Annotated in this window: 67 protein-coding genes (1 of these 67 cut by a window edge); 48 read left to right on the forward strand and 19 right to left on the reverse strand. The window is 63.5% G+C overall.

Translation table 11 applies throughout. The features are described 5' to 3' along the window. Window positions 1-181 precede the first annotated feature (181 nt). The 5 genes from rpsJ to XM53_RS15590 all read left to right on the forward strand — a co-directional run bounded on the left by rpsJ (window position 182) and on the right by XM53_RS15590 (window position 2777). Complete coding sequence (rpsJ, locus tag XM53_RS15570; RefSeq protein WP_057795293.1) at window positions 182-490, forward strand: 30S ribosomal protein S10; 309 nt, start codon at window positions 182-184, stop codon at window positions 488-490. Window positions 491-502: 12 nt separating this feature from the next. Further along, entirely contained in the window at window positions 503-1369 is an 867-nt protein-coding gene (gene rplC / locus XM53_RS15575; protein WP_057794960.1) for a 50S ribosomal protein L3, read from the forward strand. Next, on the forward strand, window positions 1366-1983 hold the full coding sequence (gene rplD, locus XM53_RS15580) for a 50S ribosomal protein L4 (protein ID WP_057794962.1): 618 nt from the start codon (window positions 1366-1368) through the stop codon (window positions 1981-1983). The genes rplC and rplD overlap by 4 nt, the downstream gene beginning before the upstream one ends. Then, window positions 1980-2276 carry a 50S ribosomal protein L23 gene (locus tag XM53_RS15585; protein WP_057794965.1) on the forward strand — a complete coding sequence of 99 codons (297 nt, stop codon included), beginning with the start codon at window positions 1980-1982 and terminating at the stop codon, window positions 2274-2276. The genes rplD and XM53_RS15585 overlap by 4 nt, the downstream gene beginning before the upstream one ends. A gap of 294 nt (window positions 2277-2570) precedes the next feature. Beyond that, a complete protein-coding gene (locus XM53_RS15590; RefSeq protein ID WP_057794967.1) occupies window positions 2571-2777 on the forward strand; it encodes a cold-shock protein in 207 nt (68 codons plus the stop codon). A 390-nt stretch (window positions 2778-3167) separates the two neighbouring features. Here XM53_RS15590 and XM53_RS15595 read toward each other — a convergent pair whose 3' ends face one another. Next, window positions 3168-3521, reverse strand: coding sequence for a phasin family protein (locus XM53_RS15595; protein ID WP_057794969.1), 354 nt, complete (start codon window positions 3519-3521; stop codon window positions 3168-3170). 349 nt (window positions 3522-3870) lie between these two features. On the opposite strand from XM53_RS15595, the gene rplB reads away from it, so the two are divergent. From rplB to rplP, 5 genes are read left to right on the forward strand one after another with little or no spacing between them, the layout of a single operon-like run. Continuing rightward, window positions 3871-4713 (forward strand): 50S ribosomal protein L2, encoded by an 843-nt coding sequence (gene rplB / locus XM53_RS15600; protein ID WP_057794971.1) that lies wholly within the window; start codon window positions 3871-3873, stop codon window positions 4711-4713. Between the two features lie 3 nt (window positions 4714-4716). Next, window positions 4717-4995, forward strand: coding sequence for a 30S ribosomal protein S19 (gene rpsS / locus XM53_RS15605; protein WP_057794973.1), 279 nt, complete (start codon window positions 4717-4719; stop codon window positions 4993-4995). Between the two features lie 3 nt (window positions 4996-4998). Further along, window positions 4999-5379, forward strand: a complete 381-nt coding sequence (rplV, locus tag XM53_RS15610) for a 50S ribosomal protein L22 (RefSeq protein ID WP_057794975.1) — start codon at window positions 4999-5001, stop codon at window positions 5377-5379. Then, a complete protein-coding gene (rpsC, locus tag XM53_RS15615) occupies window positions 5379-6089 on the forward strand; it encodes a 30S ribosomal protein S3 (RefSeq protein WP_057794976.1) in 711 nt (236 codons plus the stop codon). The genes rplV and rpsC overlap by 1 nt, the downstream gene beginning before the upstream one ends. A 13-nt stretch (window positions 6090-6102) precedes the next feature. Beyond that, entirely contained in the window at window positions 6103-6516 is a 414-nt protein-coding gene (gene rplP, locus XM53_RS15620) for a 50S ribosomal protein L16 (RefSeq protein ID WP_057794978.1), read from the forward strand. A gap of 182 nt (window positions 6517-6698) precedes the next feature. Here the strand turns inward: rplP and XM53_RS15625 are convergent, their stop codons facing one another. Then, window positions 6699-7400, reverse strand: a complete 702-nt coding sequence (locus XM53_RS15625; RefSeq protein WP_082631052.1) for a lysozyme family protein — start codon at window positions 7398-7400, stop codon at window positions 6699-6701. 278 nt (window positions 7401-7678) lie between these two features. Between XM53_RS15625 and XM53_RS15630 the strand changes: the two genes are divergently transcribed. Beyond that, window positions 7679-8299: a 2OG-Fe(II) oxygenase family protein gene (locus XM53_RS15630; RefSeq protein WP_057794979.1), complete on the forward strand. Its 621-nt coding sequence runs from the start codon at window positions 7679-7681 to the stop codon at window positions 8297-8299. Between the two features lie 4 nt (window positions 8300-8303). Here XM53_RS15630 and XM53_RS15635 read toward each other — a convergent pair whose 3' ends face one another. After that, window positions 8304-9284, reverse strand: coding sequence for a calcium-binding protein (locus XM53_RS15635; RefSeq protein WP_057794980.1), 981 nt, complete (start codon window positions 9282-9284; stop codon window positions 8304-8306). Window positions 9285-9417: 133 nt separating this feature from the next. After that, a complete protein-coding gene (locus XM53_RS15640) occupies window positions 9418-9858 on the reverse strand; it encodes a GFA family protein (RefSeq protein WP_057794982.1) in 441 nt (146 codons plus the stop codon). 306 nt (window positions 9859-10164) lie between these two features. Between XM53_RS15640 and rpmC the strand changes: the two genes are divergently transcribed. The 12 genes from rpmC (at window position 10165) to XM53_RS23085 (ending at window position 15513) form a co-directional block, all read left to right on the forward strand. Beyond that, window positions 10165-10365, forward strand: a complete 201-nt coding sequence (rpmC, locus tag XM53_RS15645) for a 50S ribosomal protein L29 (RefSeq protein WP_057794983.1) — start codon at window positions 10165-10167, stop codon at window positions 10363-10365. A gap of 11 nt (window positions 10366-10376) precedes the next feature. Continuing rightward, window positions 10377-10607 (forward strand): 30S ribosomal protein S17, encoded by a 231-nt coding sequence (gene rpsQ, locus XM53_RS15650; RefSeq protein ID WP_057794988.1) that lies wholly within the window; start codon window positions 10377-10379, stop codon window positions 10605-10607. 65 nt (window positions 10608-10672) lie between these two features. Further along, window positions 10673-11041, forward strand: coding sequence for a 50S ribosomal protein L14 (gene rplN, locus XM53_RS15655; protein WP_057794990.1), 369 nt, complete (start codon window positions 10673-10675; stop codon window positions 11039-11041). Between the two features lies 1 nt (window position 11042). Next, complete coding sequence (gene rplX / locus XM53_RS15660; RefSeq protein ID WP_057794992.1) at window positions 11043-11354, forward strand: 50S ribosomal protein L24; 312 nt, start codon at window positions 11043-11045, stop codon at window positions 11352-11354. Beyond that, entirely contained in the window at window positions 11347-11910 is a 564-nt protein-coding gene (gene rplE, locus XM53_RS15665; protein WP_057794994.1) for a 50S ribosomal protein L5, read from the forward strand. The genes rplX and rplE overlap by 8 nt, the downstream gene beginning before the upstream one ends. A gap of 18 nt (window positions 11911-11928) precedes the next feature. Further along, a complete protein-coding gene (rpsN, locus tag XM53_RS15670) occupies window positions 11929-12234 on the forward strand; it encodes a 30S ribosomal protein S14 (protein WP_057794996.1) in 306 nt (101 codons plus the stop codon). Window positions 12235-12247: 13 nt separating this feature from the next. Next, window positions 12248-12640 (forward strand): 30S ribosomal protein S8, encoded by a 393-nt coding sequence (rpsH, locus tag XM53_RS15675; protein ID WP_057794998.1) that lies wholly within the window; start codon window positions 12248-12250, stop codon window positions 12638-12640. Window positions 12641-12653: 13 nt separating this feature from the next. Next, window positions 12654-13187 (forward strand): 50S ribosomal protein L6, encoded by a 534-nt coding sequence (gene rplF / locus XM53_RS15680; protein ID WP_057795001.1) that lies wholly within the window; start codon window positions 12654-12656, stop codon window positions 13185-13187. Between the two features lie 12 nt (window positions 13188-13199). Further along, complete coding sequence (gene rplR, locus XM53_RS15685) at window positions 13200-13559, forward strand: 50S ribosomal protein L18 (protein ID WP_057795005.1); 360 nt, start codon at window positions 13200-13202, stop codon at window positions 13557-13559. Window positions 13560-13717: 158 nt separating this feature from the next. Beyond that, a complete protein-coding gene (gene rpsE, locus XM53_RS15690; RefSeq protein ID WP_057795007.1) occupies window positions 13718-14293 on the forward strand; it encodes a 30S ribosomal protein S5 in 576 nt (191 codons plus the stop codon). A 3-nt stretch (window positions 14294-14296) separates the two neighbouring features. Further along, window positions 14297-14485: a 50S ribosomal protein L30 gene (rpmD, locus tag XM53_RS15695; protein ID WP_057795009.1), complete on the forward strand. Its 189-nt coding sequence runs from the start codon at window positions 14297-14299 to the stop codon at window positions 14483-14485. Between the two features lie 197 nt (window positions 14486-14682). Further along, complete coding sequence (locus XM53_RS23085; protein WP_144435564.1) at window positions 14683-15513, forward strand: hypothetical protein; 831 nt, start codon at window positions 14683-14685, stop codon at window positions 15511-15513. Window positions 15514-15527: 14 nt separating this feature from the next. On the opposite strand, the gene XM53_RS15700 is transcribed toward XM53_RS23085, so the two are convergent. Continuing rightward, window positions 15528-16226: a vWA domain-containing protein gene (locus XM53_RS15700; RefSeq protein ID WP_236544528.1), complete on the reverse strand. Its 699-nt coding sequence runs from the start codon at window positions 16224-16226 to the stop codon at window positions 15528-15530. A gap of 61 nt (window positions 16227-16287) precedes the next feature. Here XM53_RS15700 and XM53_RS15705 point away from each other — a divergent pair, with 61 nt between their 5' ends. After that, entirely contained in the window at window positions 16288-16671 is a 384-nt protein-coding gene (locus XM53_RS15705) for an ectoine synthase (protein ID WP_057795011.1), read from the forward strand. Window positions 16672-16680: 9 nt separating this feature from the next. Here the strand turns inward: XM53_RS15705 and XM53_RS23755 are convergent, their stop codons facing one another. Further along, window positions 16681-17286: a hypothetical protein gene (locus XM53_RS23755; protein ID WP_057795012.1), complete on the reverse strand. Its 606-nt coding sequence runs from the start codon at window positions 17284-17286 to the stop codon at window positions 16681-16683. Window positions 17287-17655: 369 nt separating this feature from the next. On the opposite strand from XM53_RS23755, the gene XM53_RS15715 reads away from it, so the two are divergent. After that, on the forward strand, window positions 17656-18699 hold the full coding sequence (locus XM53_RS15715; RefSeq protein WP_057795015.1) for a Hint domain-containing protein: 1044 nt from the start codon (window positions 17656-17658) through the stop codon (window positions 18697-18699). 52 nt (window positions 18700-18751) lie between these two features. Here XM53_RS15715 and XM53_RS15720 read toward each other — a convergent pair whose 3' ends face one another. After that, window positions 18752-18994: a hypothetical protein gene (locus XM53_RS15720; RefSeq protein ID WP_057795016.1), complete on the reverse strand. Its 243-nt coding sequence runs from the start codon at window positions 18992-18994 to the stop codon at window positions 18752-18754. 258 nt (window positions 18995-19252) lie between these two features. Here XM53_RS15720 and XM53_RS15725 point away from each other — a divergent pair, with 258 nt between their 5' ends. The 8 genes from XM53_RS15725 (at window position 19253) to rplQ (ending at window position 25214) form a co-directional block, all read left to right on the forward strand. After that, a complete protein-coding gene (locus XM53_RS15725) occupies window positions 19253-19699 on the forward strand; it encodes a response regulator (RefSeq protein ID WP_057795018.1) in 447 nt (148 codons plus the stop codon). 159 nt (window positions 19700-19858) lie between these two features. Beyond that, complete coding sequence (rplO, locus tag XM53_RS15730; RefSeq protein ID WP_057795019.1) at window positions 19859-20332, forward strand: 50S ribosomal protein L15; 474 nt, start codon at window positions 19859-19861, stop codon at window positions 20330-20332. A 109-nt stretch (window positions 20333-20441) separates the two neighbouring features. Next, window positions 20442-21806, forward strand: coding sequence for a preprotein translocase subunit SecY (gene secY, locus XM53_RS15735; protein ID WP_057795020.1), 1365 nt, complete (start codon window positions 20442-20444; stop codon window positions 21804-21806). Then, window positions 21803-22447: an adenylate kinase gene (locus XM53_RS15740; RefSeq protein ID WP_057795021.1), complete on the forward strand. Its 645-nt coding sequence runs from the start codon at window positions 21803-21805 to the stop codon at window positions 22445-22447. Before secY ends, XM53_RS15740 begins: the two co-directional genes overlap by 4 nt. Before the next feature lie 261 nt (window positions 22448-22708). Then, entirely contained in the window at window positions 22709-23077 is a 369-nt protein-coding gene (rpsM, locus tag XM53_RS15745; protein WP_057795022.1) for a 30S ribosomal protein S13, read from the forward strand. A 15-nt stretch (window positions 23078-23092) separates the two neighbouring features. Continuing rightward, window positions 23093-23482, forward strand: coding sequence for a 30S ribosomal protein S11 (rpsK, locus tag XM53_RS15750; RefSeq protein WP_007817184.1), 390 nt, complete (start codon window positions 23093-23095; stop codon window positions 23480-23482). Window positions 23483-23599: 117 nt separating this feature from the next. Next, entirely contained in the window at window positions 23600-24616 is a 1017-nt protein-coding gene (locus tag XM53_RS15755; RefSeq protein ID WP_057795023.1) for a DNA-directed RNA polymerase subunit alpha, read from the forward strand. 169 nt (window positions 24617-24785) lie between these two features. Beyond that, the gene (gene rplQ / locus XM53_RS15760; protein WP_057795024.1) at window positions 24786-25214 is read left to right on the forward strand and encodes a 50S ribosomal protein L17; all 429 of its coding nucleotides are present in this window, start codon (window positions 24786-24788) and stop codon (window positions 25212-25214) included. A 79-nt stretch (window positions 25215-25293) separates the two neighbouring features. Here rplQ and XM53_RS15765 read toward each other — a convergent pair whose 3' ends face one another. After that, window positions 25294-25749, reverse strand: coding sequence for a host attachment family protein (locus tag XM53_RS15765; RefSeq protein WP_057795025.1), 456 nt, complete (start codon window positions 25747-25749; stop codon window positions 25294-25296). Next, a complete protein-coding gene (locus XM53_RS15770) occupies window positions 25742-25987 on the reverse strand; it encodes a hypothetical protein (protein WP_057795026.1) in 246 nt (81 codons plus the stop codon). The genes XM53_RS15765 and XM53_RS15770 overlap by 8 nt, the downstream gene beginning before the upstream one ends. Before the next feature lie 188 nt (window positions 25988-26175). On the opposite strand from XM53_RS15770, the gene XM53_RS15775 reads away from it, so the two are divergent. From XM53_RS15775 to XM53_RS15800, 6 genes are all read left to right on the forward strand, one after another. After that, window positions 26176-27561: a trypsin-like peptidase domain-containing protein gene (locus XM53_RS15775; RefSeq protein WP_057795028.1), complete on the forward strand. Its 1386-nt coding sequence runs from the start codon at window positions 26176-26178 to the stop codon at window positions 27559-27561. Between the two features lie 2 nt (window positions 27562-27563). Beyond that, window positions 27564-28895, forward strand: a complete 1332-nt coding sequence (locus tag XM53_RS15780) for a replication-associated recombination protein A (protein ID WP_057795030.1) — start codon at window positions 27564-27566, stop codon at window positions 28893-28895. Window positions 28896-29196: 301 nt separating this feature from the next. Beyond that, window positions 29197-30810, forward strand: coding sequence for an ABC transporter substrate-binding protein (locus XM53_RS15785; protein ID WP_057795032.1), 1614 nt, complete (start codon window positions 29197-29199; stop codon window positions 30808-30810). 191 nt (window positions 30811-31001) lie between these two features. After that, a complete protein-coding gene (locus tag XM53_RS15790) occupies window positions 31002-31958 on the forward strand; it encodes an ABC transporter permease (RefSeq protein WP_057795034.1) in 957 nt (318 codons plus the stop codon). Window positions 31959-31967: 9 nt separating this feature from the next. Next, entirely contained in the window at window positions 31968-33203 is a 1236-nt protein-coding gene (locus XM53_RS15795; protein ID WP_144435565.1) for an ABC transporter permease, read from the forward strand. A gap of 5 nt (window positions 33204-33208) precedes the next feature. Then, window positions 33209-34909 carry an ABC transporter ATP-binding protein gene (locus XM53_RS15800; RefSeq protein ID WP_057795038.1) on the forward strand — a complete coding sequence of 567 codons (1701 nt, stop codon included), beginning with the start codon at window positions 33209-33211 and terminating at the stop codon, window positions 34907-34909. A 75-nt stretch (window positions 34910-34984) separates the two neighbouring features. Here the strand turns inward: XM53_RS15800 and XM53_RS23950 are convergent, their stop codons facing one another. From XM53_RS23950 to carB, 3 genes are all read right to left on the reverse strand, one after another. After that, a complete protein-coding gene (locus XM53_RS23950) occupies window positions 34985-35107 on the reverse strand; it encodes a hypothetical protein (RefSeq protein WP_268873930.1) in 123 nt (40 codons plus the stop codon). A 109-nt stretch (window positions 35108-35216) separates the two neighbouring features. Beyond that, window positions 35217-35339 (reverse strand): hypothetical protein, encoded by a 123-nt coding sequence (locus tag XM53_RS23955; protein WP_261391617.1) that lies wholly within the window; start codon window positions 35337-35339, stop codon window positions 35217-35219. A gap of 220 nt (window positions 35340-35559) precedes the next feature. Beyond that, window positions 35560-38961 (reverse strand): carbamoyl-phosphate synthase large subunit, encoded by a 3402-nt coding sequence (carB, locus tag XM53_RS15805; protein WP_057795051.1) that lies wholly within the window; start codon window positions 38959-38961, stop codon window positions 35560-35562. A gap of 152 nt (window positions 38962-39113) precedes the next feature. Between carB and XM53_RS15810 the strand changes: the two genes are divergently transcribed. Together XM53_RS15810 and XM53_RS15815 are read left to right on the forward strand one after the other, a co-directional pair. Then, window positions 39114-40238, forward strand: a complete 1125-nt coding sequence (locus tag XM53_RS15810) for an aminodeoxychorismate synthase component I (protein WP_057795054.1) — start codon at window positions 39114-39116, stop codon at window positions 40236-40238. Beyond that, entirely contained in the window at window positions 40193-40831 is a 639-nt protein-coding gene (locus tag XM53_RS15815; protein ID WP_057795056.1) for an aminotransferase class IV family protein, read from the forward strand. Before XM53_RS15810 ends, XM53_RS15815 begins: the two co-directional genes overlap by 46 nt. Window positions 40832-40834: 3 nt before the next feature. On the opposite strand, the gene XM53_RS15820 is transcribed toward XM53_RS15815, so the two are convergent. Then, window positions 40835-42067: an SAM-dependent methyltransferase gene (locus tag XM53_RS15820; protein ID WP_057795058.1), complete on the reverse strand. Its 1233-nt coding sequence runs from the start codon at window positions 42065-42067 to the stop codon at window positions 40835-40837. A gap of 266 nt (window positions 42068-42333) precedes the next feature. Between XM53_RS15820 and aspS the strand changes: the two genes are divergently transcribed. Then, window positions 42334-44112, forward strand: a complete 1779-nt coding sequence (aspS, locus tag XM53_RS15825; RefSeq protein ID WP_057795060.1) for an aspartate--tRNA ligase — start codon at window positions 42334-42336, stop codon at window positions 44110-44112. Between the two features lie 108 nt (window positions 44113-44220). Here aspS and XM53_RS15830 read toward each other — a convergent pair whose 3' ends face one another. Then, on the reverse strand, window positions 44221-44658 hold the full coding sequence (locus XM53_RS15830; RefSeq protein WP_057795062.1) for a VOC family protein: 438 nt from the start codon (window positions 44656-44658) through the stop codon (window positions 44221-44223). Between the two features lie 11 nt (window positions 44659-44669). Then, window positions 44670-45146 carry a hemerythrin domain-containing protein gene (locus XM53_RS15835; RefSeq protein WP_057795064.1) on the reverse strand — a complete coding sequence of 159 codons (477 nt, stop codon included), beginning with the start codon at window positions 45144-45146 and terminating at the stop codon, window positions 44670-44672. 169 nt (window positions 45147-45315) lie between these two features. On the opposite strand from XM53_RS15835, the gene XM53_RS15840 reads away from it, so the two are divergent. From XM53_RS15840 to XM53_RS15850, 3 genes are all read left to right on the forward strand, one after another. Further along, window positions 45316-46698, forward strand: a complete 1383-nt coding sequence (locus XM53_RS15840) for a DUF1800 domain-containing protein (protein WP_057795296.1) — start codon at window positions 45316-45318, stop codon at window positions 46696-46698. A gap of 16 nt (window positions 46699-46714) precedes the next feature. Next, window positions 46715-47941, forward strand: a complete 1227-nt coding sequence (locus XM53_RS15845) for a DUF1501 domain-containing protein (protein ID WP_057795066.1) — start codon at window positions 46715-46717, stop codon at window positions 47939-47941. Between the two features lie 61 nt (window positions 47942-48002). Then, the gene (locus XM53_RS15850) at window positions 48003-48722 is read left to right on the forward strand and encodes a GNAT family N-acetyltransferase (RefSeq protein WP_057795068.1); all 720 of its coding nucleotides are present in this window, start codon (window positions 48003-48005) and stop codon (window positions 48720-48722) included. Between the two features lie 21 nt (window positions 48723-48743). On the opposite strand, the gene XM53_RS15855 is transcribed toward XM53_RS15850, so the two are convergent. Further along, window positions 48744-49460: a response regulator gene (locus tag XM53_RS15855; RefSeq protein ID WP_057795070.1), complete on the reverse strand. Its 717-nt coding sequence runs from the start codon at window positions 49458-49460 to the stop codon at window positions 48744-48746. A gap of 182 nt (window positions 49461-49642) precedes the next feature. Here XM53_RS15855 and mce point away from each other — a divergent pair, with 182 nt between their 5' ends. Together mce and XM53_RS15865 are read left to right on the forward strand one after the other, a co-directional pair. Next, complete coding sequence (gene mce / locus XM53_RS15860; RefSeq protein WP_057795072.1) at window positions 49643-50047, forward strand: methylmalonyl-CoA epimerase; 405 nt, start codon at window positions 49643-49645, stop codon at window positions 50045-50047. Further along, on the forward strand, window positions 50047-50325 hold the full coding sequence (locus XM53_RS15865; RefSeq protein ID WP_057795075.1) for a DUF1467 family protein: 279 nt from the start codon (window positions 50047-50049) through the stop codon (window positions 50323-50325). The genes mce and XM53_RS15865 overlap by 1 nt, the downstream gene beginning before the upstream one ends. A gap of 60 nt (window positions 50326-50385) precedes the next feature. Here XM53_RS15865 and XM53_RS15870 read toward each other — a convergent pair whose 3' ends face one another. Further along, entirely contained in the window at window positions 50386-50844 is a 459-nt protein-coding gene (locus XM53_RS15870; RefSeq protein ID WP_082631064.1) for an Lrp/AsnC family transcriptional regulator, read from the reverse strand. Window positions 50845-50958: 114 nt separating this feature from the next. On the opposite strand from XM53_RS15870, the gene XM53_RS15875 reads away from it, so the two are divergent. Further along, the gene (locus tag XM53_RS15875) at window positions 50959-51165 is read left to right on the forward strand and encodes a DUF6356 family protein (RefSeq protein WP_057795077.1); all 207 of its coding nucleotides are present in this window, start codon (window positions 50959-50961) and stop codon (window positions 51163-51165) included. A 115-nt stretch (window positions 51166-51280) separates the two neighbouring features. On the opposite strand, the gene XM53_RS15880 is transcribed toward XM53_RS15875, so the two are convergent. Both XM53_RS15880 and XM53_RS15885 read right to left on the reverse strand, forming a co-directional pair. After that, window positions 51281-51895: a YitT family protein gene (locus XM53_RS15880; RefSeq protein WP_057795299.1), complete on the reverse strand. Its 615-nt coding sequence runs from the start codon at window positions 51893-51895 to the stop codon at window positions 51281-51283. Window positions 51896-52067: 172 nt separating this feature from the next. Continuing rightward, a protein-coding gene (locus XM53_RS15885; protein WP_057795080.1) for an NADP-dependent isocitrate dehydrogenase crosses the window boundary here: on the reverse strand, window positions 52068-52696 show its end. Its footprint extends 1579 nt past the window's final position; only the last 629 of its 2208 coding nucleotides appear in the window; the start codon falls outside the window, past its right edge; the stop codon is at window positions 52068-52070.

Below are 52696 nucleotides of genomic sequence, written 5' to 3' on the forward strand. Positions count from 1 at the left end.
GGTGTCGAAGATCCTCGAGTGATCTGAGGCGACGCGTCATCCCGGACTTGAACCGGGATGATCCAGACTTTCCGGGTGCTGACTGCGGTCGGCACCCGCCCCACTTTGGGCGCGACGAAGGGCGGCAATTCCGCCTCTCTTCCTCTCCGCTGGAACCCTGTTAGGGATAAGACAAATGGCCATTCAAAGCCAAAACATCCGTATCCGCCTGAAGGCGTTCGACTACCGCGTGCTGGACGCCAGCACGCAGGAGATCGTGAACACCGCCAAGCGGACCGGCGCAGACGTGCGCGGGCCCATCCCGCTGCCGAACAAGATCGAAAAGTTCACCGTTCTGCGTGGCCCCCACGTGAACAAGAAATCGCGCGATCAGTTCGAGATCCGGACGCACAAGCGTCTCTTGGACATCGTTGATCCCACGCCCCAGACCGTCGACGCGCTGATGAAGCTCGACCTGGCTGCCGGCGTGGACGTGCAGATCTCGGTTTAAGGAGGGCAGGACATGTTGCGCTCTGGTGTAATCGCAAAGAAAGTCGGCATGACCCGGCTTTTCATGGAAGACGGCAAGCAGATCCCTGTGACCGTTCTTCAACTGGACAAACTGCAGGTCGTCGCCCAACGCACGCCCGAAGAGCACGGCTATGCCGCTGTTCAGCTGGGCGCAGGGACCGCCAAGGCGAAACGCACGTCGAAAGCCATGCGTGGCCATTTCGCCGTCGCCAAGGTGGAACCCAAGCGCAAGGTCGCGGAATTCCGCGTGGCGCCCGAGAACATGATCGACGTGGGCGAGGAAATCACCGCGAACCACTATTTCGAAGGTCAGTTCGTGGACGTTTCCGGCACCTCGATCGGTAAGGGGTTTGCCGGTGCGATGAAGCGGCACAACTTCGGCGGTCTGCGGGCCAGCCACGGTGTGTCGATCAGCCACCGCTCGCACGGCTCCACCGGCCAGTGTCAGGACCCCGGCAAGGTGTTCAAGGGCAAGAAGATGGCCGGTCACATGGGTGCTGCCCGCGTGACGACGCAGAACCTGCAAGTGGTGAAAACCGACGCCGACCGTGGCCTGATCATGGTCAAGGGCGCGGTTCCCGGCTCCAAGGGCGGCTGGGTGACGATCAAGGACGCGGTGAAGAAACCGTTCCCTGAAAGCGCCATTCTGCCCGCCGCTCTGAAATCGGCCGCGGCCGAAGCAGAGAAAGCCGCGGAAGAAGCCGCAGCCGCCGCAGCCGCCGAGGCCGAGGCCGAAGCACAGCGTCTGGCCGAAGAGCAGGCAGCCCAGGAAGCGGCCGCCCTGCAGGAAGCCGAAGCCGAGATCGAGGCTGAAAAGTCCGATGATGCCGGCGAAGAGAAGAAGGACGGTGAGGAATGAAACTCGACGTGATCAAACTCGACGGCGGCAAGGCCGGTTCGGTCGAGCTCTCGGGCGAGATCTTCGATCTCGATCCGCGTGCCGACATCCTGCACCGCGTCGTCCGCTGGCAGCGTAACAAGGCGCAGCAGGGCACCCACAAGGTGAAAACCCGGTCCGAGGTCAGCTATTCGACCAAGAAGATCTATCGCCAGAAGGGCACCGGCGGCGCACGCCACGGCGACCGCGGCGCGCCGATCTTCCGCAAGGGCGGCATCTACAAGGGCCCGGTCCCGCGCAGCCACGCGCATGACCTGCCCAAGAAGGTGCGTCAGCTGGGCCTGAAGCACGCGCTGTCGGCCAAGGCCAAGGCGGGTGAGCTGGTGATCATCGAGGCCGCGGAAGGCGCCGCCAAGACCAAGGACCTGGCCAAGCAGGTCAAGGACCTGGGCTGGAAGCGCGCGCTGATCATCGACGGCGCCGAGGTGAACGAGGGCTTTGCCCGCGCCGCGGCCAACATCGACGGTCTGGACGTGCTGCCCAGCATGGGCGCGAACGTATACGACATCCTCAAGCGCGATACGCTCGTGCTGACCAAGGCGGGTGTCGAAGCACTGGAGGCTCGGTTGAAATGAGCGCGAAAGCAGAACATTACGATGTGATCCGCAAGCCGGTGATCACCGAGAAGGCCACGATGGCGTCGGAATCGAACGCCGTTGTCTTCGAGGTGGCCATGGACGCCGCGAAACCCCAGATCAAGGAGGCCGTCGAGGCGCTCTTCGGTGTGAAGGTGAAGGCGGTCAACACGTCCATCACCAAGGGCAAGCAGAAGCGGTTCCGTGGCATCATGGGCCGCCGCAAGGACGTCAAGAAAGCCTACGTGACGCTCGAAGAGGGCAACACGATCGACGTGACGACCGGGCTTTGAGGCGTGGTGGGGTGAAACCCCACCCTACGAATTGGACCCCCGTCGAGAGATCGTCGGGGGTTTTCTTTGCGACGCGGCAGTCATCCGCCCCGGCATTTTATCGCCAGAAATCAACGGCCGGGCAGGCGTGCCCCGTGATTTTCATTGACGTGAATCACCTGAGCGCCCATATGGGCGGGGCTACGTTACTACCTATCGACCCTTTCTCCTTTACGGCGACTGGCTTTCGATCTTGTCATGACGCCGCCAAGCTGCCGCATACTGCGGGCAGCAACATCTAAAGGAGACACGGAAATGGCCAACGGCACCGTGAAATGGTTCAACACCACCAAAGGCTACGGCTTTATCGCACCGGAATCGGGCGGCAAGGACGTCTTCGTTCACATCTCGGCCGTCGAGCGTTCGGGCCTGACGGGCCTCGCCGACGATCAGAAGGTCACCTATGACCTGGAATCCGGCCGTGACGGACGTGAAAGCGCCGTCAACATCGCGCTGGCATAAGGCCTCGGGCGGCACAGCCGCCGACCTTTGAGAGAGTTCGACCCCGGGCGCAGGCGTGGCCGGGGTTTTTCTTTGGCGATGTTTTTAGATCGATTGTAGGTACTCAGTTTTGTGCATGTACCAACGCGCGGAATCAAGGCGCGCAGCGCCGCCGCGCGATCGCCAGACCGCCCGGACGGGCTGGCGATTTGGTAAGGTGAGCGCTTAGGTCTTAGGGATTTCGGATTTGGCGGGGATAAAAAGCGCTGAACAGCTGTTGATCGCCATCCCGCGGTCTGGCGAGCGCGCCGCTTGGGTTAAGCGTGGCGTCATCCCGGACTTCATACGTGATCCCTTTGTCGTAGAGGTCCTCGGGTCTAGCCCGAGGATGACGGGGGAACCGACGGTCTTTTACACCGGCACGTCGTTGTAGCTGCGCTTGTGGCCGGACTTGGCGTCCTTGACGACCTCTTCGGTGGCGCCAGTCGTGATCTCAAACATCTTCATGGCCTCGGCCGTGTATTGCTCGAACGCGGTCAGGAAGAATTTCGATTGGACCTGCGCCAGTTCAGCCGGGCTTTTGCAATTGAGCATGGCCTTTTGCGTCTCCAGATCTTCTTGAAGCCGAGCCGAGACGAAGCGGGCGCCTTCGGACATCATGTCGCCCCACGCCTTGACGGCTGCGGGGCTGGTCGCCAACAGGCCAGCGGTCAGGGCCGACAGGTCCGAACCGGTGTCTTTCGGGGTCTTGGTCGAGTTCGTCATCGCGTGCCTCCCGTTTGATTATGTTTCAATCGCGACCCAGACTATTTGGTGCGATAGGGTATTGTAACGGTCCTGTAACGGCCGCACTTTGATCTGGATCGAATGGCGTGCGGCTGTTTGCAGTGCGCGCCTTTATTTTCTTGGCCTAGGCCCTTGACCGGGGCCCTCGTCTTTCGTAAATGATCCCATCCGCAAGGCCCCGGATTCGTCCGGGGCTTTGCCTTTGTTCGATAGAACATCTTAACCGGGCACCCAAGGGGGCCTATAACCATGGTGGGTTTTCACCCACCCTACATAGGTGGAGCTGGTCATTCCGGTTTCGCCGTTTGCTAAACGGAAGACAGAAAGCATGGCACTCAAGTCGTACAAGCCGACGACGCCGGGCCAGCGCGGGCTGGTGCTGATCGACCGTTCGGAGCTGTATAAAGGACGCCCCGTCAAAGCCCTCACCGAGGGTCTGACGAAATCGGGCGGCCGGAACAACACCGGGCGGATTACCTCGCGTCGTCGCGGGGGTGGCGCCAAACGCCTTTACCGGATCGTTGATTTCAAACGCAACAAGATCGACGTGGCCGCAACCGTCGAGCGGATCGAATACGACCCGAACCGGACGGCCTTTATCGCGCTGATCAAATACGAAGATGGCGAGCAAGCCTACATCCTGGCGCCGCAGCGCCTGGCCGTAGGGGACAGCGTCATCGCCTCGCCGAAGGCCGACATCAAGCCCGGCAACGCGATGCCGTTCCAAGGTATGCCGATCGGCACGATCGTCCACAACATCGAGCTGAAGCCCGGTAAGGGCGGCCAGATCGCACGTGCCGCCGGCACCTATGCCCAGTTCGTGGGCCGCGATGGTGGCTATGCCCAGATCCGCCTGAGCTCGGGCGAGCTGCGCATGGTGCGTCAGGAGTGCATGGCGACCGTGGGTGCCGTGTCGAACCCCGACAACAGCAACCAGAACTACGGCAAGGCCGGCCGGATGCGCCACAAGGGCATTCGCCCGTCTGTGCGCGGCGTGGTCATGAACCCGATCGACCACCCCCATGGTGGTGGCGAGGGCCGGACCTCGGGTGGTCGCCACCCGGTGACGCCTTGGGGCAAGCCGACGAAGGGTGCGCGCACCCGTAACAAGAACAAGGCGTCGCAGAAGCTGATCATCCGCTCGCGTCACGCCAGGAAGAAGGGCCGTTAACACATGAGCCGCTCTGTATGGAAAGGCCCCTTCGTCGATGCCTACGTGCTGAAAAAGGCCGAAGCATCGCGCGAGTCGGGGCGCAACGAAGTCATCAAGATCTGGTCGCGCCGTTCGACGATCCTGCCCCAGTTCGTGGGCCTGACGTTTGGCGTGTACAATGGTCACAAGCATATCCCCGTCAACGTTTCGGAAGATATGATCGGTCAGAAATTCGGTGAATACGCGCCGACCCGTACCTATTACGGGCACGCCGCCGATAAAAAAGCGAAGCGGAAGTAAGTCATGGGCAAGGAAAAGAACCCCCGCCGCGTGGCTGACAACGAAGCAATGGCAAAACTGCGTATGCTTCGCACCAGCCCGCAGAAACTGAACCTGGTGGCCGCGATGATCCGTGGCAAGAAGGTGGACAAGGCGCTGAACGATCTGACCTTCTCGAAGAAGCGGATCGCGCAGGACGTGAAGAAATGCCTTCAGTCCGCCGTGGCCAACGCCGAGAACAACCACAACCTCGATGTCGACGACCTGATCGTGGCAGAGGCCTATGTGGGCAAGAACCTCGTGATGAAACGCGGCCGTCCGCGCGCCCGTGGCCGGTTCGGCCGGATCATGAAGCCGTTCTCAGAAATCACCATCAAGGTGCGTGAAGTCGAGGAGCAAGCCTAATGGGTAACAAAGTCAATCCGATCGGGATGCGCCTGCAGGTGAACCGCACCTGGGACAGCCGCTGGTACGCCGACACCAAGGATTACGGTGATCTTCTGCTGGAAGACATCGCGATCCGTGATTTCATCAAGAAAGAGTGCAAGCAGGCCGGCGTCAGCCGTGTGATCATCGAACGCCCGCACAAGAAGTGCCGCGTCACGGTGCACACCGCGCGCCCCGGCGTGATCATCGGCAAGAAAGGCGCCGATATCGAGACTCTGCGCAAGAAGCTGGCGGCGATGACCGACAGCGAACTGCACCTCAACATCGTCGAGGTCCGCAAGCCGGAACTGGACGCGGCGCTGGTGGGTGAAAGCATCGCCCAGCAGCTGGAGCGTCGTGTGTCGTTCCGCCGCGCGATGAAACGTGCCGTGCAGAACGCCATGCGCATGGGGGCCCTGGGCATCCGGGTCAACGTCGCGGGCCGCCTGGGCGGTGCCGAGATCGCACGGACCGAATGGTACCGCGAGGGCCGGGTTCCGCTGCACACGCTGCGTGCCGACATCGATTACGCCAATATCGAGGCCAGCACACCTTACGGGATCATCGGCATCAAGGTCTGGATCTTCAAGGGCGAGATCATGGAACATGATCCGGCAGCCCGGGATCGCAAGGCGCAGGAACTTCAGGACGGCCCGGCACCTCGTGGTGCTGGTGGCGGCCGCCGCTGAGGAGGGATGAGAAATGCTTCAACCAAAGCGCACTAAATTCCGCAAGATGTTCAAGGGCCGGATCAAGGGCGAGGCCAAGGGCGGCTCTGATCTGAACTTTGGCACTTACGGCCTGAAAGCGACCACGCCCGAGCGCGTGACCGCCCGTCAGATCGAAGCGGCACGCCGTGCCATGACGCGTCACATGAAGCGTCAGGGCCGCGTCTGGATCCGGATCTTCCCGGACACGCCCGTGACCTCGAAACCCGTCGAAGTTCGGATGGGTAAAGGTAAGGGTTCGGTCGATTTCTGGGCCTGCAAGGTCAAGCCCGGCCGCGTGATGTTCGAGATCGACGGCGTTAGCGAAGCGGTGGCCCAAGAGGCGCTGCGTCTGGCGGCGATGAAACTGCCGGTCAAGACCCGCGTCGTGGTTCGCGAGGATTGGTAATCCAATCCTCACGAGTGCGGGAAAGCGATTGACGCAGTCAATTGCGGCCGCACCCCGGTGAAGAAAAAAGAGCCCCCGTCGAGAGATCGGCGGGGGTTTTTCTTTGCGCGGATGCGCGTGGGTTTTCACCCACCCTACGGGAGGTTGCGGGTCAGGCCCGGGACGGGTGGCGCGGTGTGATGTCAGCTGCCCAGTATGCCGCGCACCTGGCTTGCATAGGCCTCATACGTCATCGTCGCCTTGTTGCCGGCGACCCCGTCGTAATAGCTGCGGCCCGAGGGGATGGGCAGGCCGGCCCAGATCTTGGCGAGGTTCAGCATGAAGGTGTCGGTGCTCATCTCGCCCGCCTTGACCTTCATCAGGCCTGCGTCCCCCAGCAGAAGGTCGGCAAGCCGGTCCTGCACCGCGGGGCTGAACCGGGTGCTGGCGGGCAGGTCGAGACGGGCGGCGGAGTGGCGCAGAGTGGGCGGTATGAACTGGTAACGGCCGATGGCGTGGGGCTGGCCGGGGGTGGCCTCGATCCAGTCATAGATGTCCTGCAGGGTCATGTCGGTGGGGCGGCGGGGCGGTTTTACCCGTGCGCCATGCTGGACCGCGTCATAGCCCGCACGCCCGGCCTCGGCACGGGCGATGAGGTCGCGCAGGCGCGCGGCCTTGGTGCCGCCGTGGCGCAGTGGGGCATCCAGGCGGCCGGGCAGGGCGGCGAAAAGACCGCCTTCAGACCGATCGACGAAGAGGCTGGCCGAGGACAGCGCCTCGGAACTTTCGGATTGCATCGAGAACAGCGGCTGACGCGCGCTGAACAGGCTGCCGATGGCAGGATCGGCTTGTCCCGGGCAGGCGAGGCCCGCCCAGAGCAGGAATGCCAGGACGCGTCGGATCATGGTGCCCCCTATCGGTGCTGGGGGCGTTATGCGGCAAGGATCTGAAGATTTCCTTGCCGCAAGAGCGTGAGATCCGGATCAATTGTGATCGGGGTGATGCTCGCGGCAGTAGTGGATGCCGATGCAGGAGGTGTTATCCTTTATGCACTTGTTGCTGCACCCCTGTTGCGAGCAGACGCGTCCGCATTTCATGGCGTTTCTACGGAAATAGCTGGTTTAGAATGGCGCGATCCTAGCATAACGTCGGCGACGGACCAACTTGCCAGTGGACGGACGCCATGCCCCAGATATCCTCGCTTTTCGTGACGCGCCTTTACCGTGCTGCCCTGTCAGAGCACGGCCCCGCCATCGACCCGGCGGAAATGGAGGCGTCGTGCTATGCGATTGCCGAGGATGACGAGGCCGGACAGGAGTGGTGCGAGGAGAACGGGTATCCGGGCTATACCTCCTATGCTTCTCTGACCGATCTGCCGTGGCGGTTTCCGATCTTTGCGGACCTGGTTAAGGCGCTCGATGCGCATGTGGCGGCCTTTGCCGAGGATCTGGAATTCGATCTGGACGGTCGCGAGCTGAAGCTGGAGGATATCTGGATCAACATCCTGCCGGAGGGCGGGACGCATTCATCGCATCTGCATCCGCATTCGGTGATTTCCGGCACGACCTATGTGGCGATGCCGGATGGCGCCAGCGCGCTGAAGCTGGAGGACCCGCGCTCGGCCCGGATGATGGCCGCGCCGGGGCGGAAGAAGGACGCGCGGGAAGAATTGCGGACCTTCATCTATGCCAAGCCCGCGGTGGGCGATGTGCTGCTGTGGGAAAGCTGGCTGCGGCACGAGGTGCCGATGAACCTGTCCGAGGACGAACGGATCAGCGTCAGCTTCAACTACGCCTGGGGGTGAGCGGTCAGACCACCGGTTCGGGAGGCATCAGCACCGTTACGTATGACAGAATGTCGGTGCCAACGGCAGCGGGTCCGAGGGCGATGCTGCGCTCGAAATCCTCTCCGTCCTTGTTTAGCAGGATCTTGAGTTGCGTTTCGCTGCTGTCGGGGGCGTCTTCGGTCTCGACGCCGCGGATGACCGTGCCGGGGTCGATATCCGTCAGGTCCAGGACCAGTTCGTCCTCGGCGGGATCGAAGTCGTCCATGCGGACAACTTCGTCCTTATCCTCGAAGGGAGCGCCGCCAAAGCCCGGGGACTCGCCGGTCGGCCCGTTGAAGTCCAACGTGAAGGAGTCCGCGCCGTCGCCGCCTCTCAGGAACGCGCCGCCGCCTTCGCTGTAATATTCGATGTCGCTGATATGGGTTATCGTATCGTCGCCATCGCCGCCCTCAACGATACTGGTATTGTCCACCGGGCTGCGCTGCACCGTGATGTCGTCATCGCCAGCGCCACCGATGAGGTTATAGCTGTTCACGCCGCTCAACACGTCGTCACCGGCGCCGCCCAGAATGTAGCCGTATTCGCCTTCTTGGTTGATGGTGTCGTTACCGTCCTCGCCCTGGATCAGCAGGCCATCCTGATCCAGCTGGGCAAGGTCGTCGCCGTCACCGGCCAGAACCTGCAGCACGCCCGTGCCGGTTTCCGCCGCCGCATCGACATGCACATCCTCGATCGTGTCGTCGCCTTCGGTGCCGATCAGGTTTATGAAGGGCCGCAGGTCACCGCGCGGTTCCTCCTCGACGGTGAAGCCGGCCTCGGTCAGAATATCGTCGGGCTGGTCGCCTGTATCCGGCGTGTCCGGATCTTCGTCGTCCGGGTCGGCGACATCAGGCATGTCCTCGTCGGGCGCTGTGCCGGAATCACTGTCGTCGTCGGTGAATTCATCAATCAAGAACGCCGTGGCGCCGATGCCAATGAGTGAAAGAAGCGCTATGGCGAACATCTGAATACCCCCGAAACCAGAACTTTAACGCATTGAATATGCAGCGGAGACAAGGCTAACGCACGAAAATAAGGAAACAAAGTGTTTTGGCAGGAATGGGGCGCCCCGCCACCGATGTGACGGGGCGTAGGCTTCAGGCGGCAGGCTGCGGCCAGGTGAACTCGGGGCGCAGGCCTTCATACACCGGGCGGCCGTCATCGGGCTTGGCGTAGCCTTTGCTTTCGTCCCAGAACGCGTGGTACGTCGCGTCCGGGAAGGCGGCGTCGTCGTAGCCCATGACGTTGGGCACGGCCACGCGGATGCGTTTTTGTTTGTCATCCAGCATCAGCGCGGCGCCGCAATCGGCACAGGTGCACAGCTCCAGCGGGCCGTCGGGGTTGTCGGCGTTGAAGGGCTGGCGCTTCATCTCGCCGCCTTCGGCCTTGAGGTCGTCATGGTTGAAGAAAGCCACGTGCGTCGTGTGCTGTCCGGTGACGGATTTGCAGACGTTGCAATGGCACTCGTGATTGTCGATGGGTTCGGCGCTGGCGGTCACCTTGACGTGATCGCAGCCTCCGGAATACGGGCTGGACATGGGGTTCTCCTCCTCTTTTGTCGGGTGCTGATTGGGCGCACCCGGTGCCTATCTCACGCGGGCGGGGCGGGGTCTGGCAAGATAGACCTTGGTGTTGCGACAGGTGTCGGGGGCTGTCGTTGCGGAAGTGAGCTGATTTCCCCAAACTTTCCCTTGCCCTGAACCCGCACCTCCCTTATACGGCCCCAATCCACGGGTCCCCGCGTTTCGCGGGGATTCGTTTTTGACATTCATCCACCGGGCAAGCCGTGTGACCCTGAGCCATCGAGCAGGGGCCGGCCGGTGTTTTGAGAAGGGACGATGGCCATGAACGCCACCGAATTGCGTGACAAGACGCCCGACCAGCTTCGCGAGGAGCTGTCCAACCTGAAGAAAGAGCAGTTCAACCTGCGCTTTCAGGCAGCGACCGGGTCGCTGGAAAACCCTGCGCGGATCAGAACGGTCCGCCGCGATGTGGCACGTGTGAAAACCGTGCTGAACGAAAAAGCCGCCTCGGCTGCTGAATAAGGAGAGCCACCATGCCCAAGCGCATCCTGCAAGGCGTCGTGACCTCCGACGCAAACGCCCAGACCGTCACCGTTTCGGTCGAGCGTCGTTTCAAGCACCCGGTGCTGCAAAAGACCATTCGTAAGTCCAAGAAATACCGGGCTCACGATGAAAAGAACGCTTTCAAAATCGGCGACTCCGTTCGCATCATCGAATGTGCGCCGAAATCGAAAACGAAACGCTGGGAGGTTCTTGAGGCCTAGGCCAAAGAACCTTTCGGTTTGATCGAAACCATGGGGTCGTTACCCCTTAGGTCGGGAGAAACCTAATGATCCAGATGCAGACCAATCTGGATGTTGCTGACAACTCCGGCGCACGCCGGGTGCAGTGCATCAAGGTCCTGGGTGGTTCCAAGCGCAAATATGCGTCCGTTGGCGACATCATCGTCGTCTCGGTGAAGGAAGCCATCCCGCGCGGCCGCGTGAAGAAAGGTGACGTCCGCAAGGCCGTCGTCGTGCGCACCGCTAAAGAGATCCGTCGCGACGACGGTACCGCCATCCGCTTTGACCGCAACGCCGCCGTGATCCTGAACAACGCAGGTGAGCCGGTCGGCACGCGTATCTTCGGACCGGTGGTTCGTGAACTTCGCGCGAAGAACTTCATGAAGATCATCTCGCTCGCCCCGGAGGTGCTGTGACATGGCCGCAAAACTGAAAAAAGGCGACAAGGTCGTTGTCCTGTCCGGCAAGGACAAGGGCAAGGAAGGCACGATCACGTCCGTTGATCCCAAGGCCGGCAAGGCCGTGGTCGACGGTGTGAACATGGCCATCCGCCACACCCGCCAGAGCCAGCAGAGCCAGGGCGGACGCCTGCCCAAGGCGCTGCCGATCGACATCAGCAACCTGGCCTTTGTCGACGCCAACGGCAAACCCACCCGCGTCGGCTTCAAGATGGAAGGCGACAAAAAGGTGCGTTACGCCAAGACCACGGGGGACGTGATCGATGCTTGATACAGAAAACTACACCCCGCGTCTTCGCGCCGCTTTCCGCGACACCATTCGCCCGGCGCTGAAAGAAGAGTTCGGCTATACCAACGACATGCAGATCCCGCGCCTGGACAAGATCGTCCTGAACATCGGCTGCGGCGCCGAGGCGGTGAAGGATTCCAAGAAGGCCAAGTCGGCCCAGGAAGACCTCAGCACCATCGCCGGCCAGCATGCCGTGATCACGTCGGCCAAGAACTCGATCGCTGGTTTCCGTGTTCGTGAAGGCATGCCGCTGGGCGCCAAGGTGACCCTGCGCGGCAACCGCATGTACGAATTCCTCGACCGTCTGATCACCGTGGCCATGCCGCGGATCCGCGACTTCCGCGGTGTGTCGGGCAAGTCGTTCGATGGCCGCGGCAACTATGCCATGGGCATCAAGGAGCACATCGTTTTCCCCGAAATCAACTTCGACAAGGTCGACGAAGTCTGGGGGATCGACGTCATCATCGCAACCACGGCGAAGACCGACGCTGAAGCCAAGGCGCTGTTGAAGCATTTCAACATGCCTTTCACCAGCTAATCGCGAGGAATTTGAAACATGGCTAAGAAAGCAATGATCGAACGCGAGAAGAAGCGTCAGCGCCTGGTGAAGCAATATGCCGCCAAGCGGGCCGCTTTGAAAGCGATCATCAACGACCAGGAAAAGCCGATGGAAGACCGCTTCCGGGCCTCCCTGAAACTGGCGCAACTGCCGCGCAACAGCTCGGCCACCCGCCTTCATAACCGCTGCCAGCTGACCGGCCGGCCGCACGCCTATTACCGCAAGCTGAAGATCAGCCGGATCGCCCTGCGCGACCTGGGCTCGTCGGGTCAGCTGCCCGGTATGGTCAAGTCGAGCTGGTAAGGAGGGATATGAGATGAACGATCCTATCGGCGATATGCTCACCCGCCTGCGCAACGCAGGTATGCGTGGCAAATCCACCGTCATGGTCCCCGCCTCCAAGATGCGCGTGCGCGTTCTGGAAGTGCTGGCCGACGAAGGCTACATCCGCGGGTTCGAGGACACCAAGGACGAGCGTGGCCACCCGGCCATCGAAGTGAGCCTGAAGTATTTCGAAGGCGCCCCCGTGATCCGCGAGATGAAGCGGGTCTCCAAGCCCGGCCGCCGGGTTTACATGGGCGTCAATGACATTCCGTCGGTCCGTCAGGGCCTGGGCGTGTCGATTGTCTCCACCTCCAAGGGTGTGATGTCGGATGCGAACGCGCGCAGCCAGAACGTTGGCGGCGAAGTGCTTTGCACGGTATTCTAAGGAGGCCTGTGTAATGTCTCGTATCGGTAAACAACCCGTGGCCCTGCCCGATGGCGTCACAGCCAGCGTGTCGGGCCAGACCATCGAGGTCAAAGGCCCGAAGGCGACCAAGAGCTTCACCGCGACCGACGACGTGTCGATCGAGGTGAACGACGGTACCATCACGGTGACGCCGCGCGGCAAGTCCAAGCGCGCCCGTCAGCAGTGGGGCATGACCCGTACCATCGTCGCCAACCTGGTGCACGGCTCGCGCGAGCCGTTCAAGCAGGAGCTGGAGATCCGCGGCGTGGGCTACCGGGCTCAGATGCAGGGCAACATCCTGAAGCTGAACCTGGGCCTGAGCCACGATGTGGATTTCGAAGTTCCGGAAGGTGTGACCGTCACGGCCCCCAAGCCCACCGAGCTGGTGATCGAGGGCCATGACAAGCAACTCGTCGGTCAGGTCGCGGCCAATATCCGCGACTGGCGGCGCCCTGAGCCCTACAAGGGCAAGGGCATCCGCTACAAGGGTGAGTACATCTTCCAGAAGGAAGGCAAGAAGAAGTAAGGACGCGAGAAAATGGCAAACAGCAAGAGACAACTGTTCCAGAAACGCCGTATGCGCGTCCGGAGCAAACTTCGCAAGGTCAATGCCGGCCGCCCCCGTCTTTCGGTGCATCGTTCGTCCAAGAACATGAGCGTGCAGCTGATCGACGACGTGAACGGCACGACCCTGGCCTCGGCCTCGACCCTGGAAAAGGACCTGGGCTTTGTCGGCAAGAACACGTTGGAAGCGGCGGCCAAGATCGGCGCGACCATCGCGGAACGCGCCAAGAAGGCAGGCGTGACCGAAGCGCAGTTCGACCGCGGTGGGTTCCTCTACCACGGCCGGATCAAGGCGCTGGCCGATGCCGCCCGTGAGGGTGGCCTGAAGATCTAGGTGGGATGAAGTCCCACCCTACGCGGCCTGCGTAGGGTGGGGCTTCGACCCACCCTGACGTTGCAGGCGGGTGACCCGCCTCGATGATCCGGACGCCGGTTGGCGGACTTGGATTGGGACAATCTAAAGGGCAGATGCCCGCAGAAAGGACGCCGCGTATGGCAAGAGATGACAATCGCCGTGGGGGTCGCGACCGCGACGAAACCCCGGAATTCGCCGATCGCCTGGTTGCGATCAACCGTGTTTCGAAAACCGTCAAGGGTGGTAAGCGCTTCGGCTTTGCCGCGCTCGTCGTAGTTGGCGACCAGAAGGGCCGCGTCGGGTTCGGCAAGGGCAAGGCCAAGGAGGTCCCCGAGGCCATCCGCAAGGCCACCGAGCAAGCCAAGCGCCAGATGATCCGTGTGCCGCTGCGCGAGGGCCGCACGCTGCACCACGACATGGAAGGCCGATGGGGCGCCGGCAAGGTCGTCATGCGCACCGCGCCGACCGGTACCGGCATCATCGCCGGTGGTCCGATGCGGGCCGTGTTCGAGATGCTGGGCGTGCAGGACGTGGTTGCGAAGTCCACGGGCTCGCAGAACCCTTACAACATGATCCGCGCCACCCTGAACGGTCTGCAAAAGGAAAGCAGCCCGCGCATGGTCGCGCAGCGTCGCGGCAAGAAGGTCGCCGACATCCTGCCCAAGCGTGACGAGGCCCCGGCCGAGTCGTCCCACGTCGCAGAGGAGGCGTAAACCATGGCAAAGACCATCGTCGTCAAGCAGGTGGGAAGCCCCATCCGCCGCCCCGAGATCCAGCGCAAGACGCTGATCGGGCTGGGCCTGAACAAGATGCACCGGACCCGTGAGTTGGAAGACACGCCGTCGGTCCGTGGCATGATCAACAAAATCCCGCATCTTGTGGAGATCGTTGAAGAGAAGGGGTGAGGCCCCGGTTTGGTTCACGGGGTGGGGTGAAACCCCACCCTACGAGATTGACGCCCCGGTCAGAGATGGCCGGGGTGTTTTCGTTTCGGATTATTGGACCTTTTTCCGGCGGTGCGCAAAGTTCAAATTCTTTACAGAATGTAACTGAAAGCTGCTACTTAGACCCCCATGGGTAGATTGGTTTTGTAAGCAAAGACATGAATTCTGGAAGTAAATTAAAGTCCGCGTTCAATTCAGTCTGGAGTTTTTTTTCCGGAGTTTGGGGCGCGGCGAAAACAATCATCTTTGTCTTGTTGATCATGTTTTTGATTGCGAGCCACGTTTTCACTGGATTGGCCGTAATAACGGCTGGTTTTCTGCAGACGGTATTTGGAACAACAACCGCATTGGCTAATGCTCGTTCTATGCAACAAGAGACCGCTCAAAAACTCAATGCCCGGGAAAACGAGCTTGAAAAGATGAATGCTGAGTCAGCCGCTGATCAAAATAAAATAAGAGACCTTGAAGCGAGATCAGCGTCCCAAACCAAAGAGTTGAAGAACCTTAGAGCTCAGAATAATGAGTTGAAAAGAGGAAGGTTTGTAGACTTCAAAGGAAAACGGGTGCGTTTAGACGACGCAATTAAGACAGCTTCTACGGGCATTCAATCTCGCACAAAACGCGTTGCAGCTGCAAACGTGGCGAGTGCAGCTGGAGAAAGTATTCCTTTTTGGGGCATTGCGATAATCGTGGGCGCGACCACTTATGAATTGACAAGCGCCTGCGATACCATGACCGACTTGTACGACTTGCAGGTTGCGATTGATCCATCACAGGCCTCTGAGGAAGATAGGAAATACGTCTGTGGTTTGAGGGTTCCGACAAGAGAAGAATTGTGGGACGACGTTAAGTCATCACCTGGCATCGCGTGGACATCAGCGGTAAACGCTTATGAAGATGGAGCAGAATGGGTTGGCAACCTAGAGCCACCGGACTTTTCAGGAACTTGGAATACAGCCATGTCGTGGCTCGGAAGCTGGTTCGAGTGACTCTTTTCAGTACATCACCCTAGCAACGCACACCCCAACGTCTGGCGCAGCGCCTTGGTCAGCTCGTCCACGGTGTCGGTCGCCACGTACATGCCGCCGGTCTGGTCCGAGATGCAGCGGGCGATCGACGATCCGTCGGCGTAGATCCCGGCCTCGGGGCTGTCCCAGGCGAAGGGGTCTGCCACGACGCGGAAGCCGATGACATGCACGGTGAGGTTGGCGGAGGTGGCAGCGAGCTCGGCCCCGAGCGCGCAGGGTCGGCCGCCGCAGGTTTCATTGCCGTCGGTCACCAGCACGATGATGCCCGGCGTGGTGGTGTGGTTCAGCACGCGGGCGGCCTCGGCCACGGCTTCGGTCAGGGGGGTGAGGCCGATCGGGTCCATCAGGTCGATGGCGTCGATGATGGGCTGGGCCGCGTCCGCGACGGGCGGGAATTTGAGGTTGATGCCGTCGCAGGAACCTTCGGGGCCGGGACCATAGGTCAGGAGACCGACGCGGCGCACGGGCGCGATATCGGGCAGGGCGCGGCGCAGGGCGGTGCGGGCGTCCTCGATCCGGGTGGGGGCGGTCTGGTCGAAGCCGACCTCGGCCATGGAGGCCGAGCCGTCGAAGACCAGCATGGCGTCGCGGCTGCAGTCCTGCGCCACGGCGCGCGGCACCACCGGCAGCGCAGAGGCCAGTACGGTTAGCGTTGTCAGCAGGGTGCGTTTCATATTCAGATGAGACATCGCGGCGGGTTTGAAATCAAGGCTAGCCCTTTTCAGGAGAGACAAGATGTTCGTTAAGACGTTGGATGACGTGATCGGCACGGAGGATCACGCCAAGGGCGAGGCCTTTGAAAGCAGGCGGCTTTTGCTGGCCCGGGACGATCTGGGCTATTCCTTTCACGACACGATCGTGAAGGCCGGAACGGTTCAGTTGCTGGAATACAAGGAGCATGTCGAGACGAGCTATTGCATCGAGGGCAAGGGCGAGGTGGAGAACGAGACCACCGGCGAGGTCTGGCCGCTGGAACCGGGCGTGATGTACGTGCTGGACCAGAACGACCCGCATATCGTGCGGGCGGAAACCAACCTGCGGTTCATCTGCATTTTCACGCCTGCCTTGACGGGACGCGAGGATCAGAACAAGGCCGAGACGGCGCCCGATCCGGAGTGACCGATGCCGTCAGTCGCACAGGCGCGTATAGCTTTCGCGGCTGAAATCATAGCGTGAATTGATGCCGTAGGGCGACGTGTAACCGTCTGTATTTCCACGTGGTTCGCAGGTGTCGTCGCCCAGGGGGCAATTCGGTGTGATCTGGGTGCGGGAGACCTGGCAGAAGACCTGTTCGCGGGTACGCGGCGTGGCGGCGGTGTCCTGGTCAAGGTCTATTTCGGTGAGATCGATTAGGTGGCCGGCCTTGCGTCCGAAGCCGCGCGTCTCGAAGGTGAGAGGGGCGTCGAGGGTGAGCGTTTTCTGGTCGGCGAACCGTTGGTCCGCACTGTGCCAGACGTTGCCGTAATCGAAGCGCAGGCGGTAGGTGCCGGGCGGGACGAGCACGCGAAAGAACACGCCGCCGGTGATGTAGGCGGCGAGGGCGGGGTCGTCGGTTTCCGCGTTGTTCAGGGTGACGATGTAGTCCGCGCCGGGGGCGGTCTTGACTTGCAGGGGGAAGACGAGGGGTAGCCCCGTGCGGTTCCACATCAGGCCGGGGTCGGGCCGGTTCTCGGCGGCGCGGGTGACGCCGGAGAGCAGGCACAGAAGGACGGCGAGGGTGATGAGAGCGCGCATGGGCTGTATCTAGGGCCTTGGACCGGGAAGGGCAAAGGCATGTGATGCGACTCGAAGGTTAATTGGCGTGAGTCCTCGAAAACCGCGTCGGTAAAGCGTCGGTATTCGAGCTGTATCACGTCGGTGTCATTGTCCGGCACCCCAGATTGACGCACCGTGCGCTGCGGGGGCACAGATCAGAGCCGCCGGCCCGGGGACAGATGGCGTTCGGCGGCACGGATTGGCCGGATTTTTCCACGGACCTGCCTCATCCACTCCGCGTTAAGCCGTCATTAAGCCCGAAAGCATAGCATCGCGAAAAAGCGGCATGGCCGGATCTTTTGGCGCATCGGCGCGGTGGCGGTCCGGTGTTCGCAGAGGCACCAGGCAATGGCGACGATTTATGACCTGATCGAGGTCACGAGCATCAGCGCGAACACGACCTATTCGGAGGCGAATGGGAACCTGCTGGGCGTGGTCGACGGCGCCAACGGGCCGGAGTTGGACGACGGGGAGTTCGACGAGGGCGACCTGATCTCGATAGGCGGGACGACCTATACGATCGACCTGATCCAGGAGCCGTCATCGTCGGGCAGTTTCCTCTTGGGCGACGGCAGCACGCGCAGCTTCAGCCCGCAAAACGAAGACAATCTGGATGTGATGTTCCTGACCGTGTCGAATGGCGGCACGACGCGGTATTTCATCCTGCCGAACGACAGTTACGGCGACCTGAATTTCCAGTCGGTGACCACGGGTGGGATCACCGATGTGGGCGGCAGCGACGCGGCGGTCATCGGGACGACGGATGACGAGGTGAACGTGGTCTGTTTCGGCGCGGGCACGATGATCGCGGTGGCCGAGGACGCCGCGAGGCCGGTCGAGACGCTAAGCGCGGGCGACCTGGTGAGAACCGCCGATCACGGGGCGCGCCCGGTACGCTGGATCGAGCATCACGCGATCAGTGCCGCGTCGCTGGCGCGTAACCCGCATGTGCGCCCGATCCGTATCTCGGCCGGGGCGCTGGGGCCGGGCCTGCCCGACGCGCCTTTGGTGGTGTCGCCGCAACACCGCATCTTGGTCAGGTCGAAAATCGCCGAGCGGATGTTCGGCCAGGCGGAAGTCCTGTTGCCGGCGAAGTTCCTGCTGGGCGTGACCGGGGTGGAACTGGATCCGCGCGAAGGCGGCGTGGACTATTACCACGTGGTGATGGACCGGCACGAGGTGCTGTTCGCCAACGGTGTGGGCGCCGAGAGCCTGTATCGGGGGCAGGAAGCGATGAAGACGCTGCGCAGCGCCCAGAGCGCCGCGCTGGCGATGCTGGGGGCCAGCCGGACAGCGGCCAAGGGCGACGTGCCCGCGCGGCTGTTCGCGCAGGGCGGCCGGGGCCGGCGGCTGGTGGAGCGGCATATCAAGAACGCGCGGGCATTCGCGTAGGCGCGGACCGGGCGTATTGGGTGCGTGGTGGGTTTTCACCCACCCTACGGGCCTATTTGTCGGCGTCCCGTGTGCCGGAGCCTGAGGAGATCACGCCGAAATCCTTCGATGCGGAGCCGCCGCCGGCGATGCTGAAATATCCTTCGGCGGCCAGACCGCGTTTCAAAAGCTCGCGCACGGCGGCGGCGCGGCTGGGCATGTGGGCCGCAAATCGCCAGTCGTCGAGCGCCTTGAGCTCGTCTTCCGAGATCATGACCTGCAATCTCTCGAGGCGTTTGGAACTGGAATTGGGCATCGTCCGGTCCGTGCGTCCTGCAACGATCTTCTAAATAGCCTTTTGCCCAGAATAGTCAAAGTGAGGAGAATGCCAAGTTTGCTCATCTTGCTCATGTTACTGTTCTTATGGATTTTGATCATTATAAGGTCATGAAATCATTCGTAAATCATGGTGCGCGCCATTATATTCGTGTCTATGAGACACTGCTCTGAACATGACGACCAAAGAACTGGATCCGACGACAGACTGCCGAATGAGGCGGGCGATTTCGCGCCCGTGACCCGGTCGGTGACGATGGGGGGCGCTGTGCCGGAACCGGGCGAGGCGGCGTCCGTCCTGCCCGGGATGGGCGCGCTGCGGCGTGTGCTGGTGGTCGAGGACGACGATTTCATCAGTGCCGACATTGCCTGCACGCTGGACGAGTCCGGGTTTAACGTGGCGGGCACCGCGCAGTCGCTGGGCGCCGCGATGCGTTTCGTGCGCGACAACACCGGACAGTTCGACTGTGCGCTTGTGGATATCGACCTTGGCGGAGAGAGCTGTCAGCCGCTGGCGGCGTCCCTGGACGGGTTGAACGTGCCCTACCTGCTGGTCACGGCGCATAGCGAGGACGTGGTGCGCGAGCTGGGGTTCCGGGCGCCGGTGATCGAAAAGCCGTTCCAGGCCGTGCAACTTTCGAACAGGCTGTCCGGACTGTTCGTGCGAGAGCCGCAAGAGGCCTGACAGGGGGCGGATCACGGGCGCGGATATCGGCCCTTGATCGGCCGGCGCAACGGGTCTATACGCCCCCGGTGGTCAGACATGACCCGATTCACATGAACCAAGACATGCCGTGGTTGGCCCCATCGCTTCGGGGGTCACATCCGGCTTAGGAGAAGCGACATGAAACTGCATGAACTGCGCGACAACGACGGCGCAACCAAACGCAAGAAACGCGTGGGCCGTGGCCCCGGCTCTGGCATGGGCAAGACCGCCGGCCGTGGTATCAAGGGTCAGAAATCCCGTTCGGGCGTGGCGATCAACGGCTATGAAGGCGGCCAGATGCCGCTTTATCAACGCTTGCCCAAGCGTGGCTTCAACAAGCCGAACCGCAAGAAATTCGCCGTGGTGAACCTGGGCCTGATCCAGAAATTCGTCGATGCCAAGAAGATCGACGCCGGCCAGACCATCACCGAGGACACGCTGGTGGAAAGCGGCCTGGTGCGCCGCAAGCTGGACGGAATCCGCGTTCTGGCCAAGGGCGAGGTGTCGTCCAAGCTGACGCTGAACGTGACCGGCGCGTCGAAATCGGCCGTCGAAGCGGTTGAAAAAGCGGGCGGGTCGCTGAACGTGGCCAGCGCACAGGCGGCTGAATAAGAGGTTGTGAGCGGGCGTCCCGCCCCTTACATACACCCCTAGTTTTCCTTATAAACGCCGCCTGGCCGGAAAACGGTTCGGGCGGCGTTTGCATAACAAAGAGATCCGCATGGTATCTGCAGCAGAACAAATGGCGGCGAACACGAGCTGGTCCGCCCTGGGCAAGGCCACCGAGCTTCGCAAGCGCATCTTCTTCACCATCGGCCTGCTTATCGTCTATCGGATCGGGACGTATATCCCGGTGCCGGGCATCGACGGGGCAGAGCTGCGCAACTTCATGGAAGGCGCGGCATCGTCGATCGGCGGGATGCTGTCGATGTTCACCGGCGGGGCGCTGGGGCGGATGGGCGTCTTTGCGCTGGGGATCATGCCCTATATCTCGGCCTCGATCATCGTGCAGCTGATGACGGCGATGGTGCCGGCGCTGGAGCAGCTGAAGAAAGAGGGCGAGCAGGGGCGCAAGAAGATCAACCAGTACACGCGCTATGGCACGGTGTTCCTGGCGACGCTGCAATCCTATGGTCTGGCCGCATCGCTTCAGGCGGGGGACCTGGCGTCGGATCCCGGGTTCTTCTTTATTGCAAGCTGCATGATCACGCTGGTCGGCGGCACGATGTTCCTGATGTGGCTGGGCGAGCAGATCACCGCGCGGGGCGTGGGCAACGGCATTTCGCTGATCATCTTCGTGGGCATCATCGCCGAAGTGCCCGCCGCGCTGGCGCAGTTCTTTGCCAGCGGCCGGTCGGGCGCGATCAGCCCGGCGGTGATCATCGGGGTGATCGTGATGGTCGTGGCGACGATCGCCTTCGTGGTGTTCATGGAGCGCAGCTTGCGCAAGATCCACATCCAGTACCCGCGCCGCCAGGTGGGGATGAAGGTCTATGACGGCGGGTCAAGCCACCTGCCGGTAAAGGTGAACCCGGCGGGCGTGATCCCGGCGATCTTTGCCTCGTCGCTGCTGCTGCTGCCCGCCACGGTCAGCACCTTTTCGGGCAGCGACACGGGGCCGTTCATGTCGACCCTGCTGGCCTATTTCGGGCCCGGGCAGCCGCTTTACCTGGTGTTTTTCACGGTGATGATCGTGTTCTTCGCCTATTTTTACACCTACAACGTGGCGTTCAAACCCGATGACGTGGCCGACAACCTGAAGAACCAGAACGGCTTCGTGCCCGGCATCCGGCCCGGCAAGAAGACGGCGGAATACCTGGAATACGTGGTGACGCGGATCCTGGTGCTGGGCTCGGCTTACCTTGCGGCAGTTTGTCTCCTTCCGGAAATCCTGCGTGGACAGTTCGCCATACCTTTCTATTTTGGCGGCACCTCGGTCCTGATCGTGGTATCGGTGACCATGGACACGATCCAGCAGGTCCAGTCGCATCTTCTGGCGCACCAGTACGAGGGCCTGATCGAGAAGTCGCAGCTAAGCGGCAAGGGCCGTAAACGGTCGCGCAGAAAAGGGACAGGACGTCGATGAATATCATACTTCTCGGACCGCCGGGGGCCGGTAAAGGCACGCAAGCACATATCCTGGTCGAGGAGCGGGGCATGACCCAGCTATCGACCGGCGACATGCTGCGCGAGGCCAAGGACAGCGGCACCGAGATGGGCAAGGTCGTGGCCGACGTGATGGCCCGTGGCGACCTTGTGACGGACGAGATCGTGATCGGCCTCATTCGCGAGAAGATCAACGGCGAGAATGGCGGTGGCTTCATTTTCGACGGCTTTCCGCGCACGCTGGCCCAGGCCGACGCGCTGGCCGAACTGCTGGCTGAGACCGGCCAGACGCTGGATGCGGTCGTCGAAATGCGGGTGGACGACGAGGCGCTGGTGCAGCGCATCACGGCCCGGTCGACCTGCGGCAATTGCGGGGCGGTCTATAACGACATCACCAAGCCCTGGCCCGAAGATGGCAAATGCGCCAATTGCGGCTCGACCGAGGTGAAGCGGCGGGCGGACGACAACGAGGACAGCCTCAAGCAGCGGCTGATGGAATACTACAAGAAGACCTCGCCGCTGATCGGCTATTACTATGCCAAGGGCGACCTGGAGACGATCGACGGGCTAGGCGAGATCGACGAGGTGAAGGCCCGCATCGCGGGAGCGCTCAAGGGCTGAACGCCATCTGCGCGGCCCCGCTGAAGAGCCTTTATTCCTTGGGATTTCGCCGACAGGCACAATTCTCTTGACAGAGGGTTGACGCCTCGGGCGATTGCTTCTAGACGACACCATCTCTGACGAGAACATGATTCCCGCGCGGGTCGCGCCCGCCTAAGAATCGATCACCTGAATTCAGCTGCGGCCCGGAGCAATCGCCTCGGGCCTACGTTGTGAAAAAAGGGTCTGGAGCTACGGACCCGCAACGAAAGGACATGACACGTGGCACGTATCGCCGGCGTAAATATCCCGACCCACAAGCGGGTCCCGATCGCCCTGACCTACATCACCGGAATCGGCCAATCCTCGGCCAAGGCCATCTGCGAGGCCGTCAATATCGACCTGACCCGCCGGGTCAACGAGCTGAGCGACACCGAAGTGGTCGCCATGCGCGAGCATATCGACGCCAACTACATGGTCGAAGGCGACCTGCGCCGCGAAGTGCAGATGAACATCAAGCGCCTGATGGACCTTGGCTGCTATCGCGGTCTGCGCCATCGCCGCAACCTTCCCGTTCGCGGTCAGCGCACGCATACCAATGCGCGCACCCGCAAAGGCCCGGCGAAACCCATCGCCGGCAAGAAGAAGTAAGGGAGGGCAGAACCAATGGCACGAGATACCCGCCGGACCAAGAAAAAGGTCTCGAAGAACATCGCCACGGGCGTGGCGCATGTGAACAGCTCGTTCAACAACACCAAGATCCTGATCTCGGACGTGCAGGGCAACGCGATCGCGTGGTCCTCGGCCGGTACGATGGGCTTCAAGGGGTCGCGCAAGTCGACGCCCTATGCCGCCCAGATGGCCGCCGAAGATGCCGGCCGCAAGGCGCAGGAACACGGCATGAAGACGCTGGAAGTCGAAGTGCAGGGGCCCGGGTCGGGCCGCGAGAGCGCGCTGCGCGCCCTGGCTGCCGTCGGCTTCAACATCACGTCCATTCGCGACGTGACGCCGATTGCCCACAATGGTTGCCGCCCGCCGAAGCGTCGCCGGGTCTGAGACCGATTTTCTGGGTGGGGCCGCGTGAGTTTTCACGGCCCCATTCCGTTATTTTGAAACCTCGAGCGTCTCGGAGGCCTGTGGACATGGGGCCGGGGACAAGGATGGAGGGACCGCATGATCCATAAGAACTGGGCAGAATTGATCAAGCCGACGCAGCTTGAGGTGAAGCCGGGCAACGACCCGCTGCGCCAGGCGACCGTCGTGGCCGAACCGCTGGAGCGCGGCTTTGGCCTGACGATGGGCAACGCGCTGCGCCGCGTTCTGTTGTCGAGCCTTCAGGGCGCGGCCATCACCAGCGTGCAGATCGACAACGTGCTGCACGAGTTTTCCAGCATTGCCGGTGTCCGTGAAGACGTGACAGACGTCGTGCTGAACCTCAAGGGTGTCGCGATCCGCATGGAAGTCGAAGGGCCCAAGCGCCTGTCGATCTCGGCCAAGGGGCCGGGCGTTGTGACCGCGGGTGACATCGCCGACAGCGCGGGCATCGAGATCCTGAACAAGGAACATGTGATCTGCCACCTCGACGAGGGTGCGGACCTGTTCATGGAACTGACCGTGAACCAGGGCAAGGGCTATGTCGCCGCCGACAAGAACAAGCCGGAAGACGCGCCGATCGGCCTGATCGCCATCGACGCGATCTATTCGCCGGTCGTCAAGGTCAGCTATGACGTGCAGCCCACGCGCGAAGGCCAGGTTCTGGACTATGACAAGCTGACGATGAAGCTGACGACCGATGGCTCGCTGACGCCGGAAGACGCCGTGGCCTTTGCCGCGCGTATCCTGCAGGACCAGCTGTCGATCTTCGTGAACTTCGAAGAGCCGGAATCGGCGCAGCGTCAGGACGACGACGACGGCCTGGAGTTCAACCCGCTGCTGCTGAAGAAAGTGGACGAGCTGGAGCTGTCGGTGCGGTCGGCCAACTGCCTGAAGAACGACAACATCGTCTATATCGGTGATCTGATCCAGAAGACCGAAGCCGAGATGCTGCGCACGCCGAACTTTGGCCGCAAGTCCTTGAACGAGATCAAGGAAGTGCTGTCGGGCATGGGGCTGCATCTGGGCATGGATGTCGAGGACTGGCCGCCGGACAACATCGAGGACCTGGCGAAGAAGTTCGAAGACCAGTTTTAATCGGGGTGGGGTGAAACCCCACCCTACGGGTTGCCCGCCCCAGGGCGGACAACTTTCGGGTGACGCGCCGCTTTCCAAGCGACGCTTACCCCAAGGAGAGCCGGTGACACGCATCGCCGGCCGGACAAAGCAAAAACGCCCGTAGAGGGCACCAAATGGAGTAAGACACATGCGTCACGCACGAGGCTATCGCCGCCTGAACCGCACCCACGAGCACCGCAAGGCGCTGTGGGCGAACATGGCCGGCTCGCTGATTGAACACGAACAGATCAAGACCACCCTGCCGAAAGCCAAGGAGCTGAAGCGCGTGGTGGAAAAGCTGGTCACGCTGGGCAAGCGCGGGGACGTTCATGCCCGCCGCCAGGCTGCCGCGCAACTGAAGCAGGACATGCATGTCGAAAAGCTCTTTGACGTGCTGGGCCCGCGCTACAAGGAGCGTCAGGGCGGGTATGTCCGCGTGCTGAAGGCCGGTTTCCGGTATGGTGACATGGCGCCGATGGCGATCATCGAATTCGTCGAGCGCGACCGCGACGCCAAGGGCGCCGCCGACAAGGCCCGCGTCGCCGCCGAGGACATGGACGGGGACGACGAGGCATAAGCCCCGCTTCCCCCGACTGGGCATGAAAAACGCCGCCGGAGATGTCCGGCGGCGTTTTTGCGTCTGTGATCTTTTGCGGTCAGGACGCCTCGAGCTCTTTCTTGACCAGCTTCTCGATCTCGTCGACGGGATGGCCCGCGAGGTTCTTGGGAATCTCGCTAACCACTTTCGACGTGACCTCCTTGTGCATGTCGTCGCGCAGGTGGCCCAGCACCTTGGGCGCGGCGACGAGGATCAGGCGGTCATATTCGCCTTTGTGGGCCGCATCGTAAAGGATGTCGGACAGGTCGGCGGCGAAGCGTTCCTTTTGCAGCTCGTGCCAGTCGGTGTCGTCCAGTGCCGACATTTGCTGGACCCCGGTGTCCTGCATCCGGCCCGGGCGGTTGGCCGATTGCTCGATATCCGAGGGATTGTCCTGTTCCTCGGTGTCCATGACCTCGAAATTGGGGTCCTGGTGGTCGGTGAGGTTGCGCAGGAAAAGCGCCTTTTCACTGTCGGTGACCACGACCCAGGTGCCGTGCTTGAGCTCAGTCATCGCGTTTCTCCTTGCCGGTGCCGTGGTGGCCGCCGAGATTGCCTTGGCCCTCTTCGTCTTCCTTGGTGACGCGGGTTGCGCCGGCGTCCTCGCTCTTTGTCCGCTTCAGCGAGTCGCGCGTACCGACCTTGCGTTCGAGATTGCCGTCGGCGCGGCCTTGCTGGTCTGGGGTGGGGACGTCGTCGACGAATTCTTCGGTTTCGCTTTTGCCGTCCTTCGATCTGTATCTGTCAGCCATGGTGGTACCTCCTGTCGGGAAAACGCCGGGTGGGGCGGGGGGTTCCATCGGGTGGTGCGGGTGTCGAGGACGGGAGCGAGGGGCCAGCCCCTCGCGCACCCCGGGATATTTTTGGCCAGAGGAAGAGCGGGGGCGGTGCCTGTCTTGTCGCGCTTGCATCAAGGGCGCGGGGGGCGCATATCGGGGGCATGGTGAGATGGATCTGTGTCCTTGTCCTGTCCTTGACGCTGGCGGTGCCGGCGGGGGCGGAGATGCGCGTGCCCGAGAGCCGGGTCGAGATCAGCATGGGCTTTGTGCCCGTGGTCAAAGAGGCCGCGCCGGCGGTGGTGAACATCTATGCGCGGCGGGTTGTGAACACGCGGTCGAGCCCGTTTCGGGGCGATCCGTTCTTCGACGAGTTCTTTCGCGATTTCAGCGGGGCAAGGCCGCGGGTGGAAAACTCGTTGGGGTCGGGGGTGATCCTGAGCGCGGACGGGATCGTGGTGTCGAATTACCACGTGGTGGGGATGGCCACGGACATCCGCGTGGTGCTGAACGACCGGCGGGAATTCGAGGCGCGGGTGCTGCTCTCGGACGAGGAAAGCGACCTGGCGATCCTGAAGCTGGAGGGCGCGGAAGGGATGCCGGCGCTGGAGTTGCGCGACAGCGATACGGTCGAGGTGGGCGAGCTGGTGCTGGCGATCGGCAACCCGTTTGGTGTGGGTCAGACGGTGACCAGCGGGATCGTGTCGGGGCTGGCGCGATCGGGCGCGGCGACGGGCAATGCGCGGGGGTACTTCATCCAGACGGATGCGCCGATCAACCCGGGCAATTCGGGCGGGGCGCTGGTGGATATAGAGGGCCGGCTGGTGGGGATCAACACACGGATCCTGAGCCGGTCGGGCGGGTCGAACGGGATCGGCTTTGCCATCCCTGCCGCGCTGGTGGCGCAATTCGTGGCGCAGGCAGAGGCGGGAAACACCGCGTTCGAACGGCCCTGGGCCGGGATCAGCGGCCAGCCGGTGACGGCGGACATGGCCGAGGGGATGGGCCTGAATGTGCCGGGCGGGATCATCATTTCGCAACTGCATCCCGCGAGCCCGTTTGCCGCGGCCGGGTTCCAGGCGGGCGACGTGATCACGGCAGTGGACGGGCAGGCGGTGAACGCGGCGCCGGAGATGATTTACCGAATGTCGGTGGCCGGGATCGGCGGCGAGACGCGGGTGACGCGCGTGCGGGACGGCGCTGCGGAGGATGTGGTCCTGCGGCTGGGGGCCGCGCCGGAGGTGCCGCCGCGGGACGTGACCGAGACCGGCGCGCGGAGCGTCATTCCGGGGATGACGGTCGGCAATATCAACCCGGCCGTCATCGCCGAACTGGACCTGCCGCTGATGGCGGAGGGTGTCGTGGTGCTGGAGCCGGGGCGTGCGGGACTGCGGGCCGGGTTGCGGCAGGGGGATATTCTGCGCGGGATCAACGGCGCGGCTGTCGAGGTCCCCGGCATGGTGGAGCCGATGCTGGAGGCGAGCGGGCGGTGGCTGAGCCTGGATGTGCAGCGGGGCACGCAGCGCAGCACGCTGCGGTTCAGGCTGTAGCCATGGGCGATCTGTTCGATACCAACGCGAGCGCGAGGGACGACAAGGCGCATGACAGCGCGCCGCGCCCGCTGGCGGACCGGCTGCGGCCCAAGGCGCTGGCCGAGGTGATCGGGCAGGAGAAGGTGATCGGGCCGGATGGGCCGCTGGGCGTGATGCTGGCCTCGGGCAGCCTGACATCGCTGGTGTTCTGGGGGCCGCCGGGGGTGGGCAAGACCACCATCGCGCGGCTGCTGGCGGACGAGACGGACCTGCATTTCGTGCAGATCAGCGCGATCTTTTCCGGCGTGCCGGAACTGCGCAAGGTGTTCGACGCGGCCAAGCACCGGCGGGCGAACGGGCAGGGGACGCTGCTGTTCGTCGACGAGATCCATCGGTTCAACAAGGCGCAGCAGGACGGGTTTCTGCCGCATATGGAGGACGGGACGATCCTGTTGGTGGGGGCCACCACGGAAAACCCGAGTTTCGAGTTGAACGCCGCGCTTCTGAGCCGTTCGCAGGTTCTGGTGCTGGAGCGGCTGACCCTGGCGGAGTTGGAGCGGCTGGCGCAGCGGGCGGAGAAGGAGCTGGACCGGGCGCTGCCGCTGGACGGCGCGGCGCGCGAGTCGCTGCTGGAGATGGCGGACGGGGACGGGCGGGCGCTGCTAAATCTGATCGAGCAGGTGGCGGCGTGGAAGACCGACACGAAGCTGGACACCAATGCGCTGACTGCGCGGCTGATGAAGCGGGCGGCGCAGTACGACAAGTCAGGCGACGCGCATTACAACCTGATTTCCGCTTTGCATAAGTCGGTGCGCGGGTCGGACCCGGATGCCGCGCTTTACTGGCTGGCGCGGATGCTGGACGGGGGCGAAGACCCGCGGTACCTGGCGCGGCGGATCACGCGGATGGCGGTGGAGGATATCGGGCTTGCCGATCCGCAGGCGCAGGCGGTGTGCCTGCAATCGTGGGAAACCTATGAGCGGCTGGGCAGTCCGGAGGGGGAGCTGGCGCTGGCGCAGGCGGTCACCTACCTGGCGCTGGCGCCCAAGTCGAACGCGGCCTACGTGGCCTACAAGGCGGCGATGAAGGCCGCCAAGAAGACCGGGAGCGAGCCGCCGCCCAAGCATATCCTAAACGCGCCCACCGGGCTGATGAAAGAGCAGGGATACGGTGCGGGCTATGCCTATGACCACGATGCCGAGGACGCGTTTTCGGGGCAGAACTATTTTCCCGACACGATGGAGCGGCCCGAGCTGTACAAGCCGGTCGAGCGCGGGTTCGAGCGGGAACTTGGCAAGCGGGTGGCCTATTTTGCGAAGCTGCGGGCGCGCAAGGAAGACGCGGGGTCTTAGGCGAATCCCGGCGAACCGATGGGTCGGGTGCGCGGAAATGTCGTTTTTTGAACAGTCGGTCGCAGATCGGGCCGACGCGCGAAAACGCCTTGATTGCAAGAGGTTCAACAGCGTTGGCTAGTGATTTGAACGTGCGAAAAAAAATCGTGATGCGGCATATGAAGGCTGGAAGCGACATTTTTTTCGTGTTTTGGTAACATCATGTCGTAAATGAGCCGCCCGTTCAGGGGAAACGACGCAAAGCTGCTTTGAAGGGTCGCGCAAGATGACCTGAAAGACAGACTAGTCATAGGGAGACATCATGACTGATATCAAAGATCAAATGCTGCTGGATCGACTGGCAGCCGCGGCCCGCGAAGGCAAGATCTCTCGCCGGTCGTTCATGCATTACGCCGCCGCGGCGGGCCTGACGACCACGGCCGCGACCGGCCTGTGGACCGGCGCCGCGAAGGCGCAGCCCGCCAAGGGCGGGACGTTCCGCCTGGGGATGCACGACGGCAACACGTCGGACACGCACGACCCCGGCACCTACGTCACCTTCTCGATGATCCAGGTGGCACACACATATCGGTCCTACCTGACGCTGATCGAGCCCGATGGCTCGCTCGGGCCGGACCTGGCCAGCGAGTGGAGCGCGAGCCCGGACGCGAAGGAATGGACGTTCAAGATCAATGACAACGCCACGTTCCACAGCGGCAACAAGGTGACGGCGAACGACGTGATCGCGTCGATGAACCACCACCGCGGCGAAGAGACGACCTCGGCCGCGAAGGCGCTTTTGTCGGATGTCGAGGATCTGGTCGACAACGGCGACAACTCGGTCACGTTCAAGCTGGCGGCGGGCAATGCCGACCTGCCGTGGCTGATGACCGACTATCACCTGGCGATCGTGCCGGCGAACGAAGACGGCACGGCCAACTGGCAGTCGGGCGACGGGTCCGGCCCCTACAAGATGGAAGAGGCCGAGTTCGGCGTGCGCTACAGCCTGACCCGCCACGAGGGCTGGCACCTGGAAGGCGCCTATTTCGACGACCTGCAACTGATCGTTCTGAACGACCCGAACGCGCGCCAGACGGCGCTGGTGACGGGCGATGTGGACGCGGTGACGCAGCTGGAGCTGAAGACGCTGGCGCTGTTGCAGCGTGATCCGAACATCGAGATCGACGACGTGCCGTCGGCGGCGGCGATCACCATGCCGATGCTGTGCGACACGGCGCCGTTCGACAACGTGGATGTGCGCAACGCGCTGAAACTGTCGCTGAACCGCGACGAGCTGATCGAGAAGATCGCGTTCGGGGCGGCCACCAAGGCGAACGATTTCCACCATTCGCCGGCGATGCCGTATTTCCCGGAAGGGATCGAGCAGCGCGAATACGATCCCGACCAGGCGAAATCGCTGTTGCAGAAAGCCGGGGCCGAGGGCCTGACGGTGAACCTGAGCGTGGCCGACTCGGTCTTTTCAGGCGCGGTGGACATGTGCGTTCTGTTTGCCGAGCACGCCAAGCAGGCCGGCATCACCATCAACGTCAACCGCGAGCCCAACGACGGGTACTATTCCGACGTGTGGCTGAAAAAGCCGTGGTGCGTGGTGCAGTGGGGCGCGCGTCCGACGCCGGACGTGATGTATTCGCTGGCCTACAAGTCCGACGCGGCCTGGAACGAGAGCCGGTGGCAGAACGAGCGGTTCAACGAACTGCTGCTTCAGGCCAAGGCCGAGCTGGACGATGAAAAGCGGGCCGAGATGTACCGCGAGATGGCTATCCTGGCGAAGGACGATGGCGGCACGATCATCCCGTTCTTCCCGAACTTCGTCTATGCGCGGCGCAAGAACGTGCAGCACGGGCCGGACCTGGCGCCAAGCTGGCAGATGGATGGCGCGCGCGCCTGCAGCCGCTGGTGGTTCGCGGACGCATAAGAGGTTTTGCCCCGGCACACTGCTGCCGGGGCAAGCATTTGGAGGGGGCGGGTGACCGCCCCGTCCGGGCCGACGGGACGGCCGAGATAGCGCGAAAAGCGCACGGGGCACGTCAAAACGTCATAACAAAATAAGCTGTGCGGATGCGGCCCGGGACGGGCACGGCGGACGCCCAACAGCAGGAGGGACATATGGGAGACATCTTAACGCTTGTCGGCAAGCGTCTTGGTCTCGGGTTGATCATCCTATTGGTGATCTCGTTGATTATCTTCTTCATGGTCGAGCTTCTTCCCGGCGACATCGCGCAGGCGGTGCTGGGACAGTCGGCGACGCCGGAGAACCTTGCGGCGCTGCGCCGTGAGATGGGCCTCGACCAGCCCGCGATCGTGAGATACCTGGCGTGGCTGGGCGATGCCGTCACGCTGGATTTCGGCAGCTCGATCGTGACCGATGCGCGGGTGACCGAGATCATCGGGGAGCGGTTCATGAACACGCTGTTCCTGGCGGCCTACGCGGCCGTGATCGCGGTGCCGGTGTCGATTATCCTGGGCGTGATCGTGGCGCTGTTGCGGAACTCGATCTTCGACCGGGTGGCGAACGTAGTGTCACTGTCCTTCATCTCGTCGCCGGAATTCTTTCTGGGCTACATCCTGATCCTCTATTTCGCTGTCAAGTGGGGCATGTTCCCGGCCATCGCGAGCCTGAGCGAAGGGATGAGTTTCCTCGACCTGCTGGAGCGGACGTTCCTGCCGGCGCTGACGCTGGTGCTGGTGGTCATGGCGCACATGATGCGGATGACCCGCGCGGCGATCATCAACCTGCTGGCCAGCCCCTATATCGAGATGGCCCGGCTGAAGGGCGCGCCGCCCTGGAAGGTGATCGTGAAACACGCGCTGCCAAACGCCTGGGCGCCGATCATCAACGTGGTCGCGCTGAACCTGGCGTACCTGATCACCGGCGTGGTGCTGGTGGAGGTGGTGTTCGTCTATCCTGGCATCGGCCAGGCGTTGGTGGACGCGGTTTCCAAGCGCGACTTCCCCGTGGTGCAGGCCTGCTGCCTGATCTTCGCGGCGACCTTCATTCTTCTCAACCTTGCAGCCGACGTTGGTGCGATCCTCACCAACCCGCGCCTGCGGCACCCGAAATAAGGAGGGCGGATCATGATTTTTGTAATCCTCTACTTCGCCCTGCTGCTTGTGCTGTCTTGCGGGGCTGCCTACTACAATCAACGCTCGGCGTTTCTGCTGCTGTTCTCGCTGACACTGGTGTCGCTGGTGGTTGCGATCATCGGCGGGATCCCCGGGCTGCGGTTCATCTCGATTGCCGCGGGGATGCTTCTGGCGGCGGGCATGATGTCCTACGCGTTCCGCGAGTTTCTGACGGCACTGGCAAGCGACGAGATGGCCAAGGAGCTGCGCACCGCGCCGCTGACCGCGGCCTTCGGGATGTTCGTGATCTTCATCGTGGCGATCATGGGCATCTTCGCCCCGGCCATCGCGCCCTATGGCGAGGCCGAGATCGTCAGCCAGGCCTTTGCGCCGCCGGACAACAACATGCTGCTGGGCGCGGACCAGCTGGGCCGGGACATGTTCAGCCGCATCATCTATGGCGCGCGGAACACCGTGGCGCTGGCGCTGTGCGGCACGGTCCTGGCATTCATCCTGGGCGCCATGGCGGGCCTGTTGGCGGCGACCAAAGGCGGTTACTTCGACGGGTTCATGGGCCGGATGGCAGACGTGATCATGTCGATTCCGTCGCTGATCTTTGCCCTGCTGATGCTGTCGATCTTCGGCGGCTCGCTGGCATCGCCTCAGACCAGTTCCTGGCTGCTGTTCGGCTTTGCCGTCATCGTCGGGCTGCTGTTTCTGGCGGCGGCGGCCTATTCGCTTGTCAGCTGGCTGATCGGGGCGGCGATCGTCGCCGGGGTGGCCTTTGCCTTTGCGCTGGCCGGCACGACGATCTTCAACGCGTCGGAGATCATCCTGATCCTGGTGGTCGCGATCATCTACAGCCCGCGGGTGTTCCGCCTGACACGGGCGGTCGCGGGCAACGTGGTGGTGATGGACTATATCGAGGCCGCCAAGCTGCGCGGTGAAAAGAACTGGTACCTGATCCGGCGCGAGATCCTGCCCAACTCGACCGCGCCTTTGGTGGCGGAATTCGGGCTGGAGTTCTGTTTCGTATTCCTGCTGATCGCGGGCCTCAGCTTCCTCGGGCTCGGCATCCAGCCGCCCACGGCCGACTGGGGCTCGATGGTGCGGGAGAACGCGACGCTGATTTCGTTCGGTGAGATCACGCCGCTGATTCCGGCCGCGGCCATCGCGCTGTTGACCGTGGCGGTCAACTTTGTGGTGGACTGGATGCTGCACCGGTCCTCGGGCTTGAAGGAGTAAACGACATGGGCTTGAAGAAAACAGATGTCCTTCTGAAGATCCGGGACCTGAAGATCCAAGGGTATTCGGACGAAACCTGGGTCGACATCATCAAGGGTGTCGACCTGACCCTGCACCGCGGCGAGGTGATGGGCCTGATCGGGGAATCCGGTGCGGGCAAGTCGACCATCGGCGCGGCGGCCATGGGCTATGCCCGCGACGGCACGCGGATCGTGGAGGGCTCGTCGATCGAGTTCGACGGGATCGAGCTGACCACGTCGTCGGAGGCCGAGAAACGGGCGCTGCGCGGGTCGCGCATCGCCTATGTGGCGCAGTCGGCGGCGGCGTCGTTCAACCCGGCGCACAAGCTGATCGACCAGCACACGGAAGCCCCCGTGCAGTACCGCATCAAGAAGCGGCTGGAGGCGCAGGAGGACGCGATCGAGCTGTATGAGCGGTTGCGCCTGCCCAATCCGGGCGAGATCGGGTTCCGGTATCCGCACCAGGTGTCGGGGGGGCAGTTGCAGCGGGCAATGACGGCGATGGCCATGTCGTGCCGGCCTGACCTGATCATCTTTGACGAGCCGACGACGGCGCTGGACGTGACGACCCAGATCGAGGTTCTGGCGGCCATTCGCGATATCGTGGACCAGTTCAACACCGCGGCGATCTATATCACCCACGACCTGGCGGTGGTGGCGCAGATGGCCGACACGATCAAGGTGCTGTTGCGCGGCGAAGAGGTCGAGGAGGCGCCCACGGACCAGATGCTGGAGAATCCGCAGGAGGATTACACCAAGTCGCTTTGGGCCGTGCGCAGCTTTACCAGCGAGCAGAAGCACCGCCCGACGGATGGCACGCCGCCGCTGATCTCGGTCAAGAACGTGGACGCGTCCTATTCCAACGGGCCGAAGATCCTGGATGACGTGTCGTTCGACATCTACCAGGGGATGACAGTGGCCGTGGTGGGCGAATCCGGGTCGGGCAAGTCCACGACCGCGCGGGTGATCACCGGGCTGTTGCCGCCTAGCAAAGGCGAGGTGCTGTTCAAGGGCGAGCCGTTCCCGGCCAGTTACAAGGACCGCTCGAAGGACCAGTTGCGACAGTGCCAGATGATCTATCAGATGGCCGATACCGCGCTGAACCCCAAGGTGCAGATTTCGGAGATCATCGGGCGTCCGGCGCAGTTCTATTCGGGGCTGAAGGGCACGGCGCTGAAGACGCGGGTGGATGAACTGTTGGACCTGATCGAGCTGGAGCCGTCGAAATACTACAACCGGTATCCGCCCGAGTTGTCGGGTGGCCAGAAACAGCGGATCGGGATCGCCCGGGCGCTGGCGGCGGAGCCCAGTTTCATCGTCTGTGACGAGGTGACCTCGGCGCTGGACCAGCTGGTGGCCGAAGGCATCCTGCGGCTGCTGGACCGGCTGCAGAACGAGCTGAACCTGGCCTACATGTTCATCACCCATGACCTGGCGACGGTGCGGTCGATCGCCGACGAGGTGGTGGTGATGCAGAACGGGCAGGTGGTGGAACAGGGGCCGAAGGACGACATGTTCACGCCGCCGCACCATCCCTATACAGACCTGCTGCTGAGCTCGGTGCCGGAGATGGATCCGAACTGGCTGACCACGCTACTGGAGGAACGCGGCGTCGACAATATCGGCGACGCGGCCTCGGCCAAGATCGACCCGGACGACGACAAGGTCGAGGGTACGCAGGTCTGAGACTGACGATCAGGAACAAAAAACGGCGCCCCGAAAATAGGGCGCCGTTTTCTTTTCATGAATTCGTGCTGTGCGCTAGCCGGTGATGGCCATGCCCGACAGGACCATCGCGGCGACGATCAGGGCATAGACGATCACGACGGCCTGCCACGTGGCGCTGTGGGCCTGCAATTCGCGGATCAGTTGGTCACGGTTCATGGCGGGTATCCTTTTCAGAAGCGCCAAGGACGCCAAACGAGTCTCACGTTCAACGCCGAAGGGGAAAGAGGTCGGTTTTCGGACTGTGGCGCAGGGCGCCGGGGGAAGGTCAGCTGATGATGGCCGAGGCCGAGAAAATCAGCGTGCCGACGAGGATACCGTAGACCAGGACCACCGACTGCCAGGTGGCACTGTGCATACGAAGTTCCCGGTTCAATTCATCGCGGGTCATGATGGCCTCCTTTGGCTGGCGGTCGTTTCATATCGAACGCGTCTGTGCGTTCGTACCATCCACCTAGTCAAAAATTATGACGGCGCAATCCTTATTCGTTTCGAATTCTATGAAAATTGTGCATAGCCGCTCTGGCCGCAGAGCATGGCTGCGGAGATTCTGAAGAATTCCAATATTTTCAAAGCCTTGCGCGGGCCGGTCCCGCGCGAGGCATTTGCCATCAGGCGACGCCCTGTAGCGGCAATACCACAAGGTCGCCCTCTTGCCGGGCCTTCATGGCCAGTGCGGCGGCATGGGCGGCGGCTGCGGTCGTGTAATAGGGGATCTTGTCGTAGAGCGCAACCGAGCGAATCTCGCGGCTGTCCTCGACGGCCTGGATGCCCTCGGTGGTGTTCATCACGAGGCTGATCTGCCCGTCCTTGAGCATGTCCACGATGTCGGGGCGGCCCTCGTAGACCTTGTTGACGACCTCGCAGGCGATACCGTGCGCTTCGAGGAAGGCGGCAGTGCCGCGGGTGGCGACGATGGCGAAGCCCAGATCGACGAGGATCTGAGCGGTTTCCACCAGCTGGGGCGTCTTGTCGTCGTCCTTGATCGAGAAGAACACCTTGCCGCCGTCGGGCAGCACGACGCCCGCGCCCATCTGCGCCTTGAGGAAGGCGCGGGGGAAGGAGACGTCCCAGCCCATGACCTCGCCCGTCGAGCGCATTTCCGGCCCCAGGATCGTGTCGACGCCGGGGAAGCGGGCGAAGGGCATCACCGCCTCCTTGACCGAGAACCAGGGCATCGCGGGGTCGGCGAGCGTCATCTGATCGGCCATGGGCAGGGTGCCGGGCTTGGTGTCCGACGGGTAGGCGCCGCGATGCGGGAAGGCCGAGAGCGGCTCGCCGGCCATGAGGCGCGCGGCGATGGAGGCGATGGCGCTGTCCGTGGCCTTGGCGACGAAGGGCACGGTGCGGCTGGCGCGGGGGTTCACCTCGATCAGGTAGATGTCGTCGCCCTGGACGGCGAACTGCACGTTCATCAGGCCCACGACATTCAGCGCCTTGGCGAGCGCGCGGGTCTGGGCGTCGATCTCGTCGATGATGTGCTGGGGCAGGGTGTGGGGCGGCAGGCAGCAGGCGCTGTCGCCGGAATGCACGCCGGCTTCTTCGATATGTTGCAGGATGCCGGCGACGTGGACATCGGTGCCGTCGGAAAGTGCATCGACGTCGCATTCGATGGCGCCGGAGAGGTAGCCGTCGAGCAGCACCGGGCTGTCGCCCGAGACGATCACGGCCTCGTTGATGTAGCGTTCGAGCTGGCCCATGTCGCGGACGATTTCCATCGCGCGGCCGCCCAGAACGTAGGAGGGGCGGATTACCAGCGGGAAGCCGATTTCGTCAGCGATGGCCAGCGCCTCGGCGTCCGAGTGCGCGATGCCGTTCTTGGGCTGCTTGAGGTTCAGCTGGTGCACCAGCGCCTGAAACCGCTCGCGGTCTTCGGCGAGGTCGATGGCGTCGGGCGTGGTGCCGAGGATCGGGATGCCCTCGGCTTCGAGGTCGTTGGCAAGCTTGAGCGGGGTCTGGCCGCCGAACTGGACGATGACGCCGTGCAGGGTGCCGTTTTCCAGCTCGACCCGCAGGATTTCCATGACGTGCTCGAATGTGAGCGGCTCGAAATAGAGGCGGTCGGAGGTGTCGTAGTCGGTCGAGACGGTCTCGGGGTTGCAGTTGACCATGATGGTCTCGTAGCCGGCATCCGTAAGCGCGAAACAGGCGTGACAGCAGCAATAGTCGAACTCGATCCCCTGGCCGATGCGGTTGGGGCCGCCGCCGAGGATGACGACCTTCTTGCGGTCGGAGGGGCGCGCCTCGCATTCCACCTCGCCCATCATCGGGGCCTCGTAGGTGGAGTACATGTAGGGAGTCTGGGCCTCGAATTCGGCGGCGCAGGTGTCGATGCGCTTGAACACGGCCACGACGCCCTGCGCGTGGCGGGCGCGGCGTATGTCGGCCTCGGTAAAGCCGGTCAACTTGGCGAGGCGGGCGTCGGTGAAGCCCATCATCTTGAGGCGGCGCAGGCCCTTTTCGTCGGTGGGCAGGCCATCCTGCCGCACGGCGTCCTCGGCCTCGACGATTTCGCGGATGCGGGCGAGGAACCACGGATCATACTTTGTCGCGGCGAAGATCTCGTCATCCGACAGGCCGTGGCGCATGGCCTGGGCGATGGTGCGCATCCGGTCCGGGGTCTGCTGGCTGATCGCCTTGATGACGGCGGCCTTGGCGGTCGGATCGAGATCGGTGCCACTCGCCCCGGCCTCCGCGCCGGGGCCTCCGGCGGCGAGGTCCCCCCGGTTCAGGCCCGGGGCAGGCTGGGTCAAGCCCGGGACGGGAAGACCCGGAATGGCGATCTCGTCGAAACCGGTCAGGCCGGATTCCATCGACGCGAGCGCCTTTTGCAGGGATTCGTGGATGGTGCGGCCGATGGCCATGGCCTCGCCCACGGATTTCATCGCGGTGGTCAGGTGCGGCTCGGAACCGGGGAATTTCTCGAAGGCGAATTTGGGGATCTTGGTGACGACATAGTCGATGGTCGGCTCGAAGCTGGCGGGCGTGACCTTGGTGATGTCGTTGTCGAGCTCGTCGAGCGTGTAGCCGACAGCGAGCTTGGCCGCGATTTTCGCAATCGGAAAGCCGGTGGCCTTGGACGCCAGCGCGGAGGAGCGGGAGACGCGCGGGTTCATCTCGATCACGACCATGCGGCCATCCTCGGGGTTGATGGCCCATTGCACGTTGGAGCCGCCGGTTTCCACGCCGATCTCGCGCAGGACGGCGATGGAGCCGTTGCGCATGATCTGGTATTCCTTGTCGGTGAGCGTGAGGGCAGGCGCCACGGTGATCGAATCGCCGGTATGCACGCCCATCGGGTCGACGTTTTCGATGGAGCAGACGATGATGGCGTTGTCGGCGCGGTCGCGGACGACCTCCATCTCGTATTCCTTCCAGCCCAAGAGCGACTCGTCGATCAGGATCTGGCTGACCGGCGAGGCGTCGAGGCCGGATTTGCAGTAATGCTCGTAATCGGCGCGGTTATAGGCCACGCCGCCGCCGGTGCCGCCAAGGGTGTAGGCGGGGCGGATGATGGCAGGCAGGCCCACATGTTCGAGCGCGGCCATGCATTCTTCCATGGTCTCGGCGATGGTGGCCTTGGGGTTTTCGATGCCCAGACGGTCCATCGCCTCGCGGAACAATTTGCGGTCCTCGGCCATCTCGATGGCCTCTCGGTTGGCGCCGATCAGCTCGACGCCGAATTTTTCCAGCACGCCCATGTCGGCCACCGCGAGCGCGGTGTTGAGGCCGGTCTGGCCGCCCATGGTGGGCAGGAGCGCGTCGGGGCGTTCCTTTTCGATGATCTTGGCCACCACCTCGGGCGTGATCGGCTCGATATAGGTGGCGTCGGCCAGCCCTGGGTCGGTCATGATCGTGGCGGGGTTCGAGTTTACGAGGATGACGCGGTAGCCTTCCTCACGCAGCGCCTTGCAGGCCTGGGCGCCGGAATAGTCGAACTCGCAGGCCTGCCCGATGATGATGGGGCCGGCACCGATGATCATGATCGACTTGATATCGGTTCTTTTCGGCATGTGATCCCCCGGTGCGGCGCAAATTGTTGGCCTTATATTCATTACGCGGGACAGCGCAAGGGGCATCGGTCTTTGCACGGGATGCGACGTATTTCGCAGTGCACTCGGGGCCGCGATTGCATAGATATCCAGCCAAAGCGAAGGGAAGCCGCGTGCGAATCCGTTTTGATCATGGCCCCGAGGGGAGCGAATGCGCGTTCGAGCGCCCGGTCGAGGTGATCTCGGCGCGGGAGGCGGAGGATGTGCCCGCTGCGCTGGAGGCGATGGACGCGGCGCGGGCGGCCGGGCTGTGGCTGGCGGGATTCGCGAGCTACGAGCTTGGCTATGCGCTGGAGCCGAAGCTGGGGCACTTGATGCCCGCGCGGCGGCGGGTGCCGCTGGTGCAGTTCGGCGTGTACGAGGGGTTTGGGCCGGCGGCGGAGCTGCCGGAGCCTGCCGGGAGGCTGGACCATTTCGTGCCGCTTTGGTCGGAGGCGCGGTACAAGCAGGCGTTCGAGGCGGTCCATGCGCATATCTGCGCGGGCGATTTCTATCAGGCGAACCTGACATTCGCCTGCAGGATGGAGGCGGTGGGGACGCCGGGCGAGATATATGCCGCGCTGGCCGCGATACAGCCGGTGCGGTTCGGGGCGATGATCGAGGCCGAGGGGCTGCCCGCGATCCTGTCCCGGTCGCCGGAGCTGTTTTTTCGCACCGATGGGGCGGGGGGCATCGAGACCAAGCCGATGAAGGGCACGCAGCCGCGCAGTGACGATGCGGAGGAGGACGCGCGGCGCTGCCGGTTCCTGATGGAGGATGAAAAGAACCGCGCCGAGAACCTGATGATCGTGGATCTGTTGCGCAACGACCTGGGGCGGATCTGCGAGATCGGCAGTATCGAGGTGCCGGAGCTGTTCACGGTGGAGAGCCTTGCCACCGTGCATCAGATGACCTCGCTGATCCGGGGGCGGATGTTGGAAGGGACGGCGCTGTCTGGCGTGTTCCGGGCGCTTTTCCCGTGTGGGTCGATCACCGGCGCGCCCAAGGTGCGGGCGATGCAGATACTGGCGGGGCTGGAGGATGGCGCGCGCGATGTCTATTGCGGCACCATCGGCTGGGCCGCGCCGGACGGGCGGTCGGAGTTCAACGTGGCGATCCGCAGTTTGCTTGTGGAGGACGGACGTGCGACGCTGAACGTGGGCGGTGGCGTGGTCTATGACAGCACCGCCGCGTCGGAATACGAGGAAGCCCTATGGAAAGCCCGCTTTGCCCGCCGGCTGATCGCGGATTTCGCCTGATCGAGACCGGGCTGTGGACGCCTGATGAAGGGTTGCACCGCAAGGCGCTGCACCTGGAGCGTTTGCGGGCGAGCGCGGCGCGGCTGGGGATCGAGATCGCCGGGCTGGATGCGGCGCTTGAGGCGGTCGAGGCCAGCGGGCCAAGACGGTTGCGGCTGACGGTGGATGTGGAGGGCAAGGTGGAGGTTACCTTGCACGAGTTCACGCCCGAGCCGGAGGGGCGGGCGTGGCGGCTGGCGGTGTCGGACACGCGGCTGATCGCGACCGACCCCTGGTTGACGGTCAAGAGCACCGAGCGCGAGTTGTATGACCGGACGCGCGCAGACTTGCCCGAGGGGGTGGAGGAAGTGATCTTTCTCAACTCGGATGGCGCGGTCTGCGAGGGGACGATCACCAATATTTTCGTTGACCGGGGCGACGGGTTGGAGACGCCGTCGCTGAGTTGCGGTGTGTTGCCCGGTGTACTGCGCGCGAGCCTGATCGCGGAGGGCCGGGCGCGGGAGGCGGTGCTGACGCCGGCCGACCTGGCCGGGGCGCGGGCGCTTTACGTGGGCAATGCGCTGCGCGGGTTGATCCCGGCGCGGCTGGTTTAGCCGTTATTCTGCCGCGTGGCGTAGCTCTTCGGCGGCGGCATCGCTGTAGAGATAGTCGCGGGTGAGCGGCACGGCGTCCTGCCGGCGCGAGAGCTGGAACTGGAACACGACCTGGCTGTTGTAGCGGAACGTCGCCTCGCAGGCGAGAAGGTAGTAGCGCCACATGCGGCAGAAGCGGTCGTCATAGAGTTCGCGGGCGCGGTCTATGTTGGCCATGAAGCGGTCGTACCAGTGGCACAGCGTTTCGGCGTAATGCAGGCGCCAGACCTCGATATCGCAGCTGTGCAGGTCGTTGACCTCGATCGCGCGGGTCGCCTCGGAGAGAGCGGGGCAATAGCCGCCGGGGAAGATGTATTTCAGGATCCACGGGTTGGTGGTGCCGGGCGGGTCGGTGTGGCCGATGGTGTGGATGAGGGCGACGCCATCCTCGGCCAAGAGGTCGTGCACGGTGCGGAAATATTCGCGGTAATGCGGCACGCCCACATGCTCGAACATGCCCACGGAGACGATGCGGTCGAAGGTGCCGGTGACGGCGCGGTAATCCATCAGGTGGAACTGGACCTTGTCGGACAGCCCCGCCTCGGCGGCGCGGCGCGTGGCCAGCGCGTGCTGTTCCTCGGACAGCGTCACGCCCACGACCGTGACGCCGTAATCGCGCGCGAGCGTCAGCGCCATGCCGCCCCAGCCGCAGCCGATGTCGAGCACGCGCATCCCGGGTTTCAGTAAAAGCTTGCGGGCGATGTGGTGTTTCTTGGCCTCCTGCGCCTCTTCCAGCGTCATGTCGGGGCGGGCGAAATAGGCGCAGGAATATTGCCGGTCCTTGTCGAGGAAGAGGTCGTAAAGCTCTCCCGAGAGGTCGTAGTGGTGGGCCACGTTGGCCTTCGACCGCTTGGCCGGGTTGAACTGTTTCAACCAACGGCCGGCGTGGCGCATCAGGTCGAGCGGGCGGTGGAACCACGGGCTGCCCTGGCGGGCGATGTTGTCGACCGCGAGGCTGAGAAAGCCGCGCAGGTCGTCATCCGCGAGCGTGAGCGTGCCATCCATGTAGCCTTCGCCGACGGCCAGTTCGGGCGACAGGATGATCTTGCGGGGCAGGGTGGGGTCGTGAAGGGTCATCGCGACGGAAGGCGTACCGCCGTCGCCATAGCGCCGCGTGGTGCCGTCGGGATAGGTCAGGCTGAAATCGCCTTTGCGAAAGAGATGTGTGACGAACACATCGAGCATCTTGGTCCACATGGCTCACCCCCATTTCTTCGCGCGCCCGCAGTGGCGCATCTGCTGGTGAGAAACCTGCCGGTGTCGCGGTTTTCCGCGTCTTTTCCGCTCGATAGCCGGAATCTTTGCGCAAAATTAACTTTCTGTAAATGTTTTAAGACGGGCCCGGGTTCCGCACGGGCGGGAAATAGCCTTGCAGGCCTTGACTTTGCCGCCCCGCCAAGGTGTATCGGCGCGAACCGAATTGCACGCGAAATGGGCAGTTTCAGCCGCCCGGAGAGGACCTCATGCACGCATATCGCAGCCATACCTGCGCCGAGCTGACGAAATCGAATGTCGGGGACAGTGTTCGCCTGTCGGGCTGGGTGCACCGGATCCGCGACCATGGCGGGGTGCTGTTCATCGATCTGCGCGACCATTACGGCATGACGCAGGTGCTGTGCGATCCCGACAGCGCGGTGTTCTCCGAGGTCGAGAAACTGCGCAGCGAGTGGTGCATCCGTATCGATGGCGAGGTGAAGGCGCGCGACGAGAGCCTTGTGAACCCCAAGATCCCCACCGGCGAGATCGAGGTGTTCATTCGGGATGTCGAGGTGCTGGGCAGTGCCAAGGAACTGCCGCTGATCGTCTTTGGGGACCAGGAATACCCCGAGGAAACGCGGCTGCGTTATCGCTACCTGGACCTGCGGCGCGAGGCGATGCAGGAGAACATGAAGCTGCGCTCGGACGTGGTGGCCAGCATCCGGCGGCGGATGTGGGACATTGGCTTTCGCGAGTACCAGACGCCGATCATCACGGCATCGAGCCCAGAGGGGGCGCGCGACTTTCTGGTGCCGTCGCGCCTGCATCCCGGCAAGTTCTATGCGCTGCCGCAGGCGCCGCAGCAGTTCAAGCAGCTGATCATGGTCAGCGGCTTTGACAAGTATTTCCAGATCGCGCCGTGTTTCCGCGACGAGGACCCGCGCGCCGACCGCTCGCCCACGGATTTCTACCAGCTGGACATGGAGATGTCGTTTGTCGAGCAGCAGGACGTGTTCGACACGATCCAGCCGGTCATCAAGGGTCTGTTCGAGGAATTCGGCGGCGGCAAGGCGGTGGACGAAGAGTGGGAGCAGATCTCTTACCGCGATGCGGCGCTGTGGTATGGCACCGACAAGCCGGACCTGCGCAACCCGATCAAGATGCAGGACGTGAGCGAGCATTTCCGTGGCTCGGGCTTTGCCATCTTCGCCAAGCTTTTGGAGCAGGACGGCACCGAAATTCGTGCCATTCCCGCGCCCACGGGCGGCAGCCGCAAGTTCTGTGACCGGATGAATGCGTTCGCGCAGAAAGAGGGCCTGCCGGGGATGGGGTATATCTTCTGGCGGGACCAGGGCGACGGGATGGAAGCCGCCGGGCCCTTGGCCAAGAATATCGGCCCCGAACGCACGGAGGCCATTCGCGAGCAATTGGGCCTTGGCGTGGGCGATGCGGCGTTTTTCCTGGGTGGCAAGCCGGCCGCGTTCGAGCGCGTGGCGGGCAAGGCGCGGGTGACGATCGGCGAGGAGCTTGGCCTGACGGACGAGAACCGCTTTGCCTTTGCCTGGATCGTGGATTTCCCGATGTACGAGGCCGACGAGGAGTCGGGTGAGATCGACTTTTCGCACAACCCGTTTTCGATGCCGCAGGGCGGGATCGAGGCGCTTGAGGGCGACCCGCTGAAGGTGCTGGGGTACCAGTACGACCTGAGCTGCAACGGCTATGAGCTGGTGTCGGGCGCGATCCGGAACCACAAGCTGGAGACGATGATCAAGGCGTTCGAGCTGGCGGGCTATGACGAGGCGGAAGTGCGCAAGCGGTTCGGCGGCATGGTCGGTGCATTTCAGTACGGCGCGCCGCCGCACGGGGGTTGTGCTGCGGGGATCGACCGGATCGTAATGCTGCTGGCGGATGAGCAGAATATCCGCGAGGTGATCATGTTCCCGATGAACCAGCGCGCCGAGGACCTGATGATGAACGCGCCGAGCGAGCCGGCCAGTGATCAGTTGATGGAGTTGGGTTTGCGCGTTTTGCCGCGCGAGGAGTAGGCCGCGAGGCGTGAGGCGGGGGCGCGTGGGTTTTCACCCACCCTACGGGATTGGAGAGGTCCCGGGTCAAGCCCGGGACGGGGGCATTCGGGCGGGCTAGATCGGTTTTCAACCCATCCCTTTGTCTTGCAATTCCTGTTTGGCGCTTTGCGATTTCTTGAGGTCCAGGCCCATGCCGCGCAGCACCGCATCGGTCTTGGAAAACTGGAGGTCGGCGTATTCCACCACCTGGATGCGGTTGCCCCATGGGTCGCGCAGGTCAAGAAAGTCGGTCTCCATCACCTCGGCCCCGGCGGCGCGGGCGAGGTCGCGCACGCGGGAGCGGTCGTCGACCACAAGGCCGAAGTGACGGTGTTCGTCCCGGGGTTGGGTCTTGTCTTCGAAAAGGCCGATGAACTGGTCGCCCATGTCGAGGAACGCGTGGCCGTCGCCGCGTCCGCGCAACTCGAAGTCGAAGATGGCGCGCCAGAACTCCAGCGCGGCCTCGAGATCGCCGACTTCGAGGACGATGTGGTTGACGCCGACAAGGCGGGGTTTGTCCGGCACGCGGGGCTCCTTCAGTCTTCCAGGCTGTCTTCGCGCTTGTCGTCGATCAGGCCGCGTTCCTTGGATTTCCGTTTCTCGAAGCGTTCGCCGTAGCCTTCGATCTCGTCTTCGGGGATGACGTCCTGCGCGCGGGCGAAGACCTCGTCCTCTTCCTCGTCCATGTGGTGTTCGTAGTCGTGCTTGAGCGTCTTGAACCGGTTCAGCCAGCCGGGTGACGCCATGTCGCCCTCGTTCAGCTCTTCCATTATGTCGTCGAGCTGCTGGTGTTCATGCACCGAGTGGCGCGCGGCGTCCTGGCCCCAGGTCTTGGAGATGAGCTTGGAATAGAACGTCTCTTCCTCGGCGGCGGCGTGCGATTTCACATCCTCGTAGAACTCCTTCCACGCGGATTTGCGGTCGTCGCTGTCGCCGGTGGTGTCTTCGATCCGGGTGAGCAGGGCGCGGTGGTTGTCGTGGTCGGCGCGGATGGCGTCGTAGATGCTGGGCATGGCTGGACCTCGGGTTTGGCTTTCGGGAGCGAACGCGCGGCATGGCGAGCGGGTTCCCGATCGATGCGTAACTTGTTGCCGAGCCGCGAGGGGACATAGAGCATGGCGCGTGGAATCCTGTAGGATGTCCCCTAGATGACTCGCATACGCGTTGCCGGAGAAAATGCCGATGCCGTTTGAGCCCAACCGCGCTGCCATTCGATTTGGCTGTGGTCTTTCGCCGGAGATCGCCGCGCCGGTGGATGTGGACGCGATGCTGGCCGCGCTGGCAGGGCCGGACCGCGCGGCAGAGCGGTTTCCCGTGGCCGGGTTCGACGTGGTGGGACGCGCCACTATTGCCGTGCAGCAGGCCGGGCGAGAGTTCCGCGACGCCAAGAGCGAAGACGCGCGCGTTGCAGCACGTGAGACGCGGAGAAAGCATCTTCGCGGTCTGCGCGAAAAGGCCGGAGGCTGGGTTCGCAATGCGCTGTTGCGGCGTGCGTTGGCAGAGGACGGGTTTCGCGAACGGCTGGCATTCTTCTGGTCAGACCATTTCACCGCGATCGGCCGTGCGGGTCCGCTCAGCTTTGGCTACCTGCCCTACGTGGAGGATGCGATCCGCCCGCATCTTGACGGGCGGTTTGCAGACATGTTGAAGGCCGTAATCACGCATCCGTATATGCTGATCTATTTCAAGCAGCATGTCACGGCCGGGCCCAACAGTGCCGTGGGCCAGCGTCGAAACCTGTCGCAGGACCTGAACGAGAATCTTGGGCGGGAACTGATCGAGCTGCACACGCTGGGGGTTGGGGCGGAGTATAGCCAGGCGGATGTGCGTGCGCTTGCGGAACTGCTGACGGGGATGTCGGTCGAACGCGAGACCGAATTCTTGTTCCGGCCGCGCCTTGCCGAACCTGGTGCGCGGGAGGTGCTCGGCCGCGTCTATGGCGGCGCGGAGCTGTCCTTCGACAGGGTCGCGGCGGTGTTGGAGGACCTGGCCGCGCATCCGGCGACGGCGGCGCACCTGGCGCGTAAGCTGGCGGTGCATTTCACTGGTGACAGCCCCGACCCCGACATGGTCCGCGCGATGGCCGAAGCCTACCGCGCCAGCGATGGGCACTTGTTGGAGGTCTACCAAGCCATGCTGAGGCACCCGGCGGCATGGCACGCCGGGCCGGGCAATGTGAAGCAGCCGATCGATTTCGTTGGCTCCAGTTTACGGGCGTTGGGTGTTGCGTCTCGTCACGTGCCGGACGACTATCGCAAACTGAACCAGATGGTGCTGGGACCGATGGTGTTGATGGGCCAGGCCTGGGGTGCGCCGCTGGGGCCGGACGGCTGGCCCGAGGCGGACACCGCGTGGATCACGCCGCAGCGCATGGCCGCGCGGCTGCAATGGGGGATGTCGGTGCCGTTCCGCCTGATGCGGCTGCTGCCGGACCCGCGCGAGTTTGTCGAGACCGCGCTGGGCCCGGATGTGCCCGAGGCGGTCCGCTTTGCCGCGAAGGCGGCGGAAACGCGCGCCGAAGGCGTGGGGCTGGTGTTGGCCTCGCCGGCGTTCCAGAGGATGTAGGACAGGAGACCCGAGCATGACCGATACCTCGCGCCGCGCGTTCCTTGGCCGCAGCCTGGCGCTGGGCTGTTCGCTGGCCGCCAGCCCGCTGGTGACGCCGGTCACCATGGCCAGCGCGCCGTGGGACACGCGGCTGGTGGTGATCATCCTGCGCGGCGCGATGGACGGGCTGGACGTGGTGCGGCCGGTGGGCGATCCGAACTATGCCGCGTTGCGGGGCGAGGCCGCGCCGCAGGGCGGGCCGGCGCTGGACGGGATGTTCGCGCTGCATCCCGAGTTATCGGGGCTGATGCCGCTGTGGCAGGCCGGCGAGCTGGGCTTCGTGCACGCCGTCTCGACGCCCTATCGCGACAAGCGTAGCCATTTCGACGGGCAGGACATCCTGGAGGCCGGCACGGGGCAGGACGCGCTGGGCCGCGTCCGCGACGGTTGGCTGAACCGGATGTTGCAGGAGATGCCGGGGATCACCGCCGAGACGGCCTATGCGGTGGGGCGCGAGGACATGTTGATCCTGTCGGGGGAGGCGCCGGTGGCGAACTGGTCGCCCGAGGCGGCGCTGGCGCTGAGCCCGCAGGCGCAGCGGCTGCTGGAGAGGGTGATGCATGACGACCCGCTGTTCCGCGCGACGATGGACGAGGCGATTTCCCTGTCGCAGGCCGAGATGGCGGAGGTGGCGGGGGGCGGCCCGCTGGAAACCGGCGACATGATGAACGCGATGCAGGACAACATGCGCCCCACGCGCGACCGGGACCGCGTGGGCAGCGTTGCGCGCTTTGCCGCCGAGCGGTTGCGGGGCGATAGCCGGATCGCGGCCTTTTCGCTGAACGGGTTCGACACCCATGCGCACCAGGAGCGGAGCCTGCCGCGCGCTCTGGGGCCGTTGCAGGAGGCGGTTCTGACCCTGCGCGACGAGCTGGGCGAGGTCTGGGGCAAGACGGCCGTGCTGGCGATGACGGAATTCGGGCGCACGGCCCGGCTGAACGGCAGTGGCGGCACGGACCATGGCACGGCGGGCGCGATGCTGCTGGCAGGCGGGGCGGTTCGCGGCGGGAAGGTTTTCGGCGACTGGCCGGGGTTGGCGGAGGCGGACCTGTACCAGCGCCGCGACCTGATGCCGACGCGGGATGTGCGCGCCATCGCGGGCTGGGCGATGCGCGAACTCTTCGGAGTCGACCGGGCGCAGATGGAGGGCACGATTTTTCCGGGGCTGGACATGGGCGCCGACCCAAAACTGATCCTGTAAGGTTTCGCTTTCCTCTCAGTGTCTTGTCTGGCTATTGTCCGGTGGGAAAGATGAGGCGCAGATGACAGACGACCGCCCGGTGGGGCCGAAGATCCCGGATTGGACCGTGCCGCCGGTGCCGGACATGGCGCCGCTGGAAGGGCGCTATGTGCGGCTGGAAGCGCTGGACGCGGACAGGCACGCGGCGATCCTGTTCAAGGCCTTCGACGGGCATGACCACGTGTGGGATTACATGCCGGTGGGACCCTTTGCCTCGGCCGCGCAGTTTCATCGTTGGATGCGGGACGAAACAGCCAAGGCAACGATCCTGTTCTACGCGATCTACGACAAGGACCGGGGCGCCTATGGCGGGTTTGCGTCCTATCTGCGCATCAAGCCCGAGTCGGGGTCGATCGAGGTGGGGTTCATCGCCATGGCGCCGCAGCTTCAGCGGACGCGGGCGGCGACCGAGGCGATGCTCTTGATGATGCAATGGGCGTTCGAGGCTGGCTACCGGCGGTACGAGTGGAAGTGCGATGCGCTGAACATGCCCTCGCGGCGGGCGGCGCAACGCTTCGGCTTTACCTTCGAGGGGGTGTTCGTGCAGGCCACGGTGGTCAAGGGCCGGAACCGCGACACCGCGTGGTTCGCGGTGATCGACAAGGATTGGCCGGCGCTGCGGGAAGCCTACCAGTTCTGGCTGGCGCCCGAGAATTTCGACAAGGACGGCCGCCAGATCGAACGGCTGGCCGACCTGACGCGGCTGGTGCGCCGGGGCGGCGACCCGGCGCAGGGGGGCTGACGCACTCTGGTGTGCAAGGGATCAGATGGCGACGCGCCGGCTGATCCGGTCCTGCACCATGGCCGTCAGCGCCTTGACCGTGGCCGTGGGCGTGCGGCCACGCGCGCGAAGCTCGGCGAGGTCTTTGGTGGCCTGCAAGAGCGCGGTGTCATGGGCCGAGCGGGCAACGCCATCCAGAAACTGCGCCACGTAATCCAGCACCGGGCCATCGCTGTGATCGTCCAGCAGGTTGGCGGCATGATTCATGTCGTCGCGATAGGCCATCGGGTCGGGTGTGATCCGGGCCTGCGACACCGCGCGGGGGCCGGCGGGACGGTAGGTTTCGGGCAGGGCCGCCAGCACGCCCTGCTGAAAGGCCGCAAGGCTGTCGAGCGGTTTGTCGAGAAACCCGTCGGCGCCGGCATTGATCGCCTCAGTTGCCATGTCGGAATTGCCGCTGAGCCCCAGAAGGCCGGTCACGCGCGGAATGGCCGAGGCCAGTTCCGCGATCAGGTCAAGGCCCGAGCCGTCGGGCAGACCCAGATCGACAATGACGACGGACGGGCGATAGACCGACAGGTGCCGCCGCGCCGAGCGCAGGCAGTCGGCCCGCCGGATACGCGCCCCGCTGCGCAGGCACATCAGGCGGATCGCCTCGCACGCGTATCGGCTGTCCTCGACCACGAGGATGGTCAGGCCCAGAAGCGGGCGTCGCGCGGTTGGCGTCTTGGTAAGTGTCAGGCTGTCATTGTCGTCCATTGGGTTGCTCCATTCCGGCACCGGGTAAGCCGAAGCTAGGCAGGGTTGGCTAACGAAGGGTTAAGCGGTCGGTGAAAATCTTCCGGACCGGACGATTTGACGGGTTGCGTCGGCGTGTCGCTTGCCCCCGGCGCGTGAGCGGCCCATAACGAGGCCAGCAGTGTCAGACCAAGGAGAGCGCCATGATCGGACGCCTGAACCACGTGGCCATTGCCGTGCCCGACCTCGAGGCGGCGGCGGACCAGTACCGCAATGCGCTGGGCGCCAATGTGGGCGCGCCGCAGGATGAGCCGGATCACGGCGTGACGGTGATTTTCATCGAGTTGCCCAACACCAAGATCGAGCTGCTGTATCCGTTGGGCGAGGACAGCCCGATCAACGGGTTTCTAGAAAAGAACCCGGCGGGGGGCATTCACCATGTCTGCTACGAGGTCGAGGACATCATCGCCGCGCGCGACCACCTGAAGGAGAGCGGCGCGCGGGTGTTGGGCAGTGGCGAGCCCAAGATCGGCGCGCATGGCAAGCCGGTGCTGTTCTTGCATCCGAAGGATTTCAACGGCTGCCTCGTGGAACTGGAACAGGTCTGATGGGAATCGCGTCGGGCATCGTTCTGTTTCTGGTGATCTGGTTCATGACCTTCCTGATCGCCTTGCCGATCCGCATCCAGACGCAGGGCGAGGCGGGCACGACAGTCGAGGGCACGCACAAGGGCTCGCCCGAGCGGCATCACCTGCGCAAGAAGTTCATCATCGTCACGGGCGTGGCGTTCGTGCTGTGGGCGATTGCGGCCTATGTGATCCTGGGCGGCGTGATCACGGTGGAAGACATCGATTTCTTCGGCACGATGTCGGGCGCGCGGAACTAGAGCATGTCGCTCAAAAGTGGGAACCGGTTTTGAGCTTCTCGGACATGCGGCTGCAAAGACTCATAGCGGCAGGGCCGTGGTGTCCTTGATCTCCTCCATCACGAAGCTGGCCGAGACATCGCGCATGGGCACGCGGGCGATCAGCGCCTGGTAGAGACGGTCGTAATCGGCCATGTCCGCGACGCGGGCGCGTATCAGGTAGTCGAGATCGCCGGTCATGCGGTAAACGCCGAGGATTTCCGGCATGGCGCGGGTGGCGCGGGCGAAGGTGTCGAGCCAGTCGGCGTCATGCTGGGCGGCGCGGACCTGGATGAAGACGGTGAGGCCGAGGTTCAGCTTGGCGGCATCCAGAAGCGTGACGCGGGCGCGGATGATCCCGGCATCCTCCATCGTCTTGATGCGGCGCCAGCAGGCGTTGCGCGACAGGCCGACGCGGGTGCCGATTTCCTCCAGCCCAAGCGATGCGTCGCGCTGCAGTTCGTGCAGGATTTTCCGGTCAAGATCGTCGATTTTCCACATGATGACATAATAGTGGGAAAATTTCACGAATAACAGTGGATTTGATTGAAGGTTGAGAAAACGTCTCGGGATGAGTTTGATAGTTTAAGGGAAACCGATCAAAAGGAGTTTCCCATGCTGGCCCGTCTTTTCCTTGCCCATCCGCAAAGTGTCGATGAGACCTACCTGGAACACGCCCGGTTCGCAGGATCGTTTAGTGTTAAACTACTTGCCGCCGGGTTCTGCGCGTTGGTCCACGCGGTCTTGCCCTTTGCGTTCGAGAAGACGGCCAGCCGGATGATCGCGGAGATGTATGCCAGGACGCATGGGCGGGGCCAATAAAGACGCACGGGTGCGTGGGTTTTCACCCACCCTACGCGGCCCCCATACGGCCCGCAGGCGGGTGGGTGTTGCGGCATTGGGAACGCCATGGCGGGGTGCAACCCCGCCCTACGGATCAATTGGCGATATAGCGTTTGCGGTTGTGGTTGAAGGTGATCACGAGGTTGAGAACCAGTGCGCCCAAGAGCGACCAGCCCACCACGCTGAGCGGGAACAGGAGCGCGGCGGCGGTGAAGATCACCGCGTCGGTCATCAATTGCACGTAGCCCGCGCGGAAGCCGGTTTTCTCCTGCACCCAGAAGGCGACGACGCCGAGACCACCAAGCGAGCTTTTGTGTCGGAACATCGCCAGAAGGCCCATGCCCACCGTCGCGCCGAAGATCACGGCGCCGAGTGCGGGGTGCAGATGCTCGATTGTGAAGCCGAGCGGCAGGAAATCCGTCACCAGTGACAACAACCCCACGGAAACGAGCGATTTTATGGTGAATTCCAGCCCGAGCTTGCCATAGGCCAGCGCGTAGAAGGGCAGGTTGATGAGAAAGAATACCACACCGAAGGACCAGCCCGAGAGGTAGCTGAGGATCACGGCCACACCGGCGGTCTGGCCGGTGATGAGGCCCACGGTGGTCAGAATGTGGATGCCCACCCCGCAGAGCAGCACGCCGAGGGCGATGCCCTGGGCGTCTTCGATCGGGGAATGGGGTACCGTGGGCGTGTCTGTGGCGGTCATGCGGGTGAGATAGGACAGACTGCCTGCCACTTCCACGAAATCCCGCCGCCCTGTGCGTATTGAACAGGCAATGCAAGATTATACAGCGTCCCGTTCGATCCTTGCACAGGTCTTAGATGGAAAAGCCGCCCCGTTTGAGCGGGGCGGCTTGGGTCTTCGTATGAAGGATCAATTACTTGCCGATGATGCCGTTCAGCGTGGGGCTGGGGCGCATCACGGTGGCAAGGCGGCCCGCGTCGGGGTGGTAGTAGCCGCCGGTATCCGCCGGGCTGCCCTGCGCCGCGGCGAGTTCCGCGACGATCTGGTCCTCGTTTTCGGCCAGCGCCTTGGCCATGGGTGCGAATTCCTCGGCCAGCTTGGGGTCGTCGGTTTGCGCGGCCAGTGCCTCGGCCCAGTAGCGGGCGAACCAGTAGTGGCTGTCGCGGTTGTCGGGCTCGCCCACTTTGCGCGAGGGCGAGCGGTTGTGGTCGAGGATGCCCTGGGTCGCTTCCTCGATGGTTTCGCCGAGGATGCGGGCGCGGGCGTTGTCCTTGGTCTCGCCCAGGAACTTGAAGCTTTCGCCCAAGGCGCAGAATTCGCCAAGGCTGTCCCAGCGCAGGTGGTTTTCGGCCTGCAGCTGTTGCACGTGCTTGGGCGCGGAGCCGCCCGCGCCGGTCTCGAAGAGGCCTCCGCCGTTCATCAGTTTCACGATCGACAGCATCTTGGCCGAAGTGGCCAGTTCGAGGATCGGGAAGAGGTCCGTGAGGTAGTCGCGCAGCACGTTGCCCGTGATGGCGATGGTGTTTTCGCCCTTGGTGATGG

The sequence above is a fragment of the Roseovarius atlanticus genome (genome assembly GCF_001441615.1).
GTDB classification, from domain to species: Bacteria; Pseudomonadota; Alphaproteobacteria; order Rhodobacterales; family Rhodobacteraceae; genus Roseovarius; species Roseovarius atlanticus.

Coding starts and splice junctions, on each gene's coding strand:
- rplC (WP_057794960.1), top strand. CDS start 503: ATGTTGCGCTCTGGTGTAATCGCAAAGAAAGTCGGCATGACCCGGCTT.
- rplD (WP_057794962.1), top strand. CDS start 1,366: ATGAAACTCGACGTGATCAAACTCGACGGCGGCAAGGCCGGTTCGGTC.
- XM53_RS15585 (WP_057794965.1), top strand. CDS start 1,980: ATGAGCGCGAAAGCAGAACATTACGATGTGATCCGCAAGCCGGTGATC.
- XM53_RS15590 (WP_057794967.1), top strand. CDS start 2,571: ATGGCCAACGGCACCGTGAAATGGTTCAACACCACCAAAGGCTACGGC.
- XM53_RS15595 (WP_057794969.1), bottom strand. CDS start 3,521: ATGACGAACTCGACCAAGACCCCGAAAGACACCGGTTCGGACCTGTCG.
- rplB (WP_057794971.1), top strand. CDS start 3,871: ATGGCACTCAAGTCGTACAAGCCGACGACGCCGGGCCAGCGCGGGCTG.
- rpsS (WP_057794973.1), top strand. CDS start 4,717: ATGAGCCGCTCTGTATGGAAAGGCCCCTTCGTCGATGCCTACGTGCTG.
- rplV (WP_057794975.1), top strand. CDS start 4,999: ATGGGCAAGGAAAAGAACCCCCGCCGCGTGGCTGACAACGAAGCAATG.
- rpsC (WP_057794976.1), top strand. CDS start 5,379: ATGGGTAACAAAGTCAATCCGATCGGGATGCGCCTGCAGGTGAACCGC.
- rplP (WP_057794978.1), top strand. CDS start 6,103: ATGCTTCAACCAAAGCGCACTAAATTCCGCAAGATGTTCAAGGGCCGG.
- XM53_RS15625 (WP_082631052.1), bottom strand. CDS start 7,400: ATGATCCGACGCGTCCTGGCATTCCTGCTCTGGGCGGGCCTCGCCTGC.
- XM53_RS15630 (WP_057794979.1), top strand. CDS start 7,679: ATGCCCCAGATATCCTCGCTTTTCGTGACGCGCCTTTACCGTGCTGCC.
- XM53_RS15635 (WP_057794980.1), bottom strand. CDS start 9,284: ATGTTCGCCATAGCGCTTCTTTCACTCATTGGCATCGGCGCCACGGCG.
- XM53_RS15640 (WP_057794982.1), bottom strand. CDS start 9,858: ATGTCCAGCCCGTATTCCGGAGGCTGCGATCACGTCAAGGTGACCGCC.
- rpmC (WP_057794983.1), top strand. CDS start 10,165: ATGAACGCCACCGAATTGCGTGACAAGACGCCCGACCAGCTTCGCGAG.
- rpsQ (WP_057794988.1), top strand. CDS start 10,377: ATGCCCAAGCGCATCCTGCAAGGCGTCGTGACCTCCGACGCAAACGCC.
- rplN (WP_057794990.1), top strand. CDS start 10,673: ATGATCCAGATGCAGACCAATCTGGATGTTGCTGACAACTCCGGCGCA.
- rplX (WP_057794992.1), top strand. CDS start 11,043: ATGGCCGCAAAACTGAAAAAAGGCGACAAGGTCGTTGTCCTGTCCGGC.
- rplE (WP_057794994.1), top strand. CDS start 11,347: ATGCTTGATACAGAAAACTACACCCCGCGTCTTCGCGCCGCTTTCCGC.
- rpsN (WP_057794996.1), top strand. CDS start 11,929: ATGGCTAAGAAAGCAATGATCGAACGCGAGAAGAAGCGTCAGCGCCTG.
- rpsH (WP_057794998.1), top strand. CDS start 12,248: ATGAACGATCCTATCGGCGATATGCTCACCCGCCTGCGCAACGCAGGT.
- rplF (WP_057795001.1), top strand. CDS start 12,654: ATGTCTCGTATCGGTAAACAACCCGTGGCCCTGCCCGATGGCGTCACA.
- rplR (WP_057795005.1), top strand. CDS start 13,200: ATGGCAAACAGCAAGAGACAACTGTTCCAGAAACGCCGTATGCGCGTC.
- rpsE (WP_057795007.1), top strand. CDS start 13,718: ATGGCAAGAGATGACAATCGCCGTGGGGGTCGCGACCGCGACGAAACC.
- rpmD (WP_057795009.1), top strand. CDS start 14,297: ATGGCAAAGACCATCGTCGTCAAGCAGGTGGGAAGCCCCATCCGCCGC.
- XM53_RS23085 (WP_144435564.1), top strand. CDS start 14,683: ATGAATTCTGGAAGTAAATTAAAGTCCGCGTTCAATTCAGTCTGGAGT.
- XM53_RS15700 (WP_236544528.1), bottom strand. CDS start 16,226: ATGAAACGCACCCTGCTGACAACGCTAACCGTACTGGCCTCTGCGCTG.
- XM53_RS15705 (WP_057795011.1), top strand. CDS start 16,288: ATGTTCGTTAAGACGTTGGATGACGTGATCGGCACGGAGGATCACGCC.
- XM53_RS23755 (WP_057795012.1), bottom strand. CDS start 17,286: ATGCGCGCTCTCATCACCCTCGCCGTCCTTCTGTGCCTGCTCTCCGGC.
- XM53_RS15715 (WP_057795015.1), top strand. CDS start 17,656: ATGGCGACGATTTATGACCTGATCGAGGTCACGAGCATCAGCGCGAAC.
- XM53_RS15720 (WP_057795016.1), bottom strand. CDS start 18,994: ATGCCCAATTCCAGTTCCAAACGCCTCGAGAGATTGCAGGTCATGATC.
- rplO (WP_057795019.1), top strand. CDS start 19,859: ATGAAACTGCATGAACTGCGCGACAACGACGGCGCAACCAAACGCAAG.
- secY (WP_057795020.1), top strand. CDS start 20,442: ATGGTATCTGCAGCAGAACAAATGGCGGCGAACACGAGCTGGTCCGCC.
- XM53_RS15740 (WP_057795021.1), top strand. CDS start 21,803: ATGAATATCATACTTCTCGGACCGCCGGGGGCCGGTAAAGGCACGCAA.
- rpsK (WP_007817184.1), top strand. CDS start 23,093: ATGGCACGAGATACCCGCCGGACCAAGAAAAAGGTCTCGAAGAACATC.
- XM53_RS15755 (WP_057795023.1), top strand. CDS start 23,600: ATGATCCATAAGAACTGGGCAGAATTGATCAAGCCGACGCAGCTTGAG.
- rplQ (WP_057795024.1), top strand. CDS start 24,786: ATGCGTCACGCACGAGGCTATCGCCGCCTGAACCGCACCCACGAGCAC.
- XM53_RS15765 (WP_057795025.1), bottom strand. CDS start 25,749: ATGACTGAGCTCAAGCACGGCACCTGGGTCGTGGTCACCGACAGTGAA.
- XM53_RS15770 (WP_057795026.1), bottom strand. CDS start 25,987: ATGGCTGACAGATACAGATCGAAGGACGGCAAAAGCGAAACCGAAGAA.
- XM53_RS15775 (WP_057795028.1), top strand. CDS start 26,176: ATGGTGAGATGGATCTGTGTCCTTGTCCTGTCCTTGACGCTGGCGGTG.
- XM53_RS15780 (WP_057795030.1), top strand. CDS start 27,564: ATGGGCGATCTGTTCGATACCAACGCGAGCGCGAGGGACGACAAGGCG.
- XM53_RS15785 (WP_057795032.1), top strand. CDS start 29,197: ATGACTGATATCAAAGATCAAATGCTGCTGGATCGACTGGCAGCCGCG.
- XM53_RS15790 (WP_057795034.1), top strand. CDS start 31,002: ATGGGAGACATCTTAACGCTTGTCGGCAAGCGTCTTGGTCTCGGGTTG.
- XM53_RS15800 (WP_057795038.1), top strand. CDS start 33,209: ATGGGCTTGAAGAAAACAGATGTCCTTCTGAAGATCCGGGACCTGAAG.
- XM53_RS23950 (WP_268873930.1), bottom strand. CDS start 35,107: ATGAACCGTGACCAACTGATCCGCGAATTGCAGGCCCACAGCGCCACG.
- XM53_RS23955 (WP_261391617.1), bottom strand. CDS start 35,339: ATGACCCGCGATGAATTGAACCGGGAACTTCGTATGCACAGTGCCACC.
- carB (WP_057795051.1), bottom strand. CDS start 38,961: ATGCCGAAAAGAACCGATATCAAGTCGATCATGATCATCGGTGCCGGC.
- XM53_RS15815 (WP_057795056.1), top strand. CDS start 40,193: ATGGAAAGCCCGCTTTGCCCGCCGGCTGATCGCGGATTTCGCCTGATC.
- XM53_RS15820 (WP_057795058.1), bottom strand. CDS start 42,067: ATGTGGACCAAGATGCTCGATGTGTTCGTCACACATCTCTTTCGCAAA.
- aspS (WP_057795060.1), top strand. CDS start 42,334: ATGCACGCATATCGCAGCCATACCTGCGCCGAGCTGACGAAATCGAAT.
- XM53_RS15835 (WP_057795064.1), bottom strand. CDS start 45,146: ATGCCCAGCATCTACGACGCCATCCGCGCCGACCACGACAACCACCGC.
- XM53_RS15840 (WP_057795296.1), top strand. CDS start 45,316: ATGCCGTTTGAGCCCAACCGCGCTGCCATTCGATTTGGCTGTGGTCTT.
- XM53_RS15845 (WP_057795066.1), top strand. CDS start 46,715: ATGACCGATACCTCGCGCCGCGCGTTCCTTGGCCGCAGCCTGGCGCTG.
- XM53_RS15850 (WP_057795068.1), top strand. CDS start 48,003: ATGACAGACGACCGCCCGGTGGGGCCGAAGATCCCGGATTGGACCGTG.
- XM53_RS15855 (WP_057795070.1), bottom strand. CDS start 49,460: ATGGACGACAATGACAGCCTGACACTTACCAAGACGCCAACCGCGCGA.
- mce (WP_057795072.1), top strand. CDS start 49,643: ATGATCGGACGCCTGAACCACGTGGCCATTGCCGTGCCCGACCTCGAG.
- XM53_RS15865 (WP_057795075.1), top strand. CDS start 50,047: ATGGGAATCGCGTCGGGCATCGTTCTGTTTCTGGTGATCTGGTTCATG.
- XM53_RS15870 (WP_082631064.1), bottom strand. CDS start 50,844: ATGTGGAAAATCGACGATCTTGACCGGAAAATCCTGCACGAACTGCAG.
- XM53_RS15875 (WP_057795077.1), top strand. CDS start 50,959: ATGCTGGCCCGTCTTTTCCTTGCCCATCCGCAAAGTGTCGATGAGACC.
- XM53_RS15880 (WP_057795299.1), bottom strand. CDS start 51,895: ATGACCGCCACAGACACGCCCACGGTACCCCATTCCCCGATCGAAGAC.